The 57,671-nt window shown below is 32.8% G+C and carries 53 protein-coding genes and 2 pseudogenes (1 of these 55 running past the window's edge); 37 read left to right on the top strand and 18 right to left on the bottom strand.

Going from position 1 to position 57,671, the window contains the following annotated elements; translation table 11 throughout:
• The 8 genes from sufB to AB1J10_RS03980 form a co-directional block, all read left to right on the top strand.
• On the top strand, window positions 1-1,321 hold the 3' portion of the coding sequence (sufB, locus tag AB1J10_RS04015) for a Fe-S cluster assembly protein SufB (RefSeq protein WP_046207503.1). 77 nt of this gene lie to the left of the window's left edge; the window shows 1,321 of its 1,398 coding nt (coding positions 78-1,398); its start codon lies beyond the left edge, outside the window; its stop codon occupies window positions 1,319-1,321.
• Between the two features lie 238 nt (window positions 1,322-1,559).
• The gene (locus tag AB1J10_RS04010; RefSeq protein ID WP_070039167.1) at window positions 1,560-2,579 is read left to right on the top strand and encodes a hemolysin family protein; all 1,020 of its coding nucleotides are present in this window, start codon (window positions 1,560-1,562) and stop codon (window positions 2,577-2,579) included.
• A gap of 65 nt (window positions 2,580-2,644) precedes the next feature.
• A complete protein-coding gene (locus AB1J10_RS04005) occupies window positions 2,645-3,715 on the top strand; it encodes an NAD(P)H-dependent flavin oxidoreductase (protein ID WP_046207505.1) in 1,071 nt (356 codons plus the stop codon).
• 186 nt (window positions 3,716-3,901) lie between these two features.
• A complete protein-coding gene (locus AB1J10_RS04000) occupies window positions 3,902-4,750 on the top strand; it encodes a DUF72 domain-containing protein (protein WP_070039170.1) in 849 nt (282 codons plus the stop codon).
• Between the two features lie 12 nt (window positions 4,751-4,762).
• Window positions 4,763-5,587, top strand: a complete 825-nt coding sequence (locus AB1J10_RS03995) for a sulfite exporter TauE/SafE family protein (protein WP_369003013.1) — start codon at window positions 4,763-4,765, stop codon at window positions 5,585-5,587.
• A gap of 20 nt (window positions 5,588-5,607) precedes the next feature.
• A complete protein-coding gene (locus tag AB1J10_RS03990) occupies window positions 5,608-6,927 on the top strand; it encodes a bifunctional metallophosphatase/5'-nucleotidase (protein WP_046207508.1) in 1,320 nt (439 codons plus the stop codon).
• Between the two features lie 81 nt (window positions 6,928-7,008).
• Entirely contained in the window at window positions 7,009-7,938 is a 930-nt protein-coding gene (lipA, locus tag AB1J10_RS03985; RefSeq protein WP_046207509.1) for a lipoyl synthase, read from the top strand.
• 171 nt (window positions 7,939-8,109) lie between these two features.
• On the top strand, window positions 8,110-8,496 hold the full coding sequence (locus AB1J10_RS03980; RefSeq protein ID WP_070039173.1) for a YutD family protein: 387 nt from the start codon (window positions 8,110-8,112) through the stop codon (window positions 8,494-8,496).
• A 301-nt stretch (window positions 8,497-8,797) separates the two neighbouring features.
• Here AB1J10_RS03980 and AB1J10_RS03975 read toward each other — a convergent pair whose 3' ends face one another.
• The gene (locus AB1J10_RS03975; RefSeq protein WP_046207511.1) at window positions 8,798-9,064 is read right to left on the bottom strand and encodes a DUF3055 domain-containing protein; all 267 of its coding nucleotides are present in this window, start codon (window positions 9,062-9,064) and stop codon (window positions 8,798-8,800) included.
• Between the two features lie 145 nt (window positions 9,065-9,209).
• On the opposite strand from AB1J10_RS03975, the gene AB1J10_RS03970 reads away from it, so the two are divergent.
• The 8 genes from AB1J10_RS03970 to dltD all read left to right on the top strand — a co-directional run bounded on the left by AB1J10_RS03970 (window position 9,210) and on the right by dltD (window position 16,079).
• Window positions 9,210-9,644, top strand: a complete 435-nt coding sequence (locus AB1J10_RS03970) for a DUF86 domain-containing protein (protein WP_046207512.1) — start codon at window positions 9,210-9,212, stop codon at window positions 9,642-9,644.
• 6 nt (window positions 9,645-9,650) lie between these two features.
• Window positions 9,651-10,430, top strand: coding sequence for a TIGR01457 family HAD-type hydrolase (locus AB1J10_RS03965; protein ID WP_070039176.1), 780 nt, complete (start codon window positions 9,651-9,653; stop codon window positions 10,428-10,430).
• 10 nt (window positions 10,431-10,440) lie between these two features.
• The gene (locus tag AB1J10_RS03960; protein WP_064209464.1) at window positions 10,441-11,400 is read left to right on the top strand and encodes a 2-hydroxyacid dehydrogenase; all 960 of its coding nucleotides are present in this window, start codon (window positions 10,441-10,443) and stop codon (window positions 11,398-11,400) included.
• Between the two features lie 447 nt (window positions 11,401-11,847).
• Complete coding sequence (locus AB1J10_RS03955) at window positions 11,848-11,994, top strand: teichoic acid D-Ala incorporation-associated protein DltX (protein ID WP_070039178.1); 147 nt, start codon at window positions 11,848-11,850, stop codon at window positions 11,992-11,994.
• Between the two features lie 14 nt (window positions 11,995-12,008).
• On the top strand, window positions 12,009-13,472 hold the full coding sequence (dltA, locus tag AB1J10_RS03950) for a D-alanine--poly(phosphoribitol) ligase subunit DltA (protein ID WP_070039180.1): 1,464 nt from the start codon (window positions 12,009-12,011) through the stop codon (window positions 13,470-13,472).
• Complete coding sequence (gene dltB, locus AB1J10_RS03945; protein WP_070039183.1) at window positions 13,469-14,683, top strand: D-alanyl-lipoteichoic acid biosynthesis protein DltB; 1,215 nt, start codon at window positions 13,469-13,471, stop codon at window positions 14,681-14,683. Before dltA ends, dltB begins: the two co-directional genes overlap by 4 nt.
• Window positions 14,684-14,700: 17 nt before the next feature.
• Window positions 14,701-14,937: a D-alanine--poly(phosphoribitol) ligase subunit 2 gene (gene dltC, locus AB1J10_RS03940; RefSeq protein WP_046207518.1), complete on the top strand. Its 237-nt coding sequence runs from the start codon at window positions 14,701-14,703 to the stop codon at window positions 14,935-14,937.
• Window positions 14,934-16,079 carry a D-alanyl-lipoteichoic acid biosynthesis protein DltD gene (gene dltD / locus AB1J10_RS03935; protein ID WP_070039185.1) on the top strand — a complete coding sequence of 382 codons (1,146 nt, stop codon included), beginning with the start codon at window positions 14,934-14,936 and terminating at the stop codon, window positions 16,077-16,079. The genes dltC and dltD overlap by 4 nt, the downstream gene beginning before the upstream one ends.
• 363 nt (window positions 16,080-16,442) lie before the next feature.
• On the opposite strand, the gene AB1J10_RS03930 is transcribed toward dltD, so the two are convergent.
• On the bottom strand, window positions 16,443-16,685 hold the full coding sequence (locus AB1J10_RS03930) for a NifU family protein (protein WP_019469675.1): 243 nt from the start codon (window positions 16,683-16,685) through the stop codon (window positions 16,443-16,445).
• A 106-nt stretch (window positions 16,686-16,791) separates the two neighbouring features.
• Between AB1J10_RS03930 and AB1J10_RS03925 the strand changes: the two genes are divergently transcribed.
• A complete protein-coding gene (locus AB1J10_RS03925; protein WP_064209460.1) occupies window positions 16,792-17,103 on the top strand; it encodes a YuzD family protein in 312 nt (103 codons plus the stop codon).
• Window positions 17,104-17,195: 92 nt separating this feature from the next.
• On the opposite strand, the gene AB1J10_RS03920 is transcribed toward AB1J10_RS03925, so the two are convergent.
• Window positions 17,196-18,260 (bottom strand): NAD(P)/FAD-dependent oxidoreductase, encoded by a 1,065-nt coding sequence (locus AB1J10_RS03920; protein WP_064209459.1) that lies wholly within the window; start codon window positions 18,258-18,260, stop codon window positions 17,196-17,198.
• A 440-nt stretch (window positions 18,261-18,700) separates the two neighbouring features.
• Here AB1J10_RS03920 and AB1J10_RS03915 point away from each other — a divergent pair, with 440 nt between their 5' ends.
• The 7 genes and pseudogenes from AB1J10_RS03915 to AB1J10_RS03885 form a co-directional block, all read left to right on the top strand.
• On the top strand, window positions 18,701-18,937 hold the full coding sequence (locus AB1J10_RS03915; RefSeq protein ID WP_019469672.1) for a YuzB family protein: 237 nt from the start codon (window positions 18,701-18,703) through the stop codon (window positions 18,935-18,937).
• Between the two features lie 13 nt (window positions 18,938-18,950).
• Window positions 18,951-19,310, top strand: coding sequence for a HesB/IscA family protein (locus AB1J10_RS03910; protein WP_046207522.1), 360 nt, complete (start codon window positions 18,951-18,953; stop codon window positions 19,308-19,310).
• A 237-nt stretch (window positions 19,311-19,547) separates the two neighbouring features.
• Window positions 19,548-20,756 carry an NAD(P)/FAD-dependent oxidoreductase gene (locus AB1J10_RS03905; RefSeq protein WP_046207523.1) on the top strand — a complete coding sequence of 403 codons (1,209 nt, stop codon included), beginning with the start codon at window positions 19,548-19,550 and terminating at the stop codon, window positions 20,754-20,756.
• A gap of 170 nt (window positions 20,757-20,926) precedes the next feature.
• Window positions 20,927-22,402, top strand: coding sequence for a M17 family metallopeptidase (locus AB1J10_RS03900; protein WP_070039187.1), 1,476 nt, complete (start codon window positions 20,927-20,929; stop codon window positions 22,400-22,402).
• Window positions 22,403-22,612: 210 nt separating this feature from the next.
• Entirely contained in the window at window positions 22,613-23,929 is a 1,317-nt protein-coding gene (locus tag AB1J10_RS03895; RefSeq protein ID WP_046207525.1) for a Na+/H+ antiporter family protein, read from the top strand.
• Window positions 23,930-23,958: 29 nt separating this feature from the next.
• A complete protein-coding gene (locus tag AB1J10_RS03890; protein WP_046207526.1) occupies window positions 23,959-24,339 on the top strand; it encodes a PaaI family thioesterase in 381 nt (126 codons plus the stop codon).
• Between the two features lie 296 nt (window positions 24,340-24,635).
• A pseudogene (locus AB1J10_RS03885) lies at window positions 24,636-24,823 on the top strand (transposase); the annotation flags it as partial.
• 108 nt (window positions 24,824-24,931) lie between these two features.
• Here the strand turns inward: AB1J10_RS03885 and AB1J10_RS03880 are convergent.
• From AB1J10_RS03880 to kapB, 9 genes are all read right to left on the bottom strand, one after another.
• On the bottom strand, window positions 24,932-26,113 hold the full coding sequence (locus tag AB1J10_RS03880) for an NAD(P)-binding domain-containing protein (protein WP_070039190.1): 1,182 nt from the start codon (window positions 26,111-26,113) through the stop codon (window positions 24,932-24,934).
• A gap of 127 nt (window positions 26,114-26,240) precedes the next feature.
• On the bottom strand, window positions 26,241-26,597 hold the full coding sequence (locus tag AB1J10_RS03875) for a Na+/H+ antiporter subunit G1 (protein WP_064209455.1): 357 nt from the start codon (window positions 26,595-26,597) through the stop codon (window positions 26,241-26,243).
• On the bottom strand, window positions 26,575-26,868 hold the full coding sequence (locus AB1J10_RS03870; RefSeq protein WP_046208018.1) for a Na(+)/H(+) antiporter subunit F1: 294 nt from the start codon (window positions 26,866-26,868) through the stop codon (window positions 26,575-26,577). The genes AB1J10_RS03875 and AB1J10_RS03870 overlap by 23 nt, the downstream gene beginning before the upstream one ends.
• Window positions 26,868-27,347, bottom strand: coding sequence for a Na+/H+ antiporter subunit E (locus tag AB1J10_RS03865; RefSeq protein ID WP_064209454.1), 480 nt, complete (start codon window positions 27,345-27,347; stop codon window positions 26,868-26,870). The genes AB1J10_RS03870 and AB1J10_RS03865 overlap by 1 nt, the downstream gene beginning before the upstream one ends.
• Before the next feature lies 1 nt (window position 27,348).
• Window positions 27,349-28,845 carry a Na+/H+ antiporter subunit D gene (locus tag AB1J10_RS03860; RefSeq protein ID WP_070039195.1) on the bottom strand — a complete coding sequence of 499 codons (1,497 nt, stop codon included), beginning with the start codon at window positions 28,843-28,845 and terminating at the stop codon, window positions 27,349-27,351.
• On the bottom strand, window positions 28,832-29,179 hold the full coding sequence (gene mnhC1, locus AB1J10_RS03855; RefSeq protein ID WP_040030166.1) for a Na+/H+ antiporter Mnh1 subunit C: 348 nt from the start codon (window positions 29,177-29,179) through the stop codon (window positions 28,832-28,834). The genes AB1J10_RS03860 and mnhC1 overlap by 14 nt, the downstream gene beginning before the upstream one ends.
• On the bottom strand, window positions 29,179-29,607 hold the full coding sequence (locus AB1J10_RS03850) for a Na(+)/H(+) antiporter subunit B (protein ID WP_080760407.1): 429 nt from the start codon (window positions 29,605-29,607) through the stop codon (window positions 29,179-29,181). Before AB1J10_RS03850 ends, mnhC1 begins: the two co-directional genes overlap by 1 nt.
• Window positions 29,588-32,005 carry a Na+/H+ antiporter subunit A gene (locus AB1J10_RS03845; protein WP_369003011.1) on the bottom strand — a complete coding sequence of 806 codons (2,418 nt, stop codon included), beginning with the start codon at window positions 32,003-32,005 and terminating at the stop codon, window positions 29,588-29,590. The genes AB1J10_RS03850 and AB1J10_RS03845 overlap by 20 nt, the downstream gene beginning before the upstream one ends.
• Window positions 32,006-32,133: 128 nt before the next feature.
• The gene (gene kapB / locus AB1J10_RS03840; protein ID WP_064209451.1) at window positions 32,134-32,514 is read right to left on the bottom strand and encodes a sporulation phosphorelay system protein KapB; all 381 of its coding nucleotides are present in this window, start codon (window positions 32,512-32,514) and stop codon (window positions 32,134-32,136) included.
• Window positions 32,515-32,581: 67 nt separating this feature from the next.
• Between kapB and AB1J10_RS03835 the strand changes: the two genes are divergently transcribed.
• The 5 genes from AB1J10_RS03835 to AB1J10_RS03815 all read left to right on the top strand — a co-directional run bounded on the left by AB1J10_RS03835 (window position 32,582) and on the right by AB1J10_RS03815 (window position 38,316).
• The gene (locus tag AB1J10_RS03835; protein ID WP_070039201.1) at window positions 32,582-33,178 is read left to right on the top strand and encodes a peptidylprolyl isomerase; all 597 of its coding nucleotides are present in this window, start codon (window positions 32,582-32,584) and stop codon (window positions 33,176-33,178) included.
• A gap of 428 nt (window positions 33,179-33,606) precedes the next feature.
• The gene (gene ygs / locus AB1J10_RS03830) at window positions 33,607-34,008 is read left to right on the top strand and encodes a S1 domain-containing post-transcriptional regulator Ygs (RefSeq protein ID WP_046208025.1); all 402 of its coding nucleotides are present in this window, start codon (window positions 33,607-33,609) and stop codon (window positions 34,006-34,008) included.
• Between the two features lie 186 nt (window positions 34,009-34,194).
• Window positions 34,195-35,328 (top strand): NADH-dependent flavin oxidoreductase, encoded by a 1,134-nt coding sequence (locus AB1J10_RS03825; RefSeq protein WP_046208026.1) that lies wholly within the window; start codon window positions 34,195-34,197, stop codon window positions 35,326-35,328.
• Between the two features lie 445 nt (window positions 35,329-35,773).
• Complete coding sequence (locus tag AB1J10_RS03820; protein WP_046208027.1) at window positions 35,774-36,964, top strand: ornithine--oxo-acid transaminase; 1,191 nt, start codon at window positions 35,774-35,776, stop codon at window positions 36,962-36,964.
• Between the two features lie 107 nt (window positions 36,965-37,071).
• Window positions 37,072-38,316 (top strand): Glu/Leu/Phe/Val family dehydrogenase, encoded by a 1,245-nt coding sequence (locus AB1J10_RS03815; RefSeq protein WP_019469653.1) that lies wholly within the window; start codon window positions 37,072-37,074, stop codon window positions 38,314-38,316.
• 61 nt (window positions 38,317-38,377) lie between these two features.
• Here AB1J10_RS03815 and AB1J10_RS03810 read toward each other — a convergent pair whose 3' ends face one another.
• The 6 genes from AB1J10_RS03810 to AB1J10_RS03785 all read right to left on the bottom strand — a co-directional run bounded on the left by AB1J10_RS03810 (window position 38,378) and on the right by AB1J10_RS03785 (window position 44,495).
• The gene (locus AB1J10_RS03810; protein ID WP_064209448.1) at window positions 38,378-39,361 is read right to left on the bottom strand and encodes a glycerophosphodiester phosphodiesterase; all 984 of its coding nucleotides are present in this window, start codon (window positions 39,359-39,361) and stop codon (window positions 38,378-38,380) included.
• Window positions 39,362-39,645: 284 nt separating this feature from the next.
• Window positions 39,646-40,041 (bottom strand): arsenate reductase (thioredoxin), encoded by a 396-nt coding sequence (gene arsC / locus AB1J10_RS03805; protein ID WP_070039204.1) that lies wholly within the window; start codon window positions 40,039-40,041, stop codon window positions 39,646-39,648.
• A gap of 17 nt (window positions 40,042-40,058) precedes the next feature.
• Window positions 40,059-41,348 carry an arsenite efflux transporter membrane subunit ArsB gene (arsB, locus tag AB1J10_RS03800; protein WP_046208029.1) on the bottom strand — a complete coding sequence of 430 codons (1,290 nt, stop codon included), beginning with the start codon at window positions 41,346-41,348 and terminating at the stop codon, window positions 40,059-40,061.
• A gap of 3 nt (window positions 41,349-41,351) precedes the next feature.
• Window positions 41,352-41,666 carry an ArsR/SmtB family transcription factor gene (locus tag AB1J10_RS03795; protein WP_046208030.1) on the bottom strand — a complete coding sequence of 105 codons (315 nt, stop codon included), beginning with the start codon at window positions 41,664-41,666 and terminating at the stop codon, window positions 41,352-41,354.
• Window positions 41,667-41,917: 251 nt separating this feature from the next.
• Window positions 41,918-43,300, bottom strand: coding sequence for an argininosuccinate lyase (argH, locus tag AB1J10_RS03790; RefSeq protein ID WP_070039206.1), 1,383 nt, complete (start codon window positions 43,298-43,300; stop codon window positions 41,918-41,920).
• Window positions 43,293-44,495: an argininosuccinate synthase gene (locus AB1J10_RS03785; protein WP_070039208.1), complete on the bottom strand. Its 1,203-nt coding sequence runs from the start codon at window positions 44,493-44,495 to the stop codon at window positions 43,293-43,295. Before AB1J10_RS03785 ends, argH begins: the two co-directional genes overlap by 8 nt.
• A 354-nt stretch (window positions 44,496-44,849) precedes the next feature.
• Here AB1J10_RS03785 and AB1J10_RS03780 point away from each other — a divergent pair, with 354 nt between their 5' ends.
• From AB1J10_RS03780 to AB1J10_RS03745, 8 genes and pseudogenes are all read left to right on the top strand, one after another.
• Window positions 44,850-46,181, top strand: coding sequence for a glucose-6-phosphate isomerase (locus tag AB1J10_RS03780; protein WP_064209442.1), 1,332 nt, complete (start codon window positions 44,850-44,852; stop codon window positions 46,179-46,181).
• A gap of 228 nt (window positions 46,182-46,409) precedes the next feature.
• Window positions 46,410-46,984: pseudogene (locus AB1J10_RS03775) on the top strand (TVP38/TMEM64 family protein).
• Between the two features lie 4 nt (window positions 46,985-46,988).
• Window positions 46,989-47,507, top strand: coding sequence for a signal peptidase I (lepB, locus tag AB1J10_RS03770; protein ID WP_064209441.1), 519 nt, complete (start codon window positions 46,989-46,991; stop codon window positions 47,505-47,507).
• A gap of 18 nt (window positions 47,508-47,525) precedes the next feature.
• Window positions 47,526-48,098, top strand: a complete 573-nt coding sequence (gene lepB / locus AB1J10_RS03765) for a signal peptidase I (protein WP_064209440.1) — start codon at window positions 47,526-47,528, stop codon at window positions 48,096-48,098.
• Between the two features lie 229 nt (window positions 48,099-48,327).
• A complete protein-coding gene (addB, locus tag AB1J10_RS03760; RefSeq protein ID WP_070039210.1) occupies window positions 48,328-51,792 on the top strand; it encodes a helicase-exonuclease AddAB subunit AddB in 3,465 nt (1,154 codons plus the stop codon).
• Window positions 51,789-55,460 (top strand): helicase-exonuclease AddAB subunit AddA, encoded by a 3,672-nt coding sequence (gene addA / locus AB1J10_RS03755; protein WP_070039216.1) that lies wholly within the window; start codon window positions 51,789-51,791, stop codon window positions 55,458-55,460. Before addB ends, addA begins: the two co-directional genes overlap by 4 nt.
• 25 nt (window positions 55,461-55,485) lie before the next feature.
• Window positions 55,486-56,625, top strand: coding sequence for a DUF418 domain-containing protein (locus AB1J10_RS03750; RefSeq protein ID WP_046208039.1), 1,140 nt, complete (start codon window positions 55,486-55,488; stop codon window positions 56,623-56,625).
• A 119-nt stretch (window positions 56,626-56,744) separates the two neighbouring features.
• Window positions 56,745-57,650 (top strand): fumarylacetoacetate hydrolase family protein, encoded by a 906-nt coding sequence (locus tag AB1J10_RS03745; RefSeq protein WP_046208040.1) that lies wholly within the window; start codon window positions 56,745-56,747, stop codon window positions 57,648-57,650.
• Window positions 57,651-57,671 lie beyond the last annotated feature (21 nt).

Here is a 57,671-nt window from a genome sequence, read left to right as displayed (position 1 = left end):
ACGCGGTTTAACAGAAAATATCGTCCGTGAAATTTCAAATATGAAAGAAGAGCCAGAATGGATGCTTAATTATAGATTGAAAGCATTAAAACAATTCTACAAAATGCCTATGCCTCAATGGGGTGGCGATTTATCAGAATTGAATTTTGATGATATCACTTATTATGTTAAGCCATCTGAACAAACTGAACGTTCATGGGATGAAGTGCCTGAAGAAATCAAACGTACATTTGATAAATTAGGTATCCCTGAAGCTGAACAAAAATACCTTGCCGGTGTTTCAGCCCAATATGAATCCGAAGTTGTTTATCACAATATGGAAAAAGAACTTGAAGAAAAAGGTATCGTCTTTAAAGATACTGATACTGCATTAAAAGAAAATGAAGACCTATTTAAACAATATTTCTCAACAGTTGTGCCAGCTGGAGATAATAAGTTCTCAGCACTTAATTCAGCTGTTTGGTCTGGTGGTTCATTCATTTATATACCGAAAAATATTAAGCTAGATACGCCATTACAAGCGTACTTCCGTATTAATTCTGAAAACATGGGACAATTTGAACGTACACTCATCATTGCAGATGAAGGTGCTTCAGTTAACTATGTAGAAGGTTGTACGGCTCCGGTTTATACAACAAGTTCACTACACTCAGCTGTAGTTGAAATTATCGTCCACAAAGATGCCCATGTGCGTTATACTACAATTCAAAACTGGGCTAATAACGTTTATAACTTAGTTACAAAACGTACATTAGTACATGAGAATGGTAATATGGAATGGGTTGATGGTAACTTAGGTTCTAAATTAACGATGAAATATCCAAACTGTGTACTTATGGGTGAAGGTGCTAAAGGTAGTACGTTATCTATTGCCTTCGCTGGTAAAGGTCAAGTTCAAGATGCTGGTGCAAAAATGATTCATAAAGCACCTAACACTTCATCTACGATTGTATCTAAATCAATTTCTAAAGACGGTGGTAAAGTAATTTATCGCGGTATCGTACACTTTGGTCGTAAAGCTAAAGGCGCACGTTCAAACATTGAATGTGATACTTTAATTTTAGATAATGAATCAACTTCAGATACAATTCCATACAATGAAGTATTTAATGATAATATTTCATTAGAACATGAAGCTAAAGTATCAAAAGTTTCTGAAGAACAATTATTCTATTTAATGAGCCGTGGTATTTCTGAAGAAGAAGCAACAGAAATGATCGTTATGGGCTTCATTGAACCATTTACTAAAGAGCTTCCAATGGAATATGCTGTTGAAATGAATCGTCTTATCAAATTTGAAATGGAAGGTTCAATCGGCTAAAAATTGGTAATCAAAAATTTGGTTTTACAGTAAATGATTAAATATAAAACACGAGTGATACTATTTTGATACCCGTATACTTTTGGGATTCAAATTTGTATCACCTCGTGTTTTTTTATTCGTATTGTTTTGAAAACGTAGTTCTAATAGTTAGAAATGCGTTTATGCATTGTAATATGAGGGAATTGATACATATCGTTTAAAATTTTATAGAATACAAAAAAGGAGTTATGCTGATATGATTATTGCTATAATCATACTTTTATTTGCTTCATTCTTCTTTTCTGGTAGTGAAACAGCTTTAACTGCTGCAAATAGGATGAAAATACAAACTGAAGCTGAAAATGGAGATAAAAAATCCGCTAAATTATCAAAACTACTTACAAAACCCAGTGAGTTTATTACTACAATTTTAATTGGAAATAATATTGCGAATATTATTTTACCTACATTGGTGACAGTCTTAGCAGTGGATATTGGCGTGAACGTTGGTATAGCTACTGCAGTGACAACGGTTGCTATCATCATTATTTCTGAAGTAATTCCAAAATCTGTTGCTGCAACTTATCCAGATCGTATGTCTAGATTGGTTTACACGCCAATTGCATTTTTTGTCACAATATTTAAACCAATTACGAAATTGTTAAACTGGTTAACGGATATGATTAATAATTTACTTTCCAAAGGACAAGAAGATCAACAACGGTTATCAAAAGAAGAAATTAGACAGATGGTTACAATTGCAGGTAGCGAAGGTGCATTTAATGAAATGGAACGAAATCGAATCCAAGGTGTTATGGATTTTGAACAATTAAAAATAACCAATATTGATACAACACCGAGGATTAATGTAACCGCGTTTCCGGCTGATATATCTTATGAAGATGCATATGATACTGTCGTGACGAATCCATATACACGTTATCCAGTATATGATGGTGATATCGATCATATTATTGGCATTTTCCATTCAAAATATTTGTTAGCATGGAGTAAAGAAAAGTCAAATGATATTTTACAATATACTTCAGAACCTTTATTTGTGAATGAACATAATAGAGCAGAATGGGTGCTCAGAAAAATGACTGTGTCGCGCAAACATTTAGCGATTGTATTAGATGAATTTGGTGGCACAGATGCCATTGTGTCTCATGAAGACTTGATTGAAGAGATGCTAGGTATGGAAATTGAAGATGAAATGGATGAACAAGAACGAGAAAAATTAGACGCACAAATGCAAGCTTATAATAAAAAATAAAAACTTTAGTAATAAATTTTCAGTGATATTTAGGTTATTGTATTTCAATAAAAGGAGTGTTTTGTATGCACTTTTCATCAAAGGTGACCAAAATGTTGAATATCAAGCTTCCAATCATACAGGCAGGTATGGCAGGTAGTACGACACCGGAATTAGTAGCTTCTGTCAGTAATAGTGGAGGACTTGGTACGATTGGAGCAGGTTATTTTACTCCAGAAAAATTAGATTCTGAGATAACTTATGTGCAAGAATTAACTGACTTACCCTTTGCCGTTAATTTATTTGTTCCAAGTGAACAATTATATATTCCAGAAAATGTAGAACACATGAATGCATGGTTAAAACCTTATAGAAAAGCTTTAAACTTAGAGGAACCTGTGATTGATATTAGTGAAGAACAGCAATTTAACGATGCCATAGATATGGTGATTGAAAAAGGGGTTCCTGTAGTATCATTTACTTTTGGGATCCCAAATCAAAATATTATCAAAAAATTGAAAGCGCGTCAGATTACTGTGGTAGGCACAGCAACCTCTGTTGAAGAAGCGAAAGCCAATGAAAGCGCAGGAATGGATGCGATTATTGCTCAAGGTAGTGAAGCGGGTGGTCATAGAGGTTCTTTCACTGTGACTTCTGGTGAACACACGCCATTGGTTGGTACCATGTCATTGATACCACAAATCGTGGATAATATATCTATTCCAGTTATAGCAGCAGGAGGCATTATGGATGGACGTGGTGTGGTTGCAAGTATGGTGCTAGGTGCTGAGGCTGTACAAATGGGAACAGCATTTTTAACTTCAGAAGAAAGTGGAGCTTCAACATTATATAAAAATGCAATACAGCAGAGCAAAGAAACAGATACTGTTATCACAAAAGCCTTTACGGGAAAACCAGCTAGAGGTATCGATAATGAATTTATACACAAGATGGAAAGTTATGCTGATGATATTCCAGATTATCCTATTCAAAATCAATTGACGAATAGTATTCGTAAAACTGCAGCTGATTTAGGTAAGGAACAATGGACGCATTTATGGAGCGGACAAAGTCCAAGGTTATCCCAACCGAATTCAGCTGCTCAATTGATAGCTGATATCGTACAAGAAACAGAACGCATACTCAATGATGATTAATCTTTAGATGTTTTAATAAAAGTTGCTATTTAATAAATGATAGCAACTTTTTTGATTTTTGTATCTATGGAATCTTTTAAAATGACCGTTGATTTTCTTAACTTTAACCGTTGAAATAATTGAAGAATAAAATTTAATCAAGTGAATCTTATAATTCATCTATGGTATCATGTAACTGGTGATACTATGATAAATATTGGTTTAACAGGTTGGGGAGACCATGATACTTTGTACGAAGATTTACAGCGTAAATCAGATAAGTTGATTACATATGCAAGTCATTTTCCCATTGTAGAATTAGATGCATCGTATTATGCGATACAACCTGAAAGAAATATTAGGAAATGGATAAGAGAGACGCCTGAGAGGTTTCAATTTATTGTTAAAATTCATCAGGCATTAACACTTCATGCAGATTATCATGATTTTGCTGAATCAAGACAAATACTTTTTGATCAGTTTAAAGCGATGTTAGCGCCATTAAAATCTGAACAAAAGTTAGCGATGGTATTAGTACAGTTTCCACCTTGGTTTGACTGCACAGTTCAAAACATTAAATATATTCGATATGTACGAGAACAGTTGAAGGATTTTCCTGTCTGTATAGAATTTAGACATCAATCCTGGTTTAATGATAAGTATAAAGAAGAAACGTTAGCTTTTTTAACTGAACATGACATGATACATGCGGTATGTGATGAACCACAAGTAGGCCAAGGTTCTATACCATTAGTCAATCGTATTACAAACGAAACAGCATTTGTGCGTTATCATGGTAGAAATGAACATGGATGGACAAAAAAAGACATGACGGATGAAGCTTGGAGAGACGTTAGATATTTGTATGATTATAATAAGCAAGAACTTAATGATTTAGCGCAAAAAGTGAAATTATTAGAACAAAAAGCTAAAAATATTTATGTCGTGTTTAATAATAACTCCGGTGGTCATGCTGCACAAAATGCTAAAACATACCAAACATTATTAGGCATTGATTATGAAGGCTTAGCACCACAACAATTAAAATTATTTTAGGAGCGGTCAGATATGTTAACAATAATCATTTTGATTTTAATTGGTGGTTTATCAGCCATATTGGGTTCACTTGTGGGCATTGGTGGCGGTATTATCATCGTCCCAACTTTAGTTTATTTGGGCGTAGAAAATGATTTACTACATGGCATCACACCTCAGATTTCCATAGGAACATCTTCATTAATATTAATCGTGACAGGACTATCGTCAACATTAGGTTATTTAAAAACGAAACAAGTTGACGTCAAAAATGGTTCCATCTTTTTATTTGGTTTGTTACCAGGCTCTTTGGTTGGATCAATTTTAAGTCGTTTTTTAACTTTAGATTCTTTTAATTTATATTTTGGTATTTTCTTAATATTCGTAGCAATTCTGCTTATGATAAGAAATAATATAAAACCAATGAAAATGTTTAATAAGCCTAAGTATGAGCGTACATATGTAGACGGTTATGGAAAAATACATCATTATAGTGTTCCGCCAATTGTGGCATTTATATCAACGTTATTTATAGGTGTTTTGACGGGATTGTTTGGTATTGGTGGTGGTGCACTTATGACACCGCTAATGTTAATTGTTTTTAGATTTCCACCACATGTCGCAGTTGGTACAAGTATGATGATGATATTCTTTTCCAGCGTGATGAGTTCTATTGGACATATTGCACAAGGACATGTAGCTTGGGTATATTCTATTGTATTAATCATCTCTAGCTATTTGGGTGCGAAAATTGGTGTAAAAGTCAATCAATCCATACAATCAAATACTGTGGTTATGTTATTAAGAACAGTTATGCTTATAATGGGACTATATTTAATTATTAAGTCATTTTTATAAACTAAGAGGAGGGTACCAAGGTGAAATTAACTATTTACCATACAAATGATATTCACAGTCATTTGCATGAGTATGCTCGTATTTCCGAATATTTAGCTCAAGAGAGACCAAAATTAAATCATCCCTCGCTCTATTTAGATATTGGAGACCATGTAGATTTATCTGCTCCTGTTACAGAAGCTACTATGGGAATCAAAAATGTTGAGCTTTTAAATCAAGCACATTGTGATATAGCAACTATTGGTAATAACGAAGGTATGACAATATCACATGATGCATTAAACACACTTTATGACAATGCAGAATTTGATGTAACTTGTGCAAATGTTTTTGACGAACAGGGTGACTTACCTCGAAATATTACATCATCAATCATCAAAGAGATTGAAGGTGTGAGAATCTTATTTGTTGCAGCCACTGCGCCATTCACACCATTTTATAGGGCTTTGGATTGGGTTGTTACGAATCCATTAGAAGCGATTAAAGATGAAATTAGCGCACATCAAGATGCGTATGACTTATTGATTATTATGAGTCATGTGGGTGTGTTTTTTGATGAAAAATTATGCCAAGAAATTCCTGAAATTGATTTAATATTGGGTAGTCATACACATCATTATTTTGAAAATGGTGAAATGAATAATGGTGTGCTAATGGCAGCTGCTGGTAAATATGGTCACTTTTTAGGTGAAGTAACATTAGAGATAGACCAAAAAAAAGTTGTAGATAAACAAGCAGTGATTTATCCAGTAGACACTTTGCCGGAAGTAGAAACACATTTCGAAAAAGAAGGTAAAGCACTGTTAAGCGATCCAGTTATTAATAGACCAGTTGATTTGCAGAGAAGGACAGATGTAATAACAAAGACGTCTTATATGTTAGCTGAAAGTATATTTGAATTTACGAATGCTGACTGCACAATTATTAATGCAGGATTGATTGTAAAAGGTATTTCAGCGGATCAAGTGACGGAATTTGATATACATCAAATGTTACCTCATCCTATTAATGCTGTTCGCATCCGCTTAAACGGTCTAGAATTAAAAAATATAATCATTAAAAGTCAAAAGCAAGAATATCTAAATGAACATGCACAAGGTTTAGGTTTTAGAGGAGATATATTTGGTGGTTATATACTTTATAATTTAGGATTAATCGAATCTGAAGCAAGATATTTTATCAACGGAGAAGAAATTGAAGACGATAAAAGTTATGTGCTAGGTACTGTTGATATGTATACATTTGGTCGTTATTTCCCAACGCTTAAAGAACAATCTATAGATTACTTAATGCCAGAATTTTTAAGAGATATTTATAAAGATAAATTGCTCGAATATTAAAATATTACATTTTACGTTTTAATTTAATCCGATTTTCGTTATAATGATTACAGATTTGAAATCAGGAGGAATTGTACGGTTATGGCTACTAAAAATGAAGAAATTTTACGTAAACCAGATTGGTTGAAAATAAAACTGAATACTAACGAAAACTACACTGGTCTTAAGAAAATGATGCGAGAAAAGAACTTACATACAGTGTGTGAAGAAGCAAAATGTCCAAACATACATGAATGTTGGGGCGAGCGTCGTACTGCGACATTTATGATTTTAGGTGCAGTTTGTACGCGTGCATGTCGTTTCTGCGCGGTTAAAACCGGATTGCCAAATGAGTTAGATTTAGATGAGCCAGAGCGTGTGGCAGAATCTGTTGAATTAATGAATTTAAAACATGTTGTTATAACAGCGGTTGCACGTGATGATTTAAGAGATGCTGGATCAAATGTTTATGCTGAAACAGTCCGTAAAGTACGTGAGCGTAACCCTTATACTTCAATAGAAATATTACCATCTGATATGGGTGGTGACTTCGAAGCTTTAGAAACATTAATGGCTTCAAAACCAGATATTTTAAACCATAATATTGAAACAGTTCGTCGTTTAACACCAAGAGTTCGTGCTAGAGCGACTTATGACCGTACTTTAGAATTCTTAAGACGTTCTAAAGAATTACAACCTGATATACCAACAAAATCTAGTTTAATGGTAGGACTAGGGGAAACTCACGAAGAAATTTATGAAACAATGGATGATTTACGTGCAAATGATGTAGACATCTTGACTATCGGCCAATATTTGCAACCTTCACGTAAACACTTAAAAGTTGAAAAATACTATACACCATTAGAATTTGGTAAATTAAGAAAAGTAGCAATGGATAAAGGTTTCAAACATTGCCAAGCTGGACCACTTGTGAGAAGTTCTTATCATGCAGATGAGCAAGTGAATGAAGCTGCAAAAGAAAGACATCGCTTAGGTGAAGAACAACTTAACATGGATTCTAATAGTTAAAATATAGAAATTGTATTTAAAGACTTAGTTCAATTAGAGCAATTAACGACGCACGTTAACTCACTTTGGGCTAAGTCTTTTATTAGCAATTATAATAATAGATTACTAACCTTTTTAAGTCAGACACTGTATGGTTAAATTGAGTAATGAAAATTAGATTAGGTGAGTATAATGATAAAAGTTAATAGTTTTTATTTTGAAATTATAGAAGAATATAGAGAATGTTTTGATGAAACATTATTTGCAAATCGTTACGCAGACATTTTAGATAAATATGATTATATTGTAGGAGATTTTGGATATGATCAATTAAGGTTAAAAGGATTCTATAAAGACTCGAATAAAAAGGCTGAATTAAGTAAGCGCTTTTCGACAATTCAAGATTATTTATTAGAATACTGCAATTTTGGATGTCCGTATTTTATTTTAAGAAAAGTTCCTGAAAGTGAGATTAAATCCCGAATTGAAACAGAGGATGAAAATACAGAAATACCTTTTGAAGAAAATAAATTACAAGATGTCAAAATCCAACCAACAATTCAAGATACTGAGCATTAAGTTGATGTAGATTTAGAGTTAGTTTCATATTATTAATAAGTTAGGCTACGATATTGAACCGAGATTTAAGGTTTAGTATCGTAGCCTTTTTCTATGATTGAAATATGGTGCCTAATGAAAAAGGCTGATTATCGTAGGTGATTCAGCCTTACATCAAGCAGTTATTATTGAATGATTCATGACATTGTGACATATCATGTGCATTAATTTCATTAGCAATATTGGATAAACTAATTGCTAACAAATTGAAGTGATTTTATGCAAGCAATATTATCTTAAACATGTGCGTTTATCGTGGTAATTATTGTATAACTTGATTGAGGTATTCAGTGATTTCATTGCCTTCATTTTCAGTTACACCTAAAATATAAGCAATATAGCCTTCTTCTTCTAAATCATCTGTACCAATAATGCCAAATTTATTTGTTTGCATGTTTAAAACCATTGTTTTTCCAAAATGGCGATCAGTTTGTATGAGCATTAAATCATAACGACTATATTCTCCGACGAAACCTACAAATTGTACCTGTGATGATTCATCGTCGTCATAGAGGTACATATCTATCATAATAAACACCCTTTCATCATTGAGTTATTAAAGTTTTTTATCATTCGAATCATTTAATGAAATAAAAAGTCTTAGTTTACAGTATAACCATAAATGAATTCGACTGCAAAGGTGTGGTATGATGAGAATGATAGGGGTGACATAGATGTATTTTGTTAATAAAGAAAAGTTAGATAAAAAAATAAATTACTTACAACAATTGGTAAATGATTATCCGAAATATAGAGATAATCACTATGCATTTGAAAGAATTTCACAAATGTTGATCGAATCATCGGTAGATATTGGTAATATGATTATTGATGGCTTTATTTTAAGAGATCCAGGCAATTATAAAGATGTCATCGATATTTTAGAGTTAGAAAATGTAATCACTAAAGATACTCAAAGTAATATTAACCAAACTGTAGATGTTAGAAAACAATTCGTTCATTATTATGACGAGCTCGATACTACAAAGTTAAAACCACTTTTTGATAAAACACTTGATTATTATCAACAATTTATCGATGAGGTAATACAATTTTTGAATAATGAAAATGTGCCTATTACAGCATTTGGACAAAAAGGAGAGAAGTAAGTTTTGATGAAACAGTACAAAGCATATCTCATTGATTTGGATGGTACGATGTACAAAGGAAATGAAAAAATTGATGGTGCAGCGCAGTTTATTGAATACTTAAACAAGCATCAAATACCTCATTTATTTGTTACGAATAACTCTACCAAAGAACCTACAGAAGTAGCAGAAAAATTAAAAGCGATGGGAGTTGATGCTACAGCAGATGAAGTCGTGACGTCTGCTCTAGCAACTGCAGAATATATTGCTGATGAAAAACCAGGCGCTTCAATCTATATGTTAGGTGGCTCAGGTTTAGAAAAAGCGTTAACGCAACATCATTTGAAAATAAAAGATGATGAGTATGTAGATTACGTAGTTATTGGTTTGGATGAAGCTGTAACTTATGAAAAATTAGCAACTGCTACGCTAGGTGTTCGAAACGGTGCAAAATTTATTTCAACTAATAAAGATGTATCCATACCCAAAGAACGTGGATTCTTACCAGGTAATGGCGCGATTACAAGCGTTGTGTCAGTCTCTACTGGTGTTGAACCAATATTTATTGGTAAACCAGAACCTATTATTATGAATAAAGCCTTGGAAATTTTAGGGTTAGATCGCTCTGAAGTTGCAATGATAGGTGATTTATATGATACAGATATACTTTCTGGAATCAATGTTGATGTTGATACAATACATGTTCAAACAGGTGTATCAACTTTAGATGATGTTAATCAAAAAGCAATACCGCCAACATATAGTTTTAAAGATTTAAATGAAGTAATCAAAGAACTCGAAATTTAGGAGTGATTGAATGCAAAAAATCGTAGTTAGTAGAAAAATTCCACAGAAATTTATTAAGCAATTAGAGGACATCGGTGAAGTAGAAGTTTGGGATGCGTCATTGACCCCTATGCCACGAGAAAAGTTTTTAACTGCTTTAAAAGACGCAACTGCTTGTTTTGTGACATTAAGTGAAATAATGGATGAAGAAGTGATTGAAGCTGCACCAAATCTGAAAGTCATAGCAAACATGGCAGTAGGCTATGATAATATAGATATTGATTTGATGCAAAGTAAGGGTATTGTTGTGACGAATACACCAGGTGTTTTAACTGAAACGACAGCAGAATTAGGATTTACCTTAATGCTTGCAGTAGCAAGACGTGTAGTCGAAGCGGAAACATATGTTCAAAACGGTGAATGGCAGAGTTGGGGGCCGTATTTATTTGCTGGTAAAGATTTATATCAAGCTAACGTTGGTATTTATGGTATGGGGGATATTGGAAAAGCATTCGCGAGACGCCTAAAAGGTTTCAATACGAATATAATGTATCATAATAGAACCAGACATAAAGATGATGAAGAAGCACTTGGTGCATTATACGTTTCATTTGAAACATTATTAAAAGAGAGTGATTTTGTCATTTGTACGGCACCATTAACTGCAGAAACACGTGATAAATTTGACGATAAGGCATTTAAAATGATGAAAAAAGATGCGATTTTTATCAATATCGGTAGAGGTGCTGTTGTCGATGAAGAAGCATTAGTGAAGGCGTTGCAAAATGAAGAAATTAAAGCATGTGGTTTAGATGTTTTAAGAGAGGAACCCATAGATATGCAACATCCATTACTCTCAATGAACAATGCAACGATACTTCCACATATTGGTAGTGCATCGGTTATAACAAGAGACCGAATGATACAACTGTGCATAGATAATATAAAGCTAGTATTAGACGAAAAAGATCCTAAAACGCCCGTTGTATAAATGATTGAAACGAATTTAAGCTGCTTATTACCTGTTTAGCTCGGGTGATTGGCAGCTTATTTTTTAGGAACATTACATTAAATAGCGTAATTTGAACTTACTTAATAAATCGAGGATGCTCACCGCATTTGATGAAAAGGGTCATTACATTCATGTATATTACTATATCTTGGGTTAGAATAGTTAAAATTAATACACAATAAATTCTTTTAAATGAGTTTATTGTGTGTTTTTTTGAATTTTAAAATAATACTCTATTTATTTATATACTATCTAACAATTTTGTTATATATATGCACAAATATTTAATTGTAATGATGTAGGAAAAATTGTATAATTAATTGGTGAAAAAGTTGTATAACTTATATACAATAAGGTGTAAAATATAAAAAAATAATTTAATGAAGATGATTAATGTTGAATTTATATAAATTTTAGAGGTGAAATATGCACAAAAACGATAAAGAACATACTGCTTTACAAAAATTCAAGCCATGGTTATTGACAGTAATGTACCTAGCTATATTAATTGCATTATATTTAATTTATGGTACAGGTGATACACACAATAACTTTATTTACAATGAATTTTAATTAAGGAGACTATCATGAAAGACATCATTCAAACTTTAATAGGACATGGAGAAAACTGTCCAAATCAAGTTGCAGTTAAACATAATGACGAAATTTTGACCTATGAAGCACTAAATCGGTTAGCCAACCAACTTGCAATGATATTAAAAGATGCTAAAACACCATTGATTTTATACGGGCATATGTCCCCGTATATGATTGTAGGAATGGTAGGTAGTATGAAGGCAGGTTGTGGTTATGTTCCCCTAGATACTTCTATCCCTCAAGATCGTATGCTATCAATTATAAATAAAATAGAGCCACAATATATATTTAATACTACTGATGAACAAATAGAAATAGAGCATGTTTCTTTTATTTCAAAAGATTCATTATCAAGTGTAAAACAAGATGACACCACAGTAAGTAATATAAAAGATTCTGATATTGCTTATACTATTTTTACATCAGGTTCTACTGGAGCACCAAAAGGTGTACAAATCAGTTATGAAAGTCTCAATCTTTTTACAAATTGGATGTTAGAACTCAATCAAGTTGGTTCAAATCAACAATGGCTCAATCAAGCGCCTTTTTCATTTGATTTATCTGTCATGTCTATATACCCGTGTTTAATGACTGCTGGAACCTTAAACTTAGTAGATAAAGTAATGATAAATAAACCAAAATTATTAAATCAAATGTTAGAAGAAGCAAAAATAAATGTATGGGTATCTACGCCTTCATTTATGGAAATGTGTCTTATGCTGCCACGCTTAACGGAAACATATTATAGTAATTTGAAAGAATTTTTCTTTTGTGGTGAGATTTTGGCACATAAAACAGCAGAACTATTGCTTCAACGGTTCCCATCTGCATACATTTACAATACATATGGCCCTACAGAAGCTACGGTAGCAGTCACAAGTATATTAGTTACAGATGAAGTTTTAAATCAATATAATCCATTACCAGTAGGTATACCTCAACCGGGAACGAAGTTATCGTTAACCGACGAAGGTGAACTTATCATTTCAGGTAAATGCGTAAGTGAAGGGTATGTCAAAGATGACATACGTTCAAAAAAAGTATTTACCAAATTGGATGGTGAGAAATCTTATTATACTGGTGACAAAGCACAATTGATTGATAACCAATGGTTTATTAATGGAAGAATAGATTATCAAATTAAATTAAACGGCTATCGTATGGAATTAGAAGAAATAGAGTTTCAATTGCGAAAGTTAGCAAAAATCAGAGATGCAGTTGTTGTACCAACTTATAAAAATAACAAAGTCATTCATTTAAATGCTGCAGTTATTTTAAGTGATTGCGAAACCCACGAAGACGTTCAAACTTTGACTCATGAAATAAAAACGGAATTAAAACATGTATTGCCCGAATATATGATTCCTAAAAAGTTAATATATATGAAGAAATTACCGCTTACGATGAATGGAAAATTAGATCGTAAAAAGATTGCTGAGGCTATAGAGAAATGATTCCATACGGCGATTTTACATTCTTTCTTATAGCATTTGTTATTTTGTTACCAGTTATTATATTAGGATTTATGGGTAAGCAGAGCAAAATTTATAATGGTTTGAGTACAGCAGTCATGATTATATTAATATTTTCATCGAATAAGCATCATCTATTTGGACAAGCTTTTTTGAGTTTAGAACTGATAAATTTTATCCTTTATTTAATTTGGCAAGTGTTGATTATCATATATTACTGGAATTCTCGTGCTAAAAATAATACAACAGCAAAATTTATATCGGTTATTTTTCTCTCTGTTTTGCCACTTATTGTTGTGAAATTTATGCAAAGTTCGTGGTTTGGAATGGCACAGTTAAAACTACATGAGATTAAAGTCATAGAATTCATCGGATTTTTAGGCATTTCGTATGTTACTTTTAAAAGTGTTCAACTATTAATGGAAATTAGAGATGGCTCAATCAAAGAGATTAAATTTTGGAAAGTCGTACAGTTTATATCGTTTTTTCCAACCATTTCCTCAGGACCAATTGATCGTTACAAACGTTTTGTGAAAGATGACAATAAAATTCTGAGTGGAAGTGACTATAATGGTTTATTTGTCAAAGCAATACATTACATTATGCTTGGATTTTTATACAAATATATTATTGCTTATTTGATACAAACATTTGCAATTAATCCATTAATGCTCGATTTTTCTGGTGTTATCACAAAATGGTTATATATGTACGCATACAGTTTATATTTATTTTTTGACTTTGCCGGATATTCACTTTTTGCTATTGCGTTTAGCTATATTTATGGTATTCAAACGCCACAAAACTTTAACCAGCCATTTAAAGCTAAAAATATTAAAGATTTTTGGAATAGATGGCATATGTCACTATCATTTTGGTTTAGAGATTGTATTTATATGCGGTCATTATTTTTTATGTCAAAGAAAAAATTACTAAAAAGTCAATTTGCAATGTCGAATATAGCCTTTTTCTTAAACTTTTTAATAATGGGCATATGGCATGGTATAGAACTTTATTACATTTTGTATGGGTTGTATCATGCAGCATTATTTATTGGATATGGCTATTATGAAAAATGGAGAAAAAAACATCGTCCACGTTGGCAGAACCAGTTTACAACTGCTTTGAGTATTGTTGTAACATTTCATTTTGTAACATTTGGTTTTCTGATTTTTTCAGGAAAACTGTTTTAAAATTAGGAGGAATAATAATGGAATTTAAAGAACAAGTATTAGATTTATTAGTTGAAGTAACTGAAAATAATATCGTGAAAGAAAATCCTGACATTGAATTATTTGAAGAAGGTATTATAGATTCATTTCAAACGGTCGGTTTATTATTAGAAATTCAAAACAAATTAGATATTGAGGTTTCAATTATGGATTTTGACAGAGATGAATGGGCAACACCAAATAAGATTGCAGCGGTATTAGAAGAATTAAGATGAAATTAAAACATTTTATACCAATTATCATCAGTTTATGTTTATTTGGGATTTTCTTAATATTACCTTCTAGTTGGTTTAGTGGATTAATCACTCAGAAAACGTTAGATAATCAACGTACTTCACTCTCAGATCAAGTGTTAAAAGGTACGTTAATCCAAGAGCAGATGTTTAAGTCGAATCATTTTTATCCAATTTACGGTTCTAGTGAACTTGGGAAAGATGACCCGTTTAATCCATCTATATTGTTGCGCGATAACAATATGCATGTTAAGCAACCATTTCTAATTGGCACAGGTGGTTCTACAGATTTAATTAATGCTGTGGAATTAGCCTCACAATATGATCATTTAAAAGGAAAGAAAATGTCACTTATTATATCGCCGCAATGGTTTACAAACCATGGATTAACTAATAAAAATTTTGATGCTCGTATGTCTAAAGCACAGTTGAACCGCTTATTTAAGCAAAAGCATTTAAGCCCAGAACTTAAACAGCGCTATGCCAAACGTTTATTAAGATTTAAAAATGTAGAAAATCGAAACTATTTAGAAAAAGTAGCTAAAGGTAAAATTAGTGACAATGACCAATATGTATCATCATTTAAAATGAATCAATTTGAAAAAATTGAAGCAATAAAGTCGAATTTACCTCTTGCAAATACTGAGTTAGCAGATATTACACCGGTAACTGCACAAGATGACAGTTGGGGGATGCTTCGCAATAAAGCTGAATACTATGGTGCTAAACATTCACAATCAAATATATTTAAAATTAGAGATGAGTATTGGCAATTAATAAAAAAGCATAAGCGTAAAGTGAACAGAGATTATGAATTTAATAGTAATTCTCCAGAATTTAAAGATTTGGAGTTATTGGTAGATACTATGCGAGAGGCTGGTGCTGATATTGAATATATTAGTCTTCCATCAAATGGAAAATGGTACGATCACATAGGTGTAAATAAAGAAAAACGTCAGAAAGTATATAATAAAATTAAGAACACAGTTATTAGTCGTGGCGGGAAAATTTACGACATGACAGATAAAGATTATGAACCTTATGTTATCAGTGATGCCGTCCATATAGGATGGAAAGGTTGGGTTTATATTAGTGAGCACATTGCTCAGCACATGCGCAAATAACTACTTTCAAATTAAGGATGAATGATTTGAATGATGATTAAAATGTTGACTAGGATAGGAAATCGCAACTATGGATTTTCTATCGTGTTTACTGATTTTATTTATCGGTTCTGCATTTGATTAAAAATGAACAGCGTGCTGATTACGTCAGGAATGACTTGTATAAATTTAAGCAATAAAGTCAAATCACTTCGCTATCATACAATTTTCAATTTTATTTCTGGTTTTAATATAAAAATGCACTTTCATGTTTAAATGAAAGTGCATTTTGTTATAAATCAGCTATTTGATGAAAGATTCATAAACGAAGAATTCTATAAAATTTGACGTTTTTGTTGTTTAATTTATTTATAAGTTGATCAACTAGAATACTTGCTCTACTTCTACTACTCCAGGTACTTCTTCATGTAAAGCACGTTCGATGCCTGCTTTTAATGTGATTGTTGAACTTGGGCATGTACCACATGCACCGTGCAATTGAAGTTTAACAATGCCATCTTCTACATCTACTAGCGAACAGTCGCCGCCATCACGTAGTAAGAATGGACGTAGTTTTTCAATTACTTCTGCTACTTGATCAAACATTGTTACGTTTTCAGTTGGCATGGAAATGCCTCCTTTCAAGTATATTATTTCATTTTCTGTCTATCTTTTTATTATAATAGATATATAAAGAAAAATCTATCAATCGAGACAAAAGGGGATAAGTAAAATGAATAAAGTAAGTGTAGTCGTTTATGGTGCAGATGTTGTTTGTGCAAGCTGTGTTAATGCGCCAACAGCGCGTAATACTTTTGATTGGTTGCAACCATTGCTCAAAAGAAAGTATCCAGATATCCAATTTGAGTTTACGTATATTGATATAGAAAAGGATACTGAAAATTTAACTGATCATGATCAACAATATATTGAGCGTATTCAAGATGATGAATTGTTCTATCCGCTTGTAACGATGAATGATGAATACGTTTCAGATGGGTATGTACAATTGAGAGATATCACTCAATTTATGGATGCGCATTAATTTAATTATTTTAAAAAAAGACACGTACCTATACTTTTTACGCATGTTAATAAAGTATAGGAAGACGTGTCTTTATAATTACTGATTAAAATTTATCCATTGTGATATTTGTATAACCATAGCACACCAGATTTTAAGATTGAAGCTAAACGACCCGTAACGGTTCTATCCATGATGTAAGCAAACCCTTTTTTATCACCAAGGGAACCTAAGAAGCCTTGAACTTTGAGTTCTGGCATTTTTTCTGGTAGAGGTTTACCTTGCCATTGTAATTTCATAACATCAGCAATCTGGTCTCCCTGAACTTCAGCAAGTTGTGCACTAGGTGCATGAGGTAAATCTGCACAATCGCCAACTACGTATACATTTTTATAGGTTGGGACTTGATGGTATTGGTTTAGGATGACACGGCCATCTCTGCTAATGTCAATTGGTAAATTTCTAACAATTTCCACAGGTTGAATGCCAGCAGTCCATACGATTAAATCCAATGGTTCAGGTACATCGTTATTGAAAATTTTACCAGGTTCCACACGATTAATATCAGAATTTGGAACTACCGTTACATCGTTCTTTTTAAACCAATTTTCTATATAACGACTTAGCTTTTCTGGAAAACGACGTAAAATACGTTCTCCTCGATCATATAAGTATATTTGCAAATCTTTACGGCTTTCGCGAAGTTCGCTCGCTAATTCGATGCCACTTAAACCCGCACCTACAATACCCACTTTTGCTCCATTTGGTAATTCACTGATATGATGAAATGTTTCCCGTGAACTTGATAACGTTTGGATACTGTGTGTGTATTCTGCTGCTCCTGGGACATTATGATATTTGTCCTCGCAACCAAGTCCAATGACTAATTCGTCATAATCTACTTTTGTGTTGCCAACTGAAATAATTTGATCTTCTAAATTAATATCATTGATTTCTCCGTATACAATATTAATACGTTCTGAATCGGGAAAATTCATACGAATATCTTTGTCTGATTTAGTACCAGCAGCTAATTCATAGAATTCTGGTTTTAAACCATGATAAGGCATACGATCAATTAATGTAATAGAATAATTTTCAGGAAGTGCCGATGGTAAAATATGAGACATAATGCGCATATTTCCATATCCGCCACCCAATAGTACTAAATTTTTCATTTATGATACCCCTTTAGTAAAAATATATTGAGCAATTTGATAAAAATACAGTTTATTTTTGTTAATAAATAATATTTTTATCTCTTGTCGTCAATGTAAGTCAATAAATACAATTTGGTTAAATCATATTCGTCATCATTGAACGAAATACCAATTTCATAATAAGCTTACTTAGATATATTATATGCTTTTTTATATACTTCTACAAATAAACGTGATGAATTGTAATTTGTAAACATAAATCTTTAAAAATACAATATGATTATAACAATATAAAAAATTAGTGTGAATGGCATTTTATACGAAAACGTGTTTTGTTTTAATTGAATTGTTACAAAAACAACAAAATGAATGATTAATTCATATAAGCTAGTAAGTGGTCAAAAGTGATGTGATTTTGTTATAATTACTAAACTGATAATTAATTGAGAGGGTGTAATATGAATCCAATAGTTGAGTTCTGCATTTCGAATTTAGCGAAAGGTGGAGATTATGTATATAATCAACTTGAAAATGATCCAGGTGTAGACGTTTTAGAATATGGATGTCTGCAAAATTGTGGCATTTGTTCAAGTGGCTTGTATGCATTAGTAAACGGTGATATTGTTGAAGGAGAATCACCAGACGACTTATTACAAAATATTTATTCACATATAGAAGAAACATGGATTTTTTAGGGAGGTAATTTCAATGGCAGTAGTTGAACTAACAGAAGCGGCAGCATACGAAGTTAAAGATATGATGGAACAGAATGATATGCCAGATGGCTTTTTGAAAATCAAAGTTAATGGTGGCGGTTGCACAGGATTAACGTATGGTATGTCTGCAGAAGCTGAACCTAGTGAAAATGATGAAATATTTGAATTTCACGGTGTCAAAGTGCTAGTTGATAAATATGATATACCAGTATTGGAAGGTACAAAAATTGATTTCAAACAATCGTTAATGGGCGGTGGCTTCCAAATAGACAATCCAAATGCAATTGCATCTTGTGGTTGTGGAAGTTCATTCAGAACTGCAAAAGTTTCTGGTTCCCCAGAAGATTGTTAAAAATTATAAACCGAGTGTTTATGGACTATAGTTCGACTAAATGTGGTTAGAACTATAGTCTTTTATCTGTTTATGTGAAAAAATAAACAATATATGCATTTCGGCTTGAAAATAAACTATAAAAACTATAAAATTAGTGTTGGATGAAAAATGTCTTTTTTGTGAATTTCTATGTAAATCAGTAAATTATAAAAAGACGATCGCAACAAAAAAATTATGAAAGCTTAGGTGAATGAAATGGCTCAAGAACGTAAAAAAGTTTTAGTTTTAGGCGCTGGTTACGCTGGGTTACAAACTATTACCAAATTACAAAAGCAACTTTCAGCTGATGAAGCTGAAATTACATTAATCAATAAGAATGATTATCACTATGAAGCAACTTGGTTACATGAAGCTTCAGCTGGAACAATTAGTTATGAAGATGTTTTATATCCAGTTGAAAGCGTAATCAATAAGAATAAAGTAAACTTCATTAAAGCAGAAGTTACAAAAATTGATCGCAATGCTAAAAAAGTAGAAACTGATGCAGGAATCTTTGATTTTGATATTTTAGTTGTTGCTTTAGGTTTCGAAAGTGAAACATTTGGTATTAAAGGTATGAAAGATCATGCTTTCCAAATCGAAAATATTTTAACTGCACGTAAATTAGCGCGCCATATTGAAGATAAATTTGCTAACTACGCTGCTTCTAAAAATAAAGATGATAAAGATTTAGCTATTATCGTTGGTGGTGCAGGTTTTACAGGTGTTGAATTCTTAGGCGAATTAACTGACCGTATCCCTGAGTTATGTAACAAATATGGTGTAGATCAAACAAAAGTTAAAATTACTTGTGTAGAAGCTGCTCCAAAAATGTTACCTCAATTCTCTGATGAATTAGTAAACCATGCAGTTAGTTATTTAGAAAGTAAAGGTGTTGAATTTAAAATTGCTACACCGATTGTTGCTGCAAATGAAAAAGGTTTCGTAGTTAAAGTTAATGATGAAGAACAACAATTAGAAGCAAATACAGTTGTATGGGCAGCAGGTGTTCGTGGTAGTAAGTTAATGGAAGAATCATTCGAAGGCGTTAAACGTGGCCGTATCGTTACAAATCAAGATTTAACAATCGATGGTTATAATGATATTTTTGTAATAGGTGATTGTTCTGCATTTATTCCAGCTGGTGAAGAACGCCCATTACCTACTACAGCACAAATTGCAATGCAAGAAGGCGAGCACACTGCTAAGAACATTAAAAATATTTTAGAAGGTCAACCTACTCAAGAGTTTGAATATGTTGATCGCGGTACAGTATGTTCTTTAGGTGCTAACGATGGCGTTGGTGTTGTTTATGGTAAAGATATCCAAGGTAAAAAAGCTGCATTTATGAAAAAAGTAATCGATACACGTGCAGTATTCAAACTTGGTGGTATTGGTTTAGCATTTAAAAAAGGTAAATTTTAATAACTGATAACCAATAGATATGTATCTATTGACCATAAATATTGAGGCTGAGACATAAATTGTCTCAGCCTCAAATTTTATATATAGTATGATATAATCTATCATTTTTATAATGATCCGACATTAAAATGATACAATGTGACAGAATAAATTGAAATGAGGGATGTTTGATGAAAACAGTTATAAATAACACTTCTAAGATTGAACAAGAAACAATTATTGTAGGTGTGCCTGAACATTTAAATCAATTAGAGTCGATACAAATTGCTGGAAATGACATAAAAGACTTATTATCCCCTTTAAAAGAACATCATATTTTCAGCACCAATGTTGGAGCGATTTCGAGTACATTTTTTAAAGTAGATGAGAAGGCACATAAACTGATTACTGTGGGCTTAGGAAATACTAAAACATTAGGATATAATGATTATTTAAAAATCTTCGGAAATTTATTTCAAACTTTAAATAGCAAAAGGATAACTAAAGCATCATTGTTGTTTAACACGTTTAAATCTCAAAAAGTAGAAACGGAATTAATAGCAGAAATTCTTGGTAAACAAAGTAAACAATCTATCTATCATTTTGATGGTTATAAAACTAATAAATCAGCGCCTTATCAATTAACAATAGAGATTCACACAGAAGAAGATCACATTGTCGAGTTTATTGAACGAGGAGAGGCTATTGCAACTGCTGTTAATTTAGCACGTGATTATAGTAATATACCACCTAACATATTGACACCAGCTTATTATGCAGAATTGATACAAAATCAATTTAATGACACTATCGTATCAGTTGATATCAAAGATAATAAAACTTTACAAAAAGAAGGTTTTGGGTTAATTCATGCAGTTGGTAAAGGTTCTAAAAATGGTCCACGCGTAATAACGTTGACTTATAATGGTGGAAAACCAGGAGAAAATCCTATTGCACTCGTAGGTAAAGGCATTACGTATGATTCAGGTGGCTATTCAATCAAATCAAAAACAGGTATGCAGACCATGAAATTTGATATGTGTGGCTCAGCAAATGTAATAGGAATGATCGAAGCTGCTCGTCAATTAGTACTGCCACTAAATATTGTTGGAATTATTGCCGCTGCCGAAAATATGGTGAATGACGAAGCAATGAAACCAGATGATGTTTACACAGCACTTAGCGGAGAATCAGTAGAGGTATTAAATACTGATGCAGAGGGGCGCCTTGTTTTAGGTGACGCTGTATTTTATGCAAATCAATTTCAGCCAAGTATAATATTAGATTTTGCAACGTTAACTGGCGCTGCTGTAGCTGCGTTAGGTGAAGATAAAGCTGCCGTTTTTAATCAAAATGCTGACACTACGTTAAAATCTATTCTACAACAAGCACAAATGATGGATGAAAAAGTCTTTGAATTACCGATTACTGACACAGAACAAGCACTGATAAGAAAAAGTGAAGTGGCTGATTTAGTTAACCATACCAATGGTCAAGGTAAAGCATTGTTTGCAGCAACATTTATCAATCATTTTGCAGGTAATACACCACATTTACATTTTGATATCGCAGGGCCTGCTACTACGAATAAATCAAGTTATAAAGGGCCTGTGGGACCTACAGGTTATCTAATATCAACAATCGTACAATGGTTACGTGTACTATAGATGTAACAATATTACTATTAAAAACAAAAGCTTCAAGTTAATTTTAGTAGATTAACTTGAAGTTTTTTTAACCTTATATCACAAGGTTGGCAGGTTAATGATTCATATTTTATCTAAATATCAAGATAGGATTGACAATTTGATAAGCAATTGTTATTATAAATCTCGTGATACTTTAGTTCGATAACGTAATAAAGGAGTTGTGCTTTTGTGATAAATGCAGTTGTTATAGCAGTGGTACTGATGATTGTACTCTGTTTATGTAGATTAAATGTTGTTATAAGCTTATTTATCAGTGCACTAGTTGGTGGCTTAATCGCAGGTATGAGCGTCACAGACATTGTATCTGTATTTGGTAAAAATATTGTTGATGGCGCAGAAGTGGCATTGAGCTATGCTTTACTAGGCGGGTTTGCTGCGTTGATTTCTTATAGTGGTATTACTGACTATTTAGTAAATAAAATTATCAATGCTATTCACGCGGAAAACAGTAAAATGTCACGTATTAAAGTTAAAGTGATTATTATCGGTGCCCTCTTAATTATGAGTGTAATGAGCCAAAACTTAATACCTGTACATATTGCATTTATCCCAATTGTGATACCACCATTAATAAGTTTGTTCAATGAACTTAATATAGATAGAAGACAAATTGCTATTATCATTGGCTTTGGTTTATGTTGGCCATACGTATTATTGCCATATGGTTTCGGTCAGATTTTCCATCAAATCATTCAAAGCGGATTTTCTAAAGCAGATCATCCAATTGAAATGGGCATGATATGGAAAGCGATGCTGATTCCTTCATTAGGCTATATTGTTGGCTTAATTGCAGGTATTTATTATTATAGAAAACCTAGAAAATATTCTGAACATAAAGATATTAAAGATATGAGTGAAATTGAAATTAGACCATATGTCCTCATAGTAACCATTATTTCTATTATTGCTACGTTTTTAGTACAAATGTTCACTGATTCTATGATATTTGGGGCTTTAGCTGGTGTGCTTGTATTCTTCATCTCACGTGCATACAAGTGGACTGAGTTAGACCAAAAATTTGTAGATGGTATTAAAATTATGTCATTTATAGGTGTCGTAATCTTATCAGCAAATGGATTTGCAGGTGTAATGAATGAAACAGGAGATATCGGTAATTTAGTAAGTGGGCTTAGCGATGTTATTGGTGAGAATAAATTATTTAGTATTATTGTCATGTACATTATTGGTTTGGTCGTAACATTAGGTATCGGTTCATCATTTGCTACAATACCTATTATTGCAACGTTATTTGTGCCATTAGGTGAATCTTTAGGATTAAGTACTATGGCATTGATTGCGTTGATAGGAACAGCAAGTGCATTAGGTGATTCAGGATCACCTGCAAGTGATTCAACATTAGGACCTACGGCAGGTTTAGATGTTGATGGTCAACATGATCACATTCGTGATACATGTATTCCAAACTTTGTTTTCTATAACATTCCTCTAATTATTTTTGGAACAATAGCGGCTATGATATTATAAATCTAAGAATAAAAAAAGAGGTGTCTTAAATGGCAAATATGCTTGATGCTTTAAAGATAAAGGTAGAGCGACAAGAACATGGACTTATGGTTATGTCCATGCCAGTAACAGATGAAGTAAAACAACCATTTGGCTTTTTACATGGTGGGGCGAGTTTAGCGCTCGGAGAAACAGCATGCTCTATGGGGGCTGCTGAAATCATTGACACAGAGCATTACATTCCCCTAGGTTTAGAAATGAATGCGAATCATATAGGTTCGACAACCGAAGGGACAATATTTGCGACTGCTACAATCATACATGAAGGTAGTACGACTCAAGTTTGGAACATAGATATCAGAGACCAAAATGATAGATTGATTTGTGTAATGAGAGGAACCGTTGCTATTAAACCACGTAAACGGCAATGAGCAATTAAAGTATTAGATTAGTGATTTTTATTTTAATGATTAGCATGTATTCAAGCTAATTAATATTAAATGTAAACTATATATGAGCTTGGGATAAAAACCTAGAAAATAGCACGCAGATGATTTAATTAATGCATCTGCGTGCTTCTTTGTTATTCAATATTTCGTATGGTTGGCTCGCTTTCTTAGGAAACAGCGTCAGATTGTCTTGTTTCCTCAAGCGACACGCCAAAATATAATGTATTCATATGTCATTTCACATTAAAATACTTTAAAAACAAGGTCTTATATTAACCAAAATGATGTTAATAATTATTCTACATGCATACACAAATCTGTATACACTGGTCGTAAAATAGAAAAAATGCTTAATAATCGTATCTAAATGATGTAGCTCTCACAAAATCAAACACCTTTTTATAAAACAATGAATCGTTTTAAAGTAAATCTTAAAGTAGATGTCTTATTAGTATCTTTATTACTTGGTATTAATGGTATTTAATATGAGCAAATTAGCAACTCAATGAGTTAATTATTATTTCAATTGAAATTGGCTTTTTACTTGTCCAAGCACTTTATGTCCCAGGTCCTTTTAAATATGTTTATTTGTTGTTAAATATATCTTATGTTCAGTACGTTTTTTTGATAATGCAGCAGTTGCAATTTTTGCTGCTGCTTCACGGCCACCCATGATGTTGCGAGCAAAGGGACCGAGTTCTAAATCTGCTAGACCACCTGTGACGAATAAATTCGGTAACCATTCTAAATGAGATGAAATAGAAGGCAGTCCCGCGTCTGACACAGGTGCATTAAAATTTTTAACGAGCTGCTTGATAATTGGTTGTTGCATAAGTGTATCTTCGAAACCTGTGGCTAATACTACGCTATCATAGAACATACAATATTGTTCTGTACAAATATGATGATGATGTATATCTTTTAATTCATTGATATGCATTATTAATTTACCTTGCTTCATGTGTTTTTTGAGCCTCAATGCTAATTCTTTAGGCATAGAACCTTTATGGCGCTCTTTTTGAATGATTTTCAGTTTGGTTTTAGAGTCAGTTAATGCACTAAAGTTTGACATTTTTTTGGGACCTAACCAACCTGGATCTGCGTCGAAGTCATGTACATCAATTATTTTATTTGTCCAAAGATGAATGACTGATTGCGGTTGATGTTGTAGTAATTTTAAAGTGACATGTGCTGCAGAAATCCTACTTCCAACGACATGAGAAGTTTGTTTATGTAAATTTAATTGTGAATCAAAAATATGATATACATCTGGTGTATGTTTAAAGTTATGTGGAATATAGGGTACGTGATTACAACCTGTTGCAATCACCAAGTAATCTGATGCAATCCAATTGTGTTGTGATAATTGTACATGCCATTGTTTTTGGTTGAAGCTGATTTTATTAGCAAAACCGACAATATGGTTCTTGTTCAAATTGAATGTATGTAATAGATGGTGAATATGGTCTATAAATAACGCTCGATTTGGTCTTTTATACGGTCCATAACTGGCATTAATATATTGATGACATTTAGCAAATTGATTTAAATGAAAGGGATTAGGATGTATATGGTGGACACACGGCGAACGTAAATAAGGCATTTGAATGCGTTGAGTATAATCCTCGAATTGCTCGCATAAACTTTGATGTGGATCAATAATTGTTAGTTCGTGGTCTTTGATACCTATGGATTTTAATTTTATTGCAATTGTAACTGCTTGGATACCGCCACCGATTATGGTCCAAGTAGACATATTTTCAGCTCCTTTTAAAACGTAATAATTACGATTTAATATATCATCACACACCGAATTTAGCAATCATTAATTTTATAAAATAAAAAACGCATCCCAGTTAATTGGAATGCGTAAGTTAATGACTTTACAATTTTGTATCTTTTAGGTCTTTTTGTATATCATCACGTTTTGTTCTTTTGGAAGCGGGTGTTCTCAAATTATATGCGGATTTAATAATAAGGTGACTTGCTAGTGGACCTGTTATCAGAATAAATAATATTCCAATAAGTAATTGCATATTTACGTAACCTTCACGCCCGATGAAATATAAGAAAACACCACTTATAAGTAACATTGCTCCCAATGTAGCGGCTTTACCAGCAGCATGTGCGCGCGCATATACGTCATCTAAACGCAAGAGGCCAATCGCAGCTAGTGCACTTATGAGTGAGCCGAGGATAACTAAGATAAGTGCTATGCTAATGATGATCGTTGTTATCATGTTCAATCACCTTACCTTTATCCATATATTTTGCAAACACTGCGGTTCCTAAAAATGCTAAAATACCAATTAACAAAATAGCAACCATCATATATTTAGTACCTAAGAAAATACTAAATAGTGCTACAATCGCCATTAGTTGGATACCCATTGCGTCGAGTGCCACAACCCTATCCGCAAGAGAAGGGCCGATAATGACACGAACAAGCATACCAAACATTGACAATGTTACGATAACTAATGCCACGATTAATATTACGTTGTAGTTCATTAATATTCGCCTACCTCTCTTACCACTTTTTCAAGTGATGATTTAATACTTTCTATTTCTTCTTCCTTAGTACTAAAATCAATACTGTGAATGTATATTTTTGTGCGATCATCACTAATGCCTAGAACAATTGTGCCTGGTGTCAGGGTAATCAAATTTGATAACAACACAATTTGCCAATCTTTTTTTAAATCGGTCGGATAAGTAAAAAAGGCGGGTTCGTTGTTTATTTTAGGCTTAGTTACAATTCTAATAACATCAATATTTGCTTTAATCAATTCTACTAAAAACACGATAAATAATTTAATGATTTTATAAATAGTAATAATATAAAATCTACCGGGTAAGATACCGCGCATTAGGAATACTAATAAAAGACCAAAGATATAACCTAAAAGGAAATTATTAAATGTATAACTGCCGGTAACGAATAGCCAAAACACAGATAAAATTAAATTTACTAATATTTGAATTGCCATACTATTTACCCCCCAATACGCTGTCTATATATACACTAGGATTATAGAATGTTTCAGCAGCATCTTTTATGATTGGTTGTAAAAAGTCAGCGGATAGGCCAAATATTACTGATATGGCAACTGCAATAATAGCTACTGTTAAGATACCTTTGTACTGCAGTTTAGGATTGACTTCATAACCTTCAGATTCACCGAAGAATCCTTTTAAGAAAATACGAATAACAGAGTAAAGTACGACTAAACTAGATAGTAATATGATTATACCGCTTAAATAAAATCCTTTTTCGAAAGTAGCTTGAACGATATAGTATTTACCATAAAAACCACTTAACGGCGGAATACCAGCTAAACTTAAAGCAGCGATAAAGAAAGACCAACCTAATACAGGATAATGTTTGATTAAGCCACCATATTTGCGTAAATCGTGTGTTTTGGTGATTTTATACATCACACCAATTAAGAAAAATAGTGCAGCTTTTATCAACATATCGTGTAAAGTATAATAAATTGCGCCCATCATGCCAGCCTGATTCATCATTGCTACGCCTACTAAAATGACACCAACAGCAATCATAATATTATAAATGATAATTTTTTTAGTATCAAAGTAGCTTACTGCACCCACACAACCAAAAATAATTGTAAGTAAGGCTAAGAATAGAATGGTGTACAGCGAAAAATTAGAGGAATCGCCAAAGAAAAGGCTTGCTGTTCTAGCTATTGCGTAAACCCCAACTTTTGTTAATAATGCACCAAAGAAAGCGATAATTGCTATAGGTGGCGCATAATAAGCTCCTGGTAGCCAGATATACATTGGAAACACACCAGCTTTTGTAGCAAAAACAAAGATGAACATAATAAATATAATACTGATAATTCCTTTGTCTTGTGTTGATAGTTGGCTTAATTTTTCACTGATATCTGCTAAATTCAATGTACCGACGACAGAATAAAGCATTGCAACGGCTATAACAAAGAAAGCAGAAGATGTCACATTCACAAGCACATATTTTATCGTTTCACTCAATTGAACTTGTGTGCCACCAATAACTAATAAAATATAAGATGCCATTAAAAATACTTCAAAGAATACGAAAAGGTTGAAAATATCACCAGTTATAAATGAGCCTATAACACCTGTGAGCATAAACATTATGGCAAAATAATAATAATATGTTTCACGTTCGATACCTACTGATTGATATGAATATAAGATAATCAACATTGTTACAATTAAACTTGTAATCACAAGTAAGATACTAAAAATATCTGTAACAAAAACAATACTATAAGGTGCATCCCATGAACCAAGCTCGAGTTTTATAGGTCCATCTCTGAGAACATTCTTTAGATTTATAAAAGCAAAAATTAATGTAACTGCAGTACCTGTTAGTGCAACGTAGCGTTTAACTTTAGGGCGTTTACCAATAAAAATTAATGCAATAATTGTTAACATTGGTATGACAAGTAATGAAATAATAAGATTACTCTCTATCATTATCTAGCACCCCTTTCATGCTTTCTACGTTGTCTGTACCTAGTTCTTTATAGCTTCTAAAAGCCAATACTAAGAAAAAGGCTGTTACTGAAAATGAAATTACAATTGCTGTTAATATGAGTGCTTGTGGAATTGGATCCACATATGAAGTAAACCCTTTTTCATAAATAGGGACTTCACCTTTTTTAAGACCACCCATCGTTATTAAAAATAAATTAGCTGTATGTGTTTGTAATGTAGTCCCAATAATGATGCGTATCAAACTTTTAGAAAGAATGAGATAGACGCTCATTGCAGTGAGAATACCACAAACAAAAATCATCACTATTTCCATTACTCATTCTCTCCAATCGCTAATATTATAGTCATTATTGTGCCAACAACCGCACATAAAACACCTAAATCAAAAAATGTGGCAGTGTGCATTTCTATAGGTTTTAAAATACCTAATGGAATTTCAAAAGGTGTATGCGTAAAGAAGTTTTTATTGTATAGCCAACTCGCCATCGGTGTAGCTAAACAAAAGAACAACCCGATACCAATGAGTTTTTTGAAGTCCCATGGGTATATTTTACGCATCGTTTTAATATCATAAGCAACAGCTACAATCACAAGTGAACTTGATAGTAGTAAGCCACCGACGAAACCGCCACCAGGTGTATAATGTCCTGTTAGAAATAGGTGTAAACCAAACATAACGATTAAGAAGAAAATCACAATGGCAGAGTATTGGAATATTAAATTATTTTTCTGTCTTTTCAATGTGAGTTCCTCCTTCATCATTTGGTTTATTTTTATAACGAAGTTTAATCATTGTGTAAACACCTAATCCAGCAATACCTAATACTGAAGATTCGAATAAAGTATCCGTACCACGGAAATCAACTAGGATAACGTTGACCATGTTTGTACCATGAGCTAAATCATATACATGCGCTTTATAAAATTCTCCAATTGAGCCAAAGTGTCTATTTCCGTATGTGATTAAACCTAATACTGTTACAACAGTACCAGCACCGATGGCAATCAAAATATTCAGCCACTTATATGAAGTGGACTCGTTATGTCGATTTAGATTTGGTAAGTGATAGAAACATAATAAGAACAATGCAGTAGAAATAGATTCTACAACAAATTGCGTCAGCGCTAAGTCTGGCGCACCAAAGAAAATAAAGAAGATTGCTACTGCATAACCTACTGCACTTGCCATGATAATACTGAATAGTCGAGAGCGAGCAAAAATAATCATTGAAGCTGCCGTAATAATAATGACTACGATGATCAATTCGAATGGTCTGATTTCACTAACATCTTTAAAGTTAACACTGAATGGTGTTACTAATAACGTCACAAGTGTAATTATGATTAAAGACGCAAAAATGATTAATAAGTTATTACGTGTAAATCCAGTAACATAAGTGTTGGTAAATTGACTAGAATAGCCTGGGAATACCGTTCCAACTTTATCATACCAATAATTGATTGTTAGTTTTGTAGGTTGTGCTTTTAATAAACTAATCCAATAACCAAAGCTAAATATTAACAATATACCAGCTACATAAATGCCCAATGTGGAGAAAAAGGCTGGTGTAAATCCATGGAACATATGAAACTCAGCTGTTGCATTTGTATTATTACTGATTGCGTTGACAGCTGGTTCAATAATCGTACCTGTCAATATTGAAGGGAAGAACCCAAAAACAATGACGAGTAGTGCTAAAATACCTGGAGAGATTAGCATTAATTTTGAAACTTCATGAGCTGATTTTGGTAAATTATCTGGTTTATAACTACCTAAGAATATTTGACCAATAAATCTAACTGCATAAACAAAAGTGAATACGCTGCCCAAAATGGCTACGATAGGTATGAGTATGCCAATACTATTTAAACTGAAGATATTAGCATGTGTAACTTCAATCATACTTTCAAGAAATTTCTCTTTAGATAAGAAACCATTAAACGGTGGAATACCCGCCATACTCAATGATGTAATTAATGTAATCGTAAAAGAAATTGGCATGATTGTTACTAAGCCACCCAATTTATTGACATCACGTGTTCCTGTACTGTGATCAACAGCACCAGTTACCATAAATAATGCACCTTTAAATGTAGCGTGATTTATAAGGTGAAACACAGCCGCTGTAAACGCAGCAACATAAATTTGACTATCTGCACCTTCGAAATGATAACTTACTGCCCCGATACCTAACATTGACATAATCATGCCTAATTGTGAGACAGTTGAAAAAGCTAAAATGCCTTTTAAATCTTGTTGTTTTGTGGCATTCAAAGATGCCCAGAACAGCGTGATTAAGCCGACTGCAGTAATCGTCCAAATCCAACCTTGAGAAAGTGCGAATATTGGTGTCATACGAGCAACTAAGTAAAGGCCAGCTTTAACCATCGTTGCAGAATGCAAGTAAGCACTAACGGGTGTCGGTGCTTCCATAGCATCCGGTAACCAAACGTAAAATGGAAACTGAGCTGATTTAGTCATCGCTCCAATGATTACAAAAATCATAGACAATATAAAGTAAGGGCTTGTCTGAATTTCAGACGCATGATTGATGAGCGTTTGAATACTGGTAGAATTACCTGCAAGTGATAGTAAAATAAGGCCACCTAGCAGAGAAAGACCGCCCAAAACAGTTATGAGCATTGATTTTTGTGCACCATAAATAGATGCTTGTTTTGTTCTCCAAAATGAAATGAGTAGAAAACTTGAAAATGAAGTTAGCTCCCAAAACAGATATAAGATAATGATATTATCTGATAATACGACCCCTAACATGGCACCCATAAAAAGCAAAAGGTAACAATAAAAATGACCCAATTGCTCTTGTCGACTTAAATAACTAATGGAATATAATACAACCAAGATTCCGATACCAGTTATTAATAAACTGAATAATAAGCCTAAGCCGTCAACGTATAAATCGAAATTCATGCCAAAGTGAGGCATCCAATTTGCTTTATGTACTACGTTTTCACCTGACATTGTTGTCGAAATGATTGATATAAAATATATAAATAAGACGACGGGGATAGGTAACACAAACCATCCTAAATGTATCCGCTTTTGTACGCGATATACAATTGGAATAATGAGTGCAAATATTAACGGTAATAACACCGCTATATGTATCAAACTCATTATTTTATCCTCCTTTTAAAAATAGTATAAGGTCATTATACATGAATAAGACTATTCTGAAAAACCACGCTAACCCTTGTGGAGCTTTAATTTTAAGTTTGTTTTAAATAAGAAGAAACACGGTATTTTTATTCAAAATTTTGTTTGTATTGAATTGAATAATCTTTTTTTAATTGTGCTAAATTAGCAAGTGAGTATTGAGCGAATTCGGTATTTTCTTCTTTTAATTTGTTTTCTAAATTCGTAATGGCAAATTGTAAAGATTGTATATAATCCAGTTCTTCTACATTAAAAGGTCTAAGTTTGGATTTTGAAGTATAGCGCTTTTCAAATTGACTTAAAGCTTTGCGTTCGTGAAAAAAGACATTGTTCGTTTCGTTTGGGTGATGTAAGTCTCCTTGTTTTGGATGTTTAATGACCTGTTCAATTTGAACAAGTACTTGATTGTCATCTTCTTCTATAATAGATACACCATAACTTCCAGTTTTATGTGCAAAACGATATAACATAATTCAATACACTCCTCATTTTATGTTAGAATACATATATCATCTTAACATGAAATGGAGAATAAAAATGTCGAACTATCCTCAGTTAAATTCAGAAGTAAACGAAAATGAAATAAAAATGGTTATGCATACAAATAAGGGTGATATGACTTTCAAATTATTGCCTGATATTGCGCCTAAAACTGTAGAAAACTTTGTTACACATGCAAAAAATGGCTATTATGATGGCATTTCTTTTCATCGAGTAATCAATGACTTCATGGTACAAGGAGGCGACCCAACAGCAACTGGTATGGGCGGTGAAAGTATTTATGGAGGTCCGTTTGAAGATGAGTTTTCACTAGAAGCATTCAACTTATATGGTGCTTTATCGATGGCAAATTCTGGACCGAATACGAACGGTTCACAATTCTTTATTGTTCAAATGAAAGAAGTACCAGAAACTATGCTTAGCCAACTCGCAGATGGTGGTTGGCCAGAACCGATTGTGAAAGCTTATGGTGAAAAGGGTGGTACACCTTGGTTAGATCAAAAGCATACTGTTTTTGGTCAATTATTAGAAGGTGAATCTACATTAGAAGATATTGCGGCTACTAAGGTAGGACCACAGGATAAACCTTTACATGATATCACGATTGATTCAATAGATATTATTGAAAAATAAGGTAAAATAAAGTTTGAAAGATGGTAAACTCTAGTAAGCATTTAACCATTTTTAAATTGTTTTTAAATACCTGTTATATTAAAAATAAAAAATGTTTAAGAGGTTGAGACAAATTCATTGTTTCAGCCTCTTATTTTATTTTGACAATTTTAGTTATCTCCATTGGAGCGTGATGGTGTAATATATTCAATTAAATACCATTATAAGTAAAAACCTAAGAATTTTTATTTTGAAAGCATTGATGCAAGTATCAGTTCTTGGGAATGGTTTAAAAGCCTTTGTATAATGAGACATAAGAGAAATTCAATCCGTGGTTGTGTAGCTTGATTTTTGATAAATCGTGAAATTTTTCTAGGTAATATTAGTACCATTGAATGATTTATGCTATTATGAACATGTTAAGTAAAACGAATTAAGGGGTTATCACGTTGAATAATCACTATAAAGTAGGTCAACATATCAAAGTTCGTGTGACTGGAATTCAACCGTATGGCGCTTTTGTAGAAACCCCTGACAATACTGAAGGATTAATCCATATTTCTGAAATTATGGATGATTACGTCCATAATTTAAAAAAGTTTTTATCAGAAGGACAAATTGTAAAAGCGAAAGTCATTTCAATTGATAAAGAAGGAAAGTTAAATCTTTCTTTAAAAGATAACGACTATTTTAAAAATTATGAACGTAAAAAAGAAAAGCAATCAGTATTAGATGAAATTAAAGAAACCGAAAAATATGGGTTTCAAACAATTAAAGAACGCTTACCGGTTTGGATTAAACAGTCCAAAAACGCGATAAAAGATGAACAGTCATCTTTTAAAAAACACTAACATCTTATTTTAAGATGTTAGTGTTTTTTATTTATAAGCTAAAATTTATTGGAAGAGTAGCAATATAAAATTATATGCGTGAGCATATAATTTTATATTTAAAACTAAGGAAGTTAGAATTAAAAACACTTAAAGTGATTATGTAATGACATTTAAGTATTTTGTATTTTAGGAGGATTTAATTTAATGGATAAAAAATTTCAACCGTTATTTGAAAAATTAAAATTACCAAATCAAGTTGTTTTAGACAATCGATTTGTACTAGCACCTTTAACACATGTTTCATCTAATGACGATGGCACAATTTCTAATGAAGAGGTTGTGTATATGGAACAGCGTTCAAAAGATGTTGGTTTAGCAATTTCAGCTGCAAGCAATGTAACAGATTTAGGTAAAGCTTTTCCTGGACAACCTTCAGTAGCACATGACTCTAATATAGAAGGTCTAAAACGTTTGGCAAAAGCTATGAAAAAAAATGGTGCAAAAGCGGTTGTCCAAATACATCATGGTGGCGCGCAATCTTTACCTAATTTAACACCTAATGGTGATGTTGCGGCGCCAAGCCCGATATCATTAAAGAGTTTTGGTGAACAAGAAGCACATGATGCACGTGAAATTACAAAAGAGGAAATTGAATCAACAATAAAAGCTTTCGGTGAAGCAACTAGAAGAGTCATTGAAGCTGGATTCGATGGTGTTGAAATTCACGGTGCAAACCATTACTTAATCCATCAATTTGTATCTCCATATTATAATCGTCGTAATGATGAGTGGGGACAAGACCGTTATAAATTTGCTACAAGCGTGGTAGATGAAGTGACAAATACTGTTAAGCAATACGGAAGTAAAGATTTTATCGTTGGCTATAGATTTTCTCCTGAAGAAGCTGAATCTCCAGGTATAAGCATGGAAATTACTAAAGAGTTGATTGAATTATTAGTAGAAAAACCTTTAGATTATTTACATGTATCGTTAATGGATATTCACTCACAAACGCGTGAAGGTCAATACAAAGGCAAAGAGCGTATTAAACTTATTTTAGATTGGATGAATGGACGTATGCCACTCATAGGTATAGGATCTATTTTCACAGCTGAACAAGCTATTGAAGCAATTGAGTCAACTGGTGTAGAACTGGTCGCACTAGGACGTGAAATCTTGTTAGATCATAATTTTGTAAGTAAAATTAAAGATGGCAAAGAAGATGAAATTCTATCTCAATTTGATCCGCAAAGAGCAGATAAACATCACTTGCCACCAAAATTATGGGAACAATTTAATAAAGGTTTTTATCCATTACCTAGAACTGATAATAAATAAAAGTTTTGAATGCGTAAATACTAACTTTATTAATCCTATCTAACTGCCAAAGTGAGCACAAGTTATAAATATTTTACTAGCAAAAAAACGTCAATTTCTATTGAAAAAATTATAGAAATTGACGTTTTTTGTTTGTATAAAATTTTAAATTATAAACACTAGAATTAGCATAAATCTTGTAATCTGGATTTAAATCAAGAAGAATTTTTAAATTTATAAAAATTGGCTTGTGTAAACGGTCGAGAATGTGTCATTATATTAATGTAAAGGCTTACATTTTGACGGTTATATTCTAAATTTAACGTTTAAAAGTTGTAATGTAAGTTCTGAATCGATGATTTTATAGTATTTTCGGAAAATAGTTTTCGTAAGTGAATAAATACGTTATGCTATGAATGAGTAATGCCAATAAATTATTATATAATTCATGCAAAGGGGAGATATTATGTCAAGATCTGAAGAAATCATTGAATTAACAAATCATTACGGTGCCCACAACTATGTGCCACTTCCAATTGTAATTTCAGAGGCTGAAGGTGTATGGGTTAAAGATCCTGAAGGAAATAAATATATGGATATGCTATCTGCTTATTCTGCAGTAAACCAAGGTCACAGACATCCTAAAATCATTCAGGCTTTAAAAGATCAAGCTGACAAAGTGACTTTAGTATCACGTGCGTTTCATAGTGATAACTTAGGGGCATGGTATGAAAAAATATGCAAGTTAGCCGGTAAAGATAAAGCCTTACCTATGAATACAGGTGCTGAAGCGGTTGAAACAGCACTAAAAGCAGCACGTCGTTGGGCTTATGATGTGAAAGATATTGCACCTGATAAAGCTGAAATTATTGCGTTCAATGGTAACTTCCATGGCCGAACAATGGCGCCAGTATCATTGTCATCTGAACCAGAATACCAACGAGGATACGGCCCATTATTAGATGGTTTCCGTAAAGTTGATTTTGGTAACATAGAAGCTGTTAAAGAAGCAATTAATGAAAATACTGCTGCTATTTTAATCGAACCTATTCAAGGAGAAGCAGGTATCAATGTTCCACCAGAAGGTTATTTAAAAGAAATTAGAGAATTATGTGATGAGCATAATGTATTATTTATTGCTGATGAAATTCAAGCTGGACTAGGGCGTTCAGGAAAATTATTTGCCACAGATTGGGATAATGTAAAACCAGATGTCTATATTTTAGGTAAAGCATTAGGTGGAGGTGTATTCCCAATTTCTGTTGTATTAGCTGACGAAGAAGTGTTGGGCGTATTTACACCTGGTTCTCACGGGTCAACGTTTGGTGGTAATCCATTAGCGTGTGCTGTATCGATTGCAGCGTTGGATGTATTAGTTGATGAAGATTTAGCAGGGCGTTCATTAGAGCTAGGTGAGTACTTTAAATCAGAATTAGAAAAAATAAATCACCCAGCGATTAAAGAAGTGCGTGGTCGTGGATTATTTATTGGTATAGAACTAAATGAAAATGCTAGACCTTATTGTGAAAAGTTAAAAGAAGAAGGATTATTATGTAAAGAAACACATGATACAGTAATTAGATTTGCACCACCTCTTATTATTTCCAAAGAAGAACTGGACTTTGCATTGGATAAAGTAAGAAATGTTTTTAAATAAAAATGTTCTGTAACTTAAGTTTTGAAAACCCTTTAAAAAGCAAAATCTTATGTTACAATTATCGTGAAAGCGAAATCATTAGTAACGAAAAAGAGGCGAAATGAATCATGACTGAGAATAATAATTTAGTTACTTCTACGCAACAAATTATTAAAGAAGCATTGCATAAATTGGGATTTGATGATGGGATGTATGATTTAGTAAAGGAACCATTAAGATTCCTTGAAGTCCGCATTCCTGTACGTATGGATGATGGTACGGTTCAAACATTTAAAGGTTATCGTGCTCAACATAATGATGCAGTTGGACCAACAAAAGGTGGGGTGCGTTTCCATCCAGACGTTGATGTCGAAGAAGTTAAAGCATTATCTATGTGGATGACATTAAAATGTGGTATCGTCGACTTGCCATATGGCGGCGGTAAAGGTGGTATCATCTGTGATCCTAGACAAATGAGTATACATGAAGTTGAACGTTTATCTCGTGGTTATGTACGTGCGATATCTCAATTTGTTGGACCTACAAAAGATATCCCAGCACCAGACGTATTTACTAACTCACAAATCATGGCTTGGATGATGGACGAGTATAGTTCATTAGATAAATTTAATTCACCAGGGTTTATTACTGGTAAACCGATTGTATTAGGTGGATCACAAGGTAGAGACCGTTCTACTGCACTGGGAGTAGTTATTGCTATAGAACAAGCTGCTAAAAGAAGAGGTCTAGATTTGAAAGGTGCACGTATCGTTATTCAAGGATTTGGTAACGCAGGTAGTTTCTTATCTAAATTCCTTTATGATATGGGAGCAAAAATTGTGGGTATTTCAGATGCTTACGGTGCTTTACATGACCCAGACGGTCTTGACATTGATTATCTTTTAGATAGAAGAGATAGCTTTGGTACTGTAACAAATTTATTTGAAGAAACAATTTCTAATAAAGAATTGTTTGAACTTGATTGTGATATTCTTGTACCTGCAGCGATTGCTAATCAAATCACAGAAGACAATGCAAATGAAATTAAAGCTGATATTGTGGTTGAAGCGGCTAATGGCCCAACAACACCAGCTGGTACACGTATTTTAACTGAACGTGGTAAATTGCTCGTACCTGATGTATTAGCAAGTGCAGGTGGCGTAACAGTTTCTTACTTCGAATGGGTACAAAATAATCAAGGTTATTATTGGACAGAAGAAGAAGTAAATACAAAATTACGTGAAAAACTTATCACAGCTTTCGATACAATTTATGAGTTATCCCAAAATAGAAAAATTGATATGCGCTTAGCAGCTTATATTGTAGGTATTAAACGTACTGCTGAAGCTGCACGTTATCGTGGTTGGGCTTAATTAAATATTTAACTTTTAGAAAAAGAAGAAGTTCTTGAACCCAAGAACTTCTTCTTTTTTGTTATTTGTTTTTTTGTTCATTATCTAGAACGACTTGTTTATATAAATCAGGATAATTTGTAAAAACGCCGTCAACGCCATATCGATTTAAGCGGTGCATATCGGTTTCATTATTAACGGTGAAAGGATGTACCAGCAGACCAGCTCTTTTAAGGTTTTTAACATTTTGTTTAGTTAAGTCTGTATATTCAGGGCCGACACCGATTGCGTATTGACGCATTTGATTAAAATCTTGTTGAGTTAACGCGGGTAACTCACCTTTATCTAATAACCTTATTAATGGAACATTGCTATTTAAACGATGCAATTTACTTAAGCTTTCAGGTGAAAATGATTGTAATAAGACATGCCCTTGATTTAATGATTGCTCATTAAGCATATTGTGATTGTTTAGTGTTTTTAATACTGCTTCTTCCATCCCTGGATACACATCTGGTGATTTAGTTTCAATATAATAATTTGCATTCGGGCCATATCGTTCTAATATTTCATCTAATGTAGGAATTTCAGCACCTACATAATTTGAATTAGCATACTGAGGGTTTGTGGCATTAAATTTACTACCAGCATCTAATTGCTTTAATTCTTTTAGTGTATATGAATCAACTCTACCTGTACCGTTTGTAGTTCTATCAACTGTTTCATCATGCATGGCAACTAGATGACCATCTTTAGTCATCTGAAGATCGATTTCGATATATGATGCTCCCATTGCATTGTGACTTTTATCATATGAATAAAAAGTATGTTCTGGTGCATAACCACTGGCACCTCTATGAGCAATCGTTGCATATTTTTCACCTGTTAGATTTTGAGCTCTGTTTGGGTTGTGTGAGTTGTTACCTTGTTGCTTTGAGGGTGTGGCAGATGATTGTGTATTAATATTGTGGTTATTTTCACTTGCAGTTGCTATAGATGTCGTTCCAATCAAAGCTAAAGATAACGTTGCTAGACTCGTTGATAATGCTTTTTTTAAATTTTGCAAGAATGGGTCACTCCTCGATATGTATTTACATATCAACCCTACAAAATAAACGTTTGTTTGAGAATGACATTTACACGATTAAAATTTAAGATTTAAAAAGTTAATATTGTTATAACAATATATTAAACTAATTAAAATTTTTTCTGGCATATATAGAATGTATTAGTTTAATCACGTTAACTTCATATGCCTATATATAAGTTCAAAGCAACAAAAAGCGTCAATTTCATTTGAAACGGACGCTTTGGCGTAGTCAAAGCTGCTGTGCCGGTGACTTAATACATTTATTTGGTTTTAAAATTTTCAATTGCTAATTTAATTTCGTCTCTAACACGTTGAAATTCTGTCCAAGTTTTTCCAGCTGGATCATCAAAACCCCAATGTTCTTTTTTTACATTCGGTGGTAAAATTGGACAATTTTTATCTGCATCGCTACATAATGTTACGATTAAATTTGCTTGCTTTAAAATATCATTATCAATCAAGTCTGACGTATGATTTGATATATCAATACCTACTTCATTCATAGCATCTATCGCTTTAGGGTTAACACCATGTGTCTCAATACCAGCAGAATAGACATGCCATGTTTCACCTAATATATGCTTTCCCCAACCCTCAGCCATTTGGCTACGACAAGAGTTACCAGTACATATAAAATAAATTATTTTCTTCTTCATAATTAAGACCTCTTTTCTTAAAAAATAACGAGCGTGAAATATAAACCTAACAAGGTAACAAATAGTACTGGAATGGTAATGACGATGCCTGTTTTGAAATAGGTACCCCAAGCAATTTTTACACCTTTTTGTGTTAAAACATGAAGCCACAATAATGTAGCTAAAGAACCAATAGGCGTGATTTTAGGGCCCAAGTCAGAGCCAATGACATTCGCATAAACCATACCTTCTTTCAAAGTGCCAACGACATTGGATTGGCCAATAGCAATTGCATCTATTAAAACGGTAGGCATATTATTCATGATTGATGATAAAAAGGCCGATATAAAGCCCATTCCGATAACACTACTGAATAGTCCATAACTTGAAATACTGGATAATACGTCGGCTAAAATTGTGGTAATACCCACGTTTTTTAACCCAAATACGACGAGGTACATACCAATGGAAAATAACACTATATTCCATGGAGCACCTTTAATTACTTGCTTAGTATGAACTGCATTAGATTTACGAGCTAAGCATACAAAGACAAAAGCAATCATACCTGCAATGATTGATACAGGTATTTGGATAAATTCACTTACAAGATAGCCTACGAGCAGTACGGCTAATACAATCCATGAAATCTTAAATAATTTAGGATCTTTAATAGCATCTTTAGGTACTGAAATGTTTTCAGTATCAAATGTATGTGGTATAGATTTTCTAAAATAAAGCCACAATACGAGAATACTAGCTAGTAAAGAAAATACATTAGGGATTATCATACGACTAAAATACGCAATGAATCCTATATCAAAATAATCTGCAGAAACGATATTTACTAAGTTACTTACAATCAGGGGCAATGATGTCGCATCAGCGATAAATCCACTGGCAATAATAAAAGGGAAGATGACTTTTTTATTAAATCCTAAATTTCTCACCATGGCTAATACGATAGGCGTTAAGATTAAAGCAGCACCATCATTTGCGAAAAATGCTGCTACAACTGCCCCTAATAGCATGATGAAAACAAACATTTTTAATCCGTTACCATTCGATGCTTTAACCATATGTAGTGCAGACCATTCAAAGAAACCAATTTCATCTAATATTAATGAAATAAGAATAATAGCAACAAAAGTTAACGTGGCATTCCAAACGATGCCTGTTACTTCTAATACATCGGAAAAGCTAACTACACCTGTAATTATAGCTACGATAGCCCCAGCTAAAGCAGTAATACCAATATCTAATCCCTTAGGTTGCCATATGACAAAAATTAATGTTAAAAGAAAAATTAATATAGCTAAAATGGTCATTGATTAACATTCACCTGATTTCATATTATGACATGCGCAATGTTGGTTCGATGTGTGAATTATATTGAGACTTTGATTGATTTCATCTAAAATAACATGATTAAGCTGGTACAAACGCTTATTTCCATTTTTACGTGTATGCACTAACTCATAATCCACTAATGTTTTCATGTGATGGCTTAGCGTGGGTTGCGAGAATTGAAAGTGCTCCAACAAATCGCATGCACATCGTTCACCACAAGAAAGTAAATCTAATATTTCTAATCTGTTTGAATCTGATAAAACTTTAAGCAATGCTGAAAGTTTTTTATAAGACATAATGATACCTCCTAAGCATTAAATAGACTAACATCTATATAGAAAAGTGTCTATATAGATTTGAGACATATAAATAAATAGCTTTATCTATAGGATTCAAGACATGGTGAGTTGAGTACTGTTAATACATTTATACAAACATATGTTGAGGGAGCTAAGTAAAATGTGAAATGGATTAAAACGTTGGACTATGAATGGAAGAAAAAACCGGAAGTTAAGTAATGGTTTAACTTCCAGTTTTTAAAGGTTTATTAATTTGTATTTAGATGTTGCTTGATAACTGATAATTGATGTTCTACCGCTGATTGTCCAGTTGAACCATAACTAATTCTACGACTAACGCAATTTTCTGGCTTTAAATAATCATAAATATCTGAATCAATACGTTTATGCGCTTTCTGATATTCTTCCAACGGCACATCTAATAAATAGACATTATGTTGAATTGACCACAGTACGATTTTTCCTACAATTTCATGTGCTGATCTAAATGGAACACCTTTATTGACAAGGTAATCAGCCAATTCAGTAGCGTTTGAAAAATCATTGTAAACAGTTTGTTGTAGATGATCGACATTCACAGTCATTGTATCTATCATGCCAGCAAAAATTCGTAAGGAGCCCTTTATCGTATGCAACGCATCAAATAGCCCTTCTTTATCTTCTTGCATATCTTTGTTATAGGCAAGCGGTAAACCTTTGAGCGTCATCAAAATGCTCATTAGGTTTCCTGTTGTACGTCCTACTTTGCCTCTTATTAACTCTGCCATGTCAGGATTTTTCTTTTGAGGCATAATTGAGGAACCTGTTGAGAATGCATCCGATAAAGTTACAAAATTGGCTTCTGCTGATGACCAAAAGATAATCTCTTCAGCAAAACGTGATAAATGTATCATTGTTAATGATATATTGTGCAATGTTTCTACTATATAGTCTCTATCACTTACAGCATCTATACTATTTTCATAAACAGAGCCGAAATTCAATAAAGATTGCGTTTCATGACGATCGATTGGATAAGTCGTCCCACTTAGAGCAGCAGCACCAAGTGGTGAAATATCGATTCGCTTCAAACTATCTTGAAAACGCGATTTATCTCTATCTAACATCCAGAAATAAGTCAGTATATGGTGTGCAAATGAAATAGGTTGAGCTCTTTGCAAATGTGTATAACCAGGCATAATTGTATTGACATGTTGTTCTGCGATATTGACAATTGTTTGTTGCAACTCATTGATGAGCTCAATAATTTGAGTAACTTCTTCTTTAGTATATAAGTGCATATCAGTAGCAACTTGGTCATTTCTGCTACGTCCTGTATGCAACCTACCACCTGCATCACCGATACGTTTAATCAATTCATGCTCAATGTTAAGATGAATATCTTCTAAAGAAACATCGAATGATAAATTACCTTGTTCATAATCATTTAATATTGTTGTTAAACCATTGATTATTTGCTGACAGTCTTCATCGGTTATGATATCTTGTTTAGCTAGCATTTTAGCGTGAGCAATACTTCCTTGCACATCATATTGGATGAGCGTTTTATCAAAGTGAATGGAGGCATTAAATTCATCGACCCAGTCTTCGGGTTGCTCACTAAATCTTCCACCCCAAGCTTTATTACTCATCTGAATATCCGCCGTGTAACATAGAATTAACTTTTGTAGGTAAACCAAAGATATCAATAAAACCGACTGCAGATTCTTGATTAAATGCATCTTCTTTTGTATAAGTCGCTAATTTTTCATTATATAGTGTATGCGGTGATTTTCTACCATTTACAACGGCATTACCTTTAAATAATTTAAGACGTACGTCACCAGAAACGAATTTTTGTGTACTATCTACAAACGCTTTTAGGCTATCAGTTAGTGGAGAAAACCAAAGTCCATTGTACGTTTGTTCCGAAAATTGTTTTTCAATAATAGGTTTAAAATGAGCGACATCTTTAGTTAAAGTGATCGTTTCGAGTGCTTTATGCGCTTTGATTATAACCTCTGCTGCAGGTGTTTCGTAAACTTCTCTAGACTTAATACCGACAAGTCTATTTTCTACATGATCAATTCTTCCAATACCATGTTTACCCGCTAATTTGTTTAAATCCAAAATTAATTGGCTTAATTTATAGGATTTACCGTTTAAAGCGGTAGGTAAGCCTTGTTCGAATGTAAGTACGACTTCATCTGCTTCGTCAGGTGTATCTTCAATTTCATTCGTTAAGTCAAATGCATCTTTTGGTGGTGCTGCATATGGATCTTCTAAAATGCCACATTCATTACTTCTTCCCCATAAATTTTGGTCAATAGAATATGGTGAATCATGTTGGATAGGTACTGGAATATTATGTTTGATTGCATAGTCAATTTCTTCTTCACGGCTCCAAGCCCACTCCCTTACTGGAGCAAATACTTTTAACTCTGGATCCAATGCTTTTATGGCCACTTCAAAACGAACTTGGTCATTACCTTTGCCGGTACAACCATGTGCAATACCTACTGCATTTGTTTTGTTAGCAATTTCAACTAATTTTTTTGAAATTAAAGGTCTTGATAATGCAGATACAAGGGGATATGTGCCTTCATACATTAAATTGCCTTTGATTGCATATGAAACAAAATCTTCACTAAATTCTTCTGTGGCATCAATAATGTGACATTCAACTGCGCCCATATCTAAAGCTTTTTGATGCACTAAATCTAAATCTTTACCCTCGCCGACGTCCAGACAACAAGCTACGATATCATAGCCTTTATCTATCAACCATTTCACTGCAACACTTGTATCTAAACCGCCCGAATATGCTAAAACTATTTTTTCCTTCATACCGTTACACCTCAATTGAATTTTTTAATATGTTGTTTATAAATTTGATATTAGTAAGTATAGCAGAAGGATAATGAAAATAAAACCATTTTTATACATAAATATGCAAATTGTAGAAATTTCTTACAATTTAACCGTCTGCTTGTATATTGAATTATAGGTGTTTTGGAGTTATGTGCGTTTTATGAAGATGTATATATCAGTGAATATATAATTGGATGTTCTGTCTGTTGTATAAGAAATGAATAAGCTAAAATAATTATAAAAAATTTTGTTTTGTAGGCTAGTTGTTTGAATAGTCAAAATAAACTTAGTAAAATATGTATGAAATCAAAAACACTGGAGGCAATTTAGATGACTCATATTCAATTAGATTACGGTAAAACTTTAGAATTTTTCGGCGAACATGAATTAAAACAACAAAAGGATATTGTTAAATCAATTCATCATACAATTCATGAAGGAACAGGTGCTGGTAGTGATTTCTTAGGTTGGATTGATTTACCTGTTAATTATGATAAAGAAGAATTTTCACGTATATTAGAAGCTTCTAAACGTGTCAAAAATAATTCAGATGTATTTGTTGTAATTGGTATTGGTGGTTCATATTTAGGTGCACGTGCTGCAATTGAAATGTTGACACCGGCATTTAGAAATAGTAATGAATATCCTGAAATTGTCTTTGTAGGTAATCATTTATCTTCGACATATACACAAGAGTTAATTAGTTATTTAGATGGTAAAGATTTTTCAGTAAATGTTATTTCTAAATCTGGTACTACAACAGAACCAGCAGTTTCATTTAGACTATTTAAACAAATATTAGAAAATAAATATGGTAAAGAAGAAGCAAAACAACGTATTTTTGCTACTACTGATAAAGAAAAAGGTGCATTAAAACAATTAGCAACAAATGAAGGCTATGAAACATTTGTAGTGCCGGATGATATTGGTGGACGTTACTCAGTTTTAACTGCAGTAGGTTTATTACCAATCGCTGTCGCAGGTATTGATATTGAAGCAATGATGGGCGGGGCTGCAAAAGCGCGACAAGAGCTCTCTTCTGAAAACTTAGAAGATAATATTGCATATCAATATGCTAGTATCCGTAACATTTTATATGCTAAAGGTTATGACACTGAAATGTTAATCAATTATGAACCTTCAATGCAATATTTTAACGAGTGGTGGAAACAATTATTTGGTGAATCAGAAGGTAAAGATTACAAAGGCATCTATCCATCCAGTGCAAATTATACAACTGATTTACATTCACTTGGACAATATGTACAAGAAGGTCGTCGTTTCTTATTTGAAACTGTTGTCAAAGTAAATACACCAAAGCATAATATTACAATTGAAGAAGATAATGACAATTTAGATGGTTTAAACTATTTAGCAGGTAAAACAATTGATGAAGTGAACACTAAAGCCTTTGAAGGTACTTTATTAGCACATACTGATGGTGGCGTGCCAAATGTAGTGATCAATGTTCCACAATTAGATGAAGAAACATTTGGTTATCTAGTTTATTTCTTTGAAATGGCTTGCGCAATGAGTGGCTATCAACTTGGTGTAAATCCGTTTAACCAGCCTGGTGTAGAAGCATATAAACAAAATATGTTCGCATTATTAGGTAAACCAGGTTTTGAAGATAAAAAAGAAGCATTAGAAAAACGTCTATAATTTTATCTGTGCATTAGATTAATAAGTGACTGAGAAAATGATTTCCGCATTGAAAATGCGGAAATTTTTTTATGTGCTATTTTATAAAAAACTTATCATTTGTGTGTAATGTCATTTACTGTTTTGGTACTTGAGACTGATATTTACACAAAAGTATACATAATTGTTTTAAAATCGCTATAATACACTTATAATAATCGTTGACTAACATTGGTAGGGATTGATGAAATGACTCAAGAACAAGTGCAGTATTGGTTTGATTTATTTGGTAGTTTAGGTTATATCGTAGGATTTTTATTGCCTTTTATTGAAGCATTTATCCCAGTACTACCTATTATTGTATTTGTGATTGTGAATGTGAATGCATTTGGATTTTTGATGGGTACATTATTAGCATGGTTGGGTACTGTTTTAGGAAGTTATCTTGTATTTTTAGGTTTTCGCAAATTGAACCATACACGTTATATGAAAAATTACAACAACGCACCTCGGTTCAAAGGTTAATACATTTTATAGATAGAAAAGGCGTTATCCCTATTTTCATTCTATTATGTTTCCCCTTTACCCCAAGTGCATTAGTAAACTTGGTCGTAAGCTTGTCGCATATCAGAGCACACGTTTATCTGGTAGTATTGTTCAGTTCGAAATTGATAATGATTGGTTTGATTGGATGGTTAGGCAATGATATTACGACGCTATTTACACAGCCTTTAAGGTTGGTCATCATCATTATTGTTATTATTGTCGTTTGGTTTATAGGTAGAAAACTTGAACGATATTTTATGCATTCTCCAGAGGAGTGACAATTTGAGTAAGGTAGTAAAACATTTGATTTCTATAATATTTGCGATTATTATTGTAATATTGATTCAGACTTTTATTATTACAGGAGCAGTCATACAAGATAAAAGTATGACGCCAACGTTGAAACAAAATGATCGTGTGATTGTTAATAAAATCAAAACGACTTTTAATATGTTAAAGCTTAACGATATCATCATGTACCATAAAGGTGACGATGTACATATTGGTAGAATTATCGGGAAGCCTGGCCAATCTATAACCTTTAAAAATAATCAGTTGTATAGAGATGACAGACAAGTAGATGAAATGTATACTGAGTCAAGTATGAAAGATCTATCCCTCAGAAATATTAAAGGCTCTGAAGGAGATATAATTCCACCAGGTGAATACTTTGTATTGAATGATAATCGGGAACTAAAAAACGATTCAAGAACAGAGGGTTTTGTTCGACAAGAAGACATTATTGGTGATGTAAGTTTAAGGTATTACCCTTTAAGCAACTTCACAGTAAACTTTAAATAAATAGACGAGGTGTAAAAAGTGAAAAAAGAAATACTAGAATGGATTGTGTCAATTGCTGTCGCAGTAGCGTTAGTCCTATTGATTACAAATTTTGTTGCAAAATCATACACAGTCAAAGGGGATTCTATGGACCCAACCTTAAAAGATGGTGAACGCGTAGTTGTAAATATGATTGGTCAAAAGCTAGGTCATTTAGAAAAGGGAAATGTCATTGTATTCCACGCTAATAAGGAACAAGATTATGTAAAACGTATTATTGGTACATCTGGAGATAACATCGAATATAAAAAAGATCAATTATATGTTAATGGTAAAAAAGTTGATGAGCCTTATTTAGATTACAATGAAAAACACAAACTAGGTGAATACATTACAGGTACTTATAAAACAAAAGAAATCAATCAGGTTGATGGAAAAAACAAAATTCCAAAAGGGAAATTGTTAGTATTAGGCGATAATCGAGAAGTGAGTAAGGATAGCCGCTCATTTGGTTTGATTGATGAAGATAAGGTAGTAGGTAAAGTTTCATTTAGATATTGGCCGTTAAATAAAATGACATTTGGATTTAACCCAGATGTCAGTTATGAATAGATAGCATATGTGTATACTTCCTGAGACATAAAAATGTCTCAGGTTTTTCTATATATTAATGTTGTTAAATTTGTGCTTTTTGAACCTTTTGAATGACACCTTTCAAATATTAAACTTACACAGTATATCATTCATTTATGAACTTAAATGTAGGTAAATCACATAGACTATTAAACAAAGTGTAATGCCTAATATGTTAAAATATGAATCAAAGGAGTTGTTGCACGCAATGGAATTTAATGCTTATATTGGGAGAGCTGGCACTGGTAAATCGCACAGTGTAATAGAAGAAATAAAAACTAAAATGAAACAAAATCCATTAGGTGATCCTATTATCTTAATCGCACCTACCCAAAACACGTTTCAGTTAGAGCAAGCTTTTGTAAAAGATCCATCATTATATGGCAGTTTGAGAACTGAAGTGCTCCATTTTGAACGTTTAAGTCACCGTGTTTTTCAAGAAGTTGGTGGATTAACAGAACAACAGTTATCCAAAGTTGGTACTGAAATGATGATTTATGACATTATTCAACAACATCAGTCAGAATTGAAATTATATCAATCTCAAGTAAAATACTATGGCTTTAGTGAAAAATTATATGAGCAAATTCAAGATTTTAAAAAATATGCAGTTTCTCCACAACATATTGAAGATTATATAGCAAACAACCACTTACAAACGAGGACTAAACACAAATTAGAAGACATCGCGTTAATATATAAACATTTAGAAGATAGGATTCGTGGCGAGTATGTTTCTACTGAGGATAGTTTGCAGCGATTTATTGAGGTGATGAACCAATCCGATTGGTTGCAACGTGCTGAGATTTACATTGATGGATTTCATAACTTTTCTACAATTGAATATCAAATCATTCGTTCATTAGTTCAGCATACCAAGCAAGTTACGGTTGCTTTAACTACAGATGGAGATAAAGATGTTTTTAGTTTATTTAGAAAGCCGTCAGAATCATTAACACAAATGCAAGCCATCGCAAATGATTTGAATATTCATTTAAATGTTAAACCATTTTATCAACAACAAAGATTTATTCATAATGACTTATCGCATTTAGAGAAAAACTTTAATGCATTGCAATTTGAACCTATTGCATCAACAGGTCATATCTCTATCCTAGAATCATCAGTGATGCGAGAAGAAATAAATGAAGTTGCTAGACGGATTTTAAAAGAAAACCGTGAATTAGGTAGACGTTTTCAAGATATTGCTATTTTATATAGAGATGAATCATATGCCTACTTAATGGAATCGATATTACCACAATACGATATACCTTATAACATTGACGTCAAGGCTTCTATGACTCATCATCCTATAATGGAAATGTTTCGCTCGTTAATTGAAGTGCTTCAGACAAATTGGAACTTTGAGCCTCTAATGCGTTTGTTTAAAACGAATATTTTAACTAAAAAATTTAAAGACAGCCAGTACTTAATTGATATTTTAGAAAATTTTGTATTAGAACGTGGTATTTATGGAAAACGTTGGATAGATGATAAATATTTCCAAGTTGAACAATTTAGGAAAATGGGTTTAAAACGACAACCATTAACAGAAGAAGAACGTGAAACATTTGAAAGGGTTATTCAGTTAAAAACAGATGTGATAGATAAAATTATGCGCTTTGAAAATCAAATAGCTGATGCAACCACAGCTGTTGATTTTGCAACAGCGTTTTACGAAGCTATTGAATCGTTCGATTTGCCCAGTCAGTTAATGACAGAACGTGATACGTTAGACGCTGAAGGCGAACACCGTAAATCAGAAGAAATTGATCAAATATGGCATGGATTTATACAAACATTAGATGATTTAGTTACGGTTTTTGGAACTCAAAATTTAACAAAAAGTAGATTTTTAGAGTTATTAGATATTGGTTTGGATCAATTGGAATTTGTAATGATTCCCCAAACGCTTGATCAAGTTAGCATTGGTACAATGGACCTAGCAAAAGTTGATAATAAAGAACATGTGTATTTAGTTGGGGTCAATGATGGCATTTTACCACAGACTGTGAATGCTTCAGGCTTAATAACAGATGAGGAGAAAAAATATTTTGAAGAACAAGCTGATATCGAATTAAGTCCAACATCAGATATATTACAAATGGATGAAGCATTTGTTTGCTATATTGCTATGACACGAGGGCGTTCAGAGGTGACATTTTCATATTCCTTAATGGGATCAAATGGGGATGAAAAAGAAGCAAGTCCATTTTTAGGTCAAATTCAGCAATTATTTACAGATCTTGAAGTACAAAACATCCAACGTCAACATCGAGCAAATCCGCTAACGTTAATGGAACATCCACATCAAACAAAAATTGCATTATTTGAATCACTTAAAGCTTGGCTGGATGAAGAAATCGTCGCAGATACGTGGTTAGATACTTACCAAGTTATGAGGGATGATGAGCAGTTAAATGAAGGGCTTACTTATTTGTTATCAGCACTCACTTACGATAATAAAACTGTACAATTAAGTGAATCTTTATCAAAGGATTTATATGGTACGACTATAAATGCTAGTGTATCACGTTTTGAAGGGTATCAATCATGTCCATTTAAGCATTTTGCTTCACATGGTTTACGACTTAATGAACGAACAAAATATAAACTAGAAAACTTTGATTTAGGTGATATATTCCATCAAGTATTAAAATTTATCTCTGAAAAAATTAATGGCGACTTTAAGAATTTAAACATCAAGCAAATTCACAAATTGACGAGTGACGCGTTATCTGAAATCCTACCAGAGATACAATTTAATCTATTAAATTCAACAGCTTATTATCGCTATTTGTCACAACGCATTGGTTCAATAGTAGAAACAACTTTAACGGCGTTAAAATATCAAGGTAGTTATAGTAAATTCACACCGCAACGCTTTGAAGCCAGTTTCAGAAAAAAACCTAGGGACAATCAAGAACTGTATGCGCAGCCATTACAAACTAAACAAGGGGTTCCTATCAACATTCGAGGACAAATTGACAGGATAGATACGTATAACCATGGAAATGAAAGTTTTGTGAATATTATTGATTATAAATCATCAAAATATAGTGGGACCTTAGATTTAACAAAAGTATATTATGGCATGCAAATGCAAATGATGACTTATATGGATATTGTATTACAAAATAAAGCAAGGCTCGGCCTAACCAATGTGACTAAGCCGGGTGGGTTATTGTACTTTCATGTCCATGAACCACGTATTAAACTTGCGTGGAATGAATTAAATGAAACGAAAAGGGATTTAGAATTTATCCAATCCTTTAAATTAAGTGGCTTATTAAATAGTGACGAAGCAGTATTGGATGCTTTTGATACTCGAATAGAACCTAGCTATAATTCAGATATTGTACCTTTAGGTTTAAAAAAAGATGGAGGCATTAAATCTAATAGTAAGGTCGCGGACGAAAAGACGATTTATAAATTAATTCAACATAATAAGCAAAATTTTATAGAAACAGCATCTAATATTATGGATGGTCACACAGAAGTAGCGCCAATGAAATATAATCAAACACTGCCATGTGATTTCTGTAACTATAAACCAGTCTGTCATGTTGATGGCATGATTGACAGTAAACGCTATAGAACCGTAGACGAAACAATCAACCCAATTGAAGCAGTACAAAATATGGAGTTAGAAAGTGAGGAAGAAGAATGATCAGTGAGATTCCTGTAAAACCAGCTGACACAAGATGGACCGATAATCAGTGGAAAAGTATCTTTGCAAAGGATCAAGACATACTTGTAGCAGCAGCTGCAGGTTCTGGTAAAACAGCGGTTTTAGTAGAACGCATCATTCAACGCATTCTTAGAGATAAGGTCGATGTAGATCGTTTATTAGTCGTAACGTTTACTAATGCAAGTGCAAGAGAGATGAAGCAACGTGTAGATCAACGAATACAAGAAGCATTTATTGAATCACCTGATAATACGCATTTAAAGAATCAGCGCATCAAAATTCACCAAGCTCAAATTTCTACACTACACAGTTTTTGTTTAAAGTTAATTCAGCAACATTACGATGTATTGGATATTGATCCAAACTTTAAAACAAGTGGTGAAGCGGAAAATATTTTATTACTGGAACAAACCATAGATGAGGTTTTAGAACAACATTATGACATCTTAGACCCGCATTTTGTTGATTTAACTGAACAGTTGTCCTCAGATAGGAATGATGAACAACTCAGAGATATTGTAAAAAAAATGTATTTCTTTAGTGTTGCTAACCCCAATCCTTTGAATTGGTTAAGCGGTCTTGCAACACCATATAAAGATGTAGTGCAACAGGAAGCGTTATTAAAATTACTTAATGAGTTGGCCATGATATTTATGAGGTCTGCCTTAGAGTCATTAAATAAAAGTTATGATTTATTTATGATGCTGGAACAAGTCGATAAACAAATTGCAGTTATTGAAAAAGAACAACAATTCTTAAACAAAGCTATGGAAAATGGCCATATCAATCATGAAGCAATCGTACAACACGAATTTGAAAAAACATTTCCTCGAAAAGATAAAAAAATTAAAGAAGCAAACGAAATGATGATAGATGCTTATGATGATGGTAAAGCATATTATGATAATTATAAAAAATTAGTGTCAAAAGTTAAGAATGATTATTTTTCAAGGTCTTCAGAAAATCTAAAAGAAGATATGCAACGTTTAGCGCCTAGAGTATCTTATCTTAGCCTTATTACAAAAGATGTCATAGAACTTTTTAATCAAAAAAAGCGCAGTCGAAATATTTTAGATTTCTCGGATTATGAACATTTTGCTTTGAAAATTTTAACAAATGATGATGGTTCACCTTCAATGATTGCACAATCTTATCGTGATCAGTTTGAAGAAATATTAGTAGATGAATATCAAGACACAAACAGAGTACAAGAAAAGATTTTGTCATGTATTAAACGTGGTGAGGAACATGATGGCAACTTATTCATGGTAGGGGACGTCAAACAGTCGATTTATAAATTTAGACAAGCAGATCCTAGTTTGTTTATCGAAAAGTATAATCGTTTTACTGTAGATGGCTCATCATATGGCTTACGTATAGATTTATCACAAAATTTCCGTTCAAGATTAGAAGTGTTAACGACAACTAATTATTTATTTAAACATATGATGGATGAATCTGTAGGAGAGATTAACTATGATGATGCAGCACAGTTATATTATGGAGCTCCCTTTGACAACAAGCCATATGATGTGAATTTAAATATGCTAGTAGAAGATGCATCTTCTGAGTTAAATGGTTCTGAACAAGAAGCAGAATATATTGTACAACAAGTTGAAAAAATAATGAATACACGTGAAATCTTTGATATTAAAGCCCAACAATATCGAAAGCCTAACTACAAGGACATTGTTATTTTAGAGAGATCATATGGGCAAGCACGAAAAATACAACAAGCATTTAAGGATCATAATATTCCGTTCCATGTTAATAGTAAAGAAGGTTATTTTGAACAAACAGAAGTGCAACTGATATTGTCTTTTTTAAGAACGATCGACAACCCACTACAAGATATTTATTTAGTCGGTTTAATGCGTTCAGTTATTTACCAATTTACAGAAGATGAATTATCAAACATTAGAGTATTTAGTCCTCATGATGATTATTTTTATCAATCTATCCAACATTATATGGAAAATGACGTGGCAAATAAGAAATTGGTCAAAAAATTAGAAGTATTTTTAAAAGATATAGCTATGTATCAATCGTACAGTCAAAATCATCCTGTATATCAACTGATTGATAAATTTTACAATGATCACTATGTTATACAATATTTTAGTGGTCTTATTGGTGGCAAAGGTCGACGTGCGAATTTATATGGTTTGTTTAATAAAGCAGTAGAATTTGAAAATTCTAGTTTTCGTGGTCTATATCAATTTATTCGATTTATTGATGAACTTATGGAGCGAGGAAAAGATTTCGGTGAAGAAAACATCATAGGTCCTAATGATGATGTTGTGAGAATGATGACAATCCATAGCAGTAAGGGGCTGGAATTTCCATTTGTTATTTACTCTGGCTTATCGCGTAAGTTTAGAAGAGATGACTTACATAAACCTGTGATTTTAAATCAAAATTATGGACTTGGAATGACGTATTATGATGTAGAATCAAATTTAGCTTATCCTTCATTATCATCAGTCACTTTGAAAGCAATCGCGGAAAAAGAAATGGTCTCAGAAGAGATGAGATTAATTTATGTGGCGTTGACACGTGCTAAGGAACAATTATTTTTGATTGGCCGTGTTAAAGATGAGAAAGAATTAACACAATTAGAGCAGGTTTCTGTTTCGGAAACACATTTACCAGTCAGTTATCGGATTACAGCCCAAAGACCGATTGATATGATATACCCAATATTAGCAAAATATCAATCATCATCTTTACCAAGAGAGATGCGTTTTGAGCAATCAATAGAAGATATTGATTCAACGATGCAACCTTATGTGAATTTGACTACAGAATTTTATGAAGACATTGCTTCAGAACAAGTTATTTCAGATAGTGAACAGCGTACAGTTAGTGATATTGAGTATATAAATAGTGGCAATGACACATTAAAAATGCAAATACATCAGCAATTAAGTTACGTCTATCCATATCAAGAAGCTATGATGAAACCTTCAAAACAGTCCGTTTCTGAATTAAAACGACAATTAGAAACAGAACAAGCAGATACAAATTATGATAGAGTTCGTCAGTATCGTATTGGCACAACTTCATATGAAAGACCAGCTTTCTTAAGTCAACAAACAAAGAGAAAAGCAAATGAAATAGGGACATTAATGCATACGGTAATGCAGCATTTACCATTTAAAGAAGAAAGGCTGACAGCAGAAGAAATTGGAATATTTGTTGACCAATTAATAGTTAAAGCGATCATACCTAAAGATGCAAAAGCTGATATTCAATTTGATGATATTTATAAATTTGTTGAGAGTGACTTGTATCTTACGATTGCTCAAAGTGATTATATTTATCGTGAATTACCTTTCGTTGTGAATCAAGCAAAAGTAGACCAGTTGAAAGATGTAGAAACAGACGCATCAATCATTCAAGGGATGATTGATTTGATTTTTATTAAAGATCAGCAATATTACTTTGTTGATTATAAAACAGATGCATTTAATAGACGCTTGCATATGTCAGATGAAGAAGTTGGAAATCAATTGCGTGCGCGTTATAAAATACAAATGGAATACTATAGAAATACCTTACAGACCATACTTGGCGAACCTGTTAAAGGTTATTTATACTTCTTTAAATTTGGTCAGCTTTCAATAGATGATAAATCGATTAAATAATGCTTTGATAAAGGAGTGCTAAACAGTGTCGACACAGCAGAGAATATTCGAACTGGATGCTTTACGTGGATTCAGTTTGTTAGGTATTGTATTGATGAATATATTGACATTTAGTATGCCATATGAGGAATCATTTTTACCGGATTTAGTGAAAGGGATAGATCAAAGTATATTAAGAGTTATTACACTGTTTGTAATCAGTTCTTTTTATCCTATTTTCACCTTTTTATTTGGTTATGGTTTAGCCATTATGTACAAACATAGTCAGAGAAGAGCGATGAAATATTATCCCTTTATTTATAGAAGATTAACTTTTTTATTAATATTAGGTGCATTACACGGTTTTTTACTATTTTCAGGAGATATTTTGTTCAGTTATGCATTTACAGGGATGATTGCTGTATTATGTATTAAAAAAAGTAGCAAGAAACTCTTTAAAATAGGTGTTATTTTATATGCAATAAAAGTATTTATCTTAATTTTACCTACTTTTTTAGTAACATACTTAGATGATCCATATAGTACTATTAATATAAGCGGATTTAATGTTTCTGAAATCGTCAATCTAAAGCAAAGTGGCGAATATTTTAACTATTTAAAAGTAAATGTTGTAGAAAACACCTATAATATTATAGATACAATAACTTTTTCTGCATATTTTGAATTTTTACCGTATGTGTTTTTAGGAATGGCAGCACAAAAATACAACTTGGTTGAAAAGGTACAATTCGCACAAAATCGTCATCGTCACGTTTTATATGCATGCCTTATGTTAATTGTTGGATACGCTTTTAAAATGCCATATGTAGTGGACATTGGAAACCAAGCTTTTGCAATCATTAGTGCTATGATTGGTGGGCCACTTGTAGCGTTTGGCTACATATTATTATTTATCTATTGTTGTCGATTTAAGCAATTTTCCAAAACCGTAAATATCTTTAAATACCCAGGAAAATTGAGTCTAACAGTATACTTAATGCAAAGTTTTATTTTTACATTTATTTATGTAGGTTTAGGTTTATATAATAAGTTACCACTGTATGAATCTTATTTAATCGTATTGGTTGTATATAGCTTACAACTAATTTTCTGTTATGTGTATCTGAAATTTTATAGATACGGCCCTATTGAATGGTTGTGGCGTAAAGTGACTTATTTAAAATAGCGATACAAAATTATGTCTATGTTTATTGAATTTTTTGAAAATAATGGGTATTTATTTGTGATTTGTTACTAAATATAGTTATAATATGTAATAAGATAAAGATGAGGAGCTGATATTGAATGAAATTTCTATCATTCAGACATAATGAACAGACATCTTATGGTGTGAAAGTTAAAAGAGAAGAAGCTGCTTGGGACTTGAAAAAAGTCTTTGCAGATTTTGCGGAAGGGGACTTTCATCCTAAGACATTATTGAATGGTCTCCAACAAAATCAAATATTAGATTTCCAAGAACAGGTTCGTAAAGCAGTCGTAGCGGCAGAAGATAGTGGTAGAGGTGAAGAATATAAAGTCGCATTTGCAGATATTGAATTTTTGCCACCGGTCACGCCAACAAATAATGTGATTGCTTTTGGACGTAATTATCAAGACCATGCTAGTGAATTAAATCATGAGGTACAGCGTTTATACGTCTTCACAAAAGCAGCTTCATCGTTAACTGGTGATAATAGTGTAATACCAAATCATAAAGATATTACAGATCAGTTAGATTATGAAGGTGAGCTAGGTATTGTGATAGGTAAATCTGGTGAGAAAATTCCTAAAGCTTTAGCACTTGACTATGTATATGGCTATACAATCATTAATGATATCACTGACCGCAAAGCCCAAAATGAACAGGATCAAGCATTCCTATCTAAAAGTTTAACTGGTGGTTGCCCAGTTGGTCCTTATATAGTAACTAAAGATGAATTACCTACACCTGAAGATGTAAATATTGTAACTAAAGTAAACAATGAAATTCGTCAAGATGGTAATACAGGAGAAATGATTCTTAAAATCGATGAATTGATTGAAGAGATTTCGAAATATGTAGCATTACATCCTGGTGATATTATTGCTACTGGTACACCAGCTGGTGTGGGGGCAGGTATGACACCGCCTAAATTTTTACAACCAGGTGATGAAGTAAAAGTAACGATTGATAATATTGGTACTTTAACAAATGTCATAGCAGAAAAATAATTATAAACGAATTAGGCTAAT

Source organism: Staphylococcus cohnii species complex 1663 (assembly GCF_041008415.1).
GTDB classification, from domain to species: Bacteria; Bacillota; Bacilli; order Staphylococcales; family Staphylococcaceae; genus Staphylococcus; species Staphylococcus ureilyticus.
The sequence above is the reverse complement of the archived record's forward strand: the minus strand, read 5'-3'. Positions and strand labels throughout refer to the sequence as shown.

Bases quoted from the DNA above. Each gene is read 5' to 3' on its own strand.
- AB1J10_RS04010 (WP_070039167.1), top strand. From the start codon at position 1,560: ATGATTATTGCTATAATCATACTTTTATTTGCTTCATTCTTCTTTTCT.
- AB1J10_RS04005 (WP_046207505.1), top strand. From the start codon at position 2,645: ATGCACTTTTCATCAAAGGTGACCAAAATGTTGAATATCAAGCTTCCA.
- AB1J10_RS04000 (WP_070039170.1), top strand. From the start codon at position 3,902: ATGATAAATATTGGTTTAACAGGTTGGGGAGACCATGATACTTTGTAC.
- AB1J10_RS03995 (WP_369003013.1), top strand. From the start codon at position 4,763: ATGTTAACAATAATCATTTTGATTTTAATTGGTGGTTTATCAGCCATA.
- lipA (WP_046207509.1), top strand. From the start codon at position 7,009: ATGGCTACTAAAAATGAAGAAATTTTACGTAAACCAGATTGGTTGAAA.
- AB1J10_RS03980 (WP_070039173.1), top strand. From the start codon at position 8,110: ATGATAAAAGTTAATAGTTTTTATTTTGAAATTATAGAAGAATATAGA.
- AB1J10_RS03975 (WP_046207511.1), bottom strand. From the start codon at position 9,064: ATGATAGATATGTACCTCTATGACGACGATGAATCATCACAGGTACAA.
- AB1J10_RS03970 (WP_046207512.1), top strand. From the start codon at position 9,210: ATGTATTTTGTTAATAAAGAAAAGTTAGATAAAAAAATAAATTACTTA.
- AB1J10_RS03965 (WP_070039176.1), top strand. From the start codon at position 9,651: ATGAAACAGTACAAAGCATATCTCATTGATTTGGATGGTACGATGTAC.
- AB1J10_RS03960 (WP_064209464.1), top strand. From the start codon at position 10,441: ATGCAAAAAATCGTAGTTAGTAGAAAAATTCCACAGAAATTTATTAAG.
- AB1J10_RS03955 (WP_070039178.1), top strand. From the start codon at position 11,848: ATGCACAAAAACGATAAAGAACATACTGCTTTACAAAAATTCAAGCCA.
- dltA (WP_070039180.1), top strand. From the start codon at position 12,009: ATGAAAGACATCATTCAAACTTTAATAGGACATGGAGAAAACTGTCCA.
- dltB (WP_070039183.1), top strand. From the start codon at position 13,469: ATGATTCCATACGGCGATTTTACATTCTTTCTTATAGCATTTGTTATT.
- dltC (WP_046207518.1), top strand. From the start codon at position 14,701: ATGGAATTTAAAGAACAAGTATTAGATTTATTAGTTGAAGTAACTGAA.
- dltD (WP_070039185.1), top strand. From the start codon at position 14,934: ATGAAATTAAAACATTTTATACCAATTATCATCAGTTTATGTTTATTT.
- AB1J10_RS03930 (WP_019469675.1), bottom strand. From the start codon at position 16,685: ATGCCAACTGAAAACGTAACAATGTTTGATCAAGTAGCAGAAGTAATT.
- AB1J10_RS03925 (WP_064209460.1), top strand. From the start codon at position 16,792: ATGAATAAAGTAAGTGTAGTCGTTTATGGTGCAGATGTTGTTTGTGCA.
- AB1J10_RS03920 (WP_064209459.1), bottom strand. From the start codon at position 18,260: ATGAAAAATTTAGTACTATTGGGTGGCGGATATGGAAATATGCGCATT.
- AB1J10_RS03915 (WP_019469672.1), top strand. From the start codon at position 18,701: ATGAATCCAATAGTTGAGTTCTGCATTTCGAATTTAGCGAAAGGTGGA.
- AB1J10_RS03910 (WP_046207522.1), top strand. From the start codon at position 18,951: ATGGCAGTAGTTGAACTAACAGAAGCGGCAGCATACGAAGTTAAAGAT.
- AB1J10_RS03905 (WP_046207523.1), top strand. From the start codon at position 19,548: ATGGCTCAAGAACGTAAAAAAGTTTTAGTTTTAGGCGCTGGTTACGCT.
- AB1J10_RS03900 (WP_070039187.1), top strand. From the start codon at position 20,927: ATGAAAACAGTTATAAATAACACTTCTAAGATTGAACAAGAAACAATT.
- AB1J10_RS03890 (WP_046207526.1), top strand. From the start codon at position 23,959: ATGGCAAATATGCTTGATGCTTTAAAGATAAAGGTAGAGCGACAAGAA.
- AB1J10_RS03880 (WP_070039190.1), bottom strand. From the start codon at position 26,113: ATGTCTACTTGGACCATAATCGGTGGCGGTATCCAAGCAGTTACAATT.
- AB1J10_RS03875 (WP_064209455.1), bottom strand. From the start codon at position 26,597: ATGATAACAACGATCATCATTAGCATAGCACTTATCTTAGTTATCCTC.
- AB1J10_RS03870 (WP_046208018.1), bottom strand. From the start codon at position 26,868: ATGAACTACAACGTAATATTAATCGTGGCATTAGTTATCGTAACATTG.
- AB1J10_RS03865 (WP_064209454.1), bottom strand. From the start codon at position 27,347: ATGGCAATTCAAATATTAGTAAATTTAATTTTATCTGTGTTTTGGCTA.
- AB1J10_RS03860 (WP_070039195.1), bottom strand. From the start codon at position 28,845: ATGATAGAGAGTAATCTTATTATTTCATTACTTGTCATACCAATGTTA.
- mnhC1 (WP_040030166.1), bottom strand. From the start codon at position 29,179: ATGGAAATAGTGATGATTTTTGTTTGTGGTATTCTCACTGCAATGAGC.
- AB1J10_RS03845 (WP_369003011.1), bottom strand. From the start codon at position 32,005: ATGAGTTTGATACATATAGCGGTGTTATTACCGTTAATATTTGCACTC.
- kapB (WP_064209451.1), bottom strand. From the start codon at position 32,514: ATGTTATATCGTTTTGCACATAAAACTGGAAGTTATGGTGTATCTATT.
- AB1J10_RS03835 (WP_070039201.1), top strand. From the start codon at position 32,582: ATGTCGAACTATCCTCAGTTAAATTCAGAAGTAAACGAAAATGAAATA.
- AB1J10_RS03825 (WP_046208026.1), top strand. From the start codon at position 34,195: ATGGATAAAAAATTTCAACCGTTATTTGAAAAATTAAAATTACCAAAT.
- AB1J10_RS03820 (WP_046208027.1), top strand. From the start codon at position 35,774: ATGTCAAGATCTGAAGAAATCATTGAATTAACAAATCATTACGGTGCC.
- AB1J10_RS03815 (WP_019469653.1), top strand. From the start codon at position 37,072: ATGACTGAGAATAATAATTTAGTTACTTCTACGCAACAAATTATTAAA.
- arsC (WP_070039204.1), bottom strand. From the start codon at position 40,041: ATGAAGAAGAAAATAATTTATTTTATATGTACTGGTAACTCTTGTCGT.
- arsB (WP_046208029.1), bottom strand. From the start codon at position 41,348: ATGACCATTTTAGCTATATTAATTTTTCTTTTAACATTAATTTTTGTC.
- AB1J10_RS03795 (WP_046208030.1), bottom strand. From the start codon at position 41,666: ATGTCTTATAAAAAACTTTCAGCATTGCTTAAAGTTTTATCAGATTCA.
- argH (WP_070039206.1), bottom strand. From the start codon at position 43,300: ATGAGTAATAAAGCTTGGGGTGGAAGATTTAGTGAGCAACCCGAAGAC.
- AB1J10_RS03785 (WP_070039208.1), bottom strand. From the start codon at position 44,495: ATGAAGGAAAAAATAGTTTTAGCATATTCGGGCGGTTTAGATACAAGT.
- AB1J10_RS03780 (WP_064209442.1), top strand. From the start codon at position 44,850: ATGACTCATATTCAATTAGATTACGGTAAAACTTTAGAATTTTTCGGC.
- addB (WP_070039210.1), top strand. From the start codon at position 48,328: ATGGAATTTAATGCTTATATTGGGAGAGCTGGCACTGGTAAATCGCAC.
- addA (WP_070039216.1), top strand. From the start codon at position 51,789: ATGATCAGTGAGATTCCTGTAAAACCAGCTGACACAAGATGGACCGAT.
- AB1J10_RS03745 (WP_046208040.1), top strand. From the start codon at position 56,745: ATGAAATTTCTATCATTCAGACATAATGAACAGACATCTTATGGTGTG.